Origin of the sequence: Rheinheimera pleomorphica (assembly GCF_011634895.1) — a bacterium.
Classification (GTDB): domain Bacteria; phylum Pseudomonadota; class Gammaproteobacteria; order Enterobacterales; family Alteromonadaceae; genus Alishewanella; species Alishewanella pleomorphica.
The window spans coordinates 633678-689430 of record NZ_SIRR01000003.1 but is presented as its reverse complement, the minus strand read 5'-3'; the positions used below and the strand labels follow the sequence as shown (position 1 = coordinate 689430).

Sequence of the window (55753 nt, the reverse complement as noted above, 5' to 3'; positions counted from 1 at the left end):
CGTTTACTCACGCTGGGGTTTAACGAATTTTTAAGTAAACCCCTGGATGAGAAAATGCTGCACTTTAGCTTGCAGGAATTCTGCCCCAGCAAAGGCAATAGCGTGTTACCGCCCAATTTACCCGACAGTAAACTGGTCGACTGGCCGCTGGCGCTGGAACGGGCCAGTGGCAAACACGATTTAATGAAAGACATGTTGAAAATGCTGCTGGCCAGTCTGCCGGCCAGCCGCGCGGCTATACAGCAAGCACAGGCCGATAACGATGCCACGGCGGTGCTGCAACAAATTCATAAGCTGCACGGCGCCTGCTGCTACACCGGGGTGCCGCGGTTAAAAGATATTGCCCAATTGCTGGAAACCCAGCTAAAACAGGGTAAAAGCCTGTCCGAGCTGGAGCCGGAACTGTTGGAGTTAGATGATATACAGCAAGCGTTGTGGCAGGAAAGTCAGCGCTGGCAACTCTGATAGCCGCTATTGCCGCTCCAGGATCACTGTCGCAGCGGCATAAGCCTGCTCGTCGGTAATAGACAGCCAGATGTGATTCACGCCCAGCTTAGCCGCCAATTCAGCCGCGTAATCAGACAGTGCCAGCTGCGGCGCGCCGTCGGCATTATTGCTCACGCTAAAATGTTGAAACGACACGCCGCGGCCAATACCTGTACCTAAGGCTTTAGCGGCCGCTTCTTTGGCAGCGAAACGCTTGGCAAAATAGCGCGCAGCATTAGCCGGATGGCTTAACGCCTGCTGCTGATAAATCGCCTGCTCAGCGCCGGTCAGCACCCGCTGTATAAGGGCCGGGCTGCGCGTAAGGCTACTCTCGATGCGGGCAATATCCACAATATCCGTACCCAGCCCGACAATGGCCATATTAGCGGCGCGCCTCCACCATTAAACGTTTCATTTCGCGCACGGCAGCATCAAGCCCGCTAAACACCGCACGGGCGACAATAGCATGACCAATATTCAGCTCGTGCATCTGTGGTATCGCTGCTATTGGCTGCACATTATGATAATGCAAACCATGGCCGGCATTGACGATAAGCCCCAGCGACGCGGCAAACTCAGCCGCCTCGCGGATCCGTGTTAACTCTGCCGCTTGCAAGCTGGCGTCTTGGGTTTCGGCATATTTACCGGTATGAATTTCAATATAGGGTGCGCCGGCTTTGGCTGCCGCTTCAATCTGGCGATGGTCGGCATCGATAAATAATGACACCAGAATATTCTGTTCACGCATCTGCGTAACCGCATCAGTGATACGGCTGAGCTGACCAGCCACTTCCAGGCCGCCTTCGGTGGTCAGCTCCTGGCGCTTTTCCGGCACAAAACAGGCAAAGTGCGGTTTAAGCTCTGTAGCGATGCCAAGCATTTCATCGGTGACCGCCATTTCGAAATTCAGCCGGGTCGCTATTGTCTGGCGCAGCACAAACACATCACGGTCGATAATATGCCGCCTGTCCTCGCGCAAATGCACGGTAATGCCATCAGCACCGGCTTGCTCAGCCAGCAAAGCAGCGTGCACCGGCTCAGGATAATAGGTACCACGCGCCTGACGCAAAGTCGCAACATGGTCGATATTGACACCAAGATAAATAGGGTTGTGCATCTGCAACTCCGCAAATAAAAAATACTAACTGCTGCTGAACAGTGCCCGGCTGGCCAGCGGCTTAGCGCCAAGCAGTGGCGCCAGAATTTGCCGGCTAAGTTGCTTAGCCACTTGCCGGGTGGCACTGTGTTGCCAGTGCTGCTGCCCGATATCTAATAACAGCTGGCCTGCTATACCGCTGTTAACCGGCACAAAGCCCTGTTCATGCTGCCATTGATACTGCCTGGCGGCAACGATGCCATCACCGTTGGCGTCGTATTGCCAGTCTATCGGTTGGCCCAGTTCGGCCAGCAGCGCAAACTCAAATTGCCGCAGACAGGGTTCCAGTTCAAGCTGACCGTGCTGCACTTGCAACAGCTGTTGCAGGCTGTGCTGATACAACATAAAAAGCTGTTCAGCCGCCAGGTTATCCGGCCATAGCCGGCATACCAACTCATTGATATACAAGCCACTGTACAATACCTTGCCGCTATACAGTGGCGCCGGGCCGGCTTCATCAATACTCTTAACGGTTTTTAACTCTGTACGGCCGCTAAGCTGCAACATCAGCAACTGAAACGGCTGCAGCGCCAGCCGGGTTTTGCCCTGACGTTTGCGCACCACGGCCGATAACCGCCCCAGTTGTGGCAACAACAGCTGTAATATCAGCTTATCTTCCGCCAGTGGCCTGCTATGTAAGATATATCCCGGCCAGAGCTGCGTTTGCATAACGCGTTAGTCTTCACCGTAACCTAAGCTGCGCAGCGCCCGTTCGTCGTCGGCCCAGCCCGATTTCACTTTAACCCACACCTGCAAAAATACCGGCTGCTCCAGCATGGCCGCCATATCCAGCCTCGCTTCGGTAGCAATGGTTTTAATCCGCTCACCTTTGTTACCGATCACCATTTTTTTCTGGCTATCGCGCTCTACCAGCACCAGGGCAGCAATGTGGTAATGCTTTTCTTCCCATTTAAAGCGCTCAATTTCTACCGTCACCGAATAGGGTAATTCATCGCCCAAAAAGCGCATCAGTTTTTCGCGTACGATCTCGGCGGCCATAAAACGCATCGAGCGGTCAGTCACATAGTCATCCGGAAAGAAAAACTCGCACGCTGGCAGGTGCTTTTGTACCACAGCACGCAGCGCATCGACGTTATCGCCGGTTTCTGCCGACAACGGCACCACGTCAATAAAATTGAGTTGGCTGCCAAGCCACTGCAAATGTGGCAATAAGCTGTCTTTATCGCGGTATAAATCCACTTTGTTCACCACCAGCACCACTGGCTTCTTCGCGGCGATAAGCCGGTTTAACACCATCTGATCATCATCGGTCCAGCGCGTGCCTTCTACCACAAACAGCACAAACTCCACGTCCAGTATCGAACTGGCCGCGGCTTTGTTCATCAAGCGGTTGATGGCGCGCTTTTCCTCGCTGTGCAGGCCCGGGGTATCGACATACACCGTTTGATAATTATCCCGGGTATCAATACCGACAATACGGTGGCGGGTGGTTTGTGGTTTTTTTGAGGTGATACTAACCTTTTGCCCCACCAGCTTGTTGAGCAAAGTCGACTTGCCGACATTAGGCCGGCCAACAATGGCCACCAGCGCGGCATAAGTCGGTAACGCTGTGTTATCTGTCATGCTTAATTTTTTCCAGCGCCATATGAGCGGCGTCCTGCTCTGCCTTGCGGCGTGAACTGCCGGTGGCGGTAAAAGGCGCCATGCCGGCGATAGTGCAGCGCACCGTAAAGGTTTGCTGATGCGCCTCCCCTGCAGTGGCAATCACATCGTACACCGGCAAGGCTAAGCGTAGTCCCTGCAGGTATTCCTGCAACAGGGTTTTCGAGTCTTTCTGCTCACCCGGCGTAATGCTGTCAAGTCGGGAGCCAAACCACAGTAAAATGCGCTCTTTGCAGGCGGCCATACCACTGTCGAGATAAATAGCCCCTAAAATGGCTTCTACCGTATCGGCCAAAATCGACTCACGGCGAAAACCACCACTTTTCAGCTCGCCCGGCCCCAACCGTAAATGTTCAGATAAGCGCAACTCCTGGGCAATTTCTGCCAGGGTAACGCCCTTGACCAGCGCCGCACGCATCCGCGTCAGGTCGCCTTCACGCGCTTTTGGAAAATTAGCGTATAAAGTTTCGGCAATCACTAAACTTAATACAGCGTCGCCCAGATACTCCAGCCGTTCGTTATGCTGGCCTTTACAACTGCGGTGGGTAAGTGCCTGCTCCAGCAGCGCCATGTCGGTAAACTGATAGCCCAGCCGGGCTATCAGAGGATGTAACGATTTTTGCATGTTTGTCTCTTCGTGCTGCAATGCCGCTTAATGGATCGGACCAAGCCGGTCAAAGCGCACGCCTGTTGGCACCCAGCCAGGCAGCCAGCTGTCCGGGTTATCATTAAATTCAAAGCTCATCCAGATAAATACCGCTTTACCCACCATATTATGCTCGGGTACAAAGCCCCAAAACCGGCCGTCGCGGCTATTGTCACGGTTATCGCCCAGCACAAAGTAATGGCCTTCCGGTACGATAAATTCATCAATGGCGGTACCGCGTTGTTTAAAGAAAAACTCGGTGTGTTCACGCCGGGCCGGCGTTTGCAGAATATCATGCGTTACTGCGCCTAATTGCTCGGTGTAACGCCGCTGCGGATACTGTTCCTGATAAAACTCGCCTTCGTTTTTCAGGCTAAGCTCAACCATTTCCAACTTACCGCAATCCGTGTTTTGGCTGTCGGTACAGGCTTTTTCAATAAACAGCTGCTTATTGCGATAAATTACCCTGTCGCCCGGCACACCAATAACGCGTTTAATGTAATCAACCGTTGGCTGCTCCGGGTATTTAAATACCGCCACATCACCGCGCTGCGGTTTATTGTTACTGTATAAGGTTTTGCGCCACACCGGATCTTTAACATCGTAGGAGAATTTTTCCACCAGAATAAAATCCCCCACCAGTAACGTAGGCATCATCGAGCCGGAAGGGATCTGAAAAGGCTCATAAATAAAGGAGCGAAAAAGGGTGATAAGCGCGATCACCGGAAAAATCGATTTCGCCGTTTCAACAATTTGCGGTTCTTTTACCAGTTGTTCACTGGCCTCAAGCCCCAGGTTACCTCCGGCGGAGGCTTGCGCCAGTGCCAGCTTTTGCTGGCGTTTGGGTGCCAGTACCAGCGCGTCCAACAACCAAACCAGGCCGCTGGCCAGCGTTAGCAACACCAAAAAAACTGCAAAATAACCCGCCATGTCAAACCCTTAAATTATTTACCCACTTTCAGAATTGCCAGGAAGGCTTCTTGTGGTACTTCCACATTACCCACCTGCTTCATCCGCTTTTTACCTTCTTTCTGCTTTTGTAGCAGTTTCTTTTTCCGGCTGACATCACCGCCATAACACTTGGCCAGTACGTTTTTGCGCATCTGTTTAATCGTCGTACGGGCAATAACGTGGTTACCAATGGCCGCCTGAATAGCAATATCAAACATTTGCCGCGGGATCAGCTCTTTTAACTTTTCTGCCAGTTCACGACCACGGCCCTGGGCAAAGTCGATGTGGCTGATAATAGCCAACGCATCCACCCGCTCACCGTTGATCAGGATATCCACCCGCTGCATATTTGAGGTCTGAAACCGTTTGAATGCGTAATCAAGCGACGCATAACCCCGGCTGGTTGATTTTAAGCGGTCAAAGAAGTCCATAACCACTTCTGCCATTGGCAGCTCATAGGTTACCGCGACCTGGCGGCCGTGATACAGCATATTGGTTTGCACACCGCGCTTTTCGATACACAGCGTAATCACATTACCCAGATATTCCTGCGGTACCAATATATGCGCTTCAACAATCGGCTCACGAATTTCATCAATATCATTCACTGCCGGCAGGCTGCTGGGGTTGTCTACCATCACCAGCTCACCGTTTTTCTTCACCACCTCATACACGACCGTTGGCGCTGTGGTGATAAGGTCCAGGTCATACTCGCGCTCTAAGCGTTCCTGAATAATTTCCATGTGCAGCATACCAAGGAAACCAATACGGAAACCAAAGCCCAGTGCACCGGAGTTTTCCGGCTCGTAAAACAGCGATGAATCATTCAAACTCAGCTTGGCCAGTGCGTCACGAAAATCTTCGTAGTCATCACTGGAGACCGGAAACACCCCGGCATATACCTGCGGCTTTATCCGTTTAAAGCCCGGCAAGGCTTTGTCAGCACTGTTTTTGGCCAGCGTTAAGGTATCGCCCACCGGAGCGCCTTTAATTTCTTTGATGCCGGCAATAACAAAACCTACTTCACCGGTTTTTAGCTCGCCAGTGTTAGTGGCTTTAGGGCTGAATACCCCAACTTTATCCACTTCATAGGTCTGGCCGGTCGACATCACTTTAATTTTATCTTTGGCTTTAATGCTGCCGTGCTTCACCCGCACCAAAGACACCACGCCCTGATAAGCATCAAACCAGGAGTCGATGATCAGCGCCTGCGTTGCCTGCTCCGGCTCACCTTCTGGCGGCGGAATTTTCTTAACGATGGTTTCCAGCACATCTTTAATGCCAAGGCCGGTTTTGGCTGAGCACTGCACCGCGCCCACCGCCTCAATACCAATAATATCTTCAATTTCCTGCGCCACCCGATCCGGATCGGCCTGCGGCAGGTCAATTTTATTCAGTACCGGAATAACCTCTAAATTCATGTCCAGTGCGGTGTAGCAGTTGGCAACGGTCTGCGCCTCGACGCCCTGGCCAGCATCTACCACTAATAAGGCACCTTCACAGGCGGCCAGCGAGCGGCTGACTTCATAGGTAAAATCAACATGGCCCGGGGTATCGATAAAGTTCAGCTGATAAGTTTCACCATCGTCGGCTTTGTAATACAGGGTAACGCTTTGCGCTTTAATGGTAATACCGCGCTCTCGTTCCAGATCCATTGAATCCAACACTTGCTGCTGCATTTCGCGATCAGACAAGCCGCCACAATACTGAATTAAGCGATCAGACAGTGTCGATTTACCATGGTCGATATGGGCGATGATAGAAAAGTTTCTGATGTGATGTAGTTTAGGCATGTTGTCCGCAAAACAGTAGGCGTTGCGCCGGGTGGCTGCTATTAGCTAACCAGAGTAATCCTCAGGCGCGACGCGGGTTATTCCGATAAATTAGCGCGAATTGTACTCTATCCGGCGCACTCTTGCTATGTGTTATTAACACATAGCACTATGGCCGTTTAAAGCTGCCTTACAGCGCCTGTTGCTGTATACCAACGGAGGGTAAAACATCGAGGATCACTATCTGCGGCTGTTGTTCCTGCTGCACACTGTAATAGCGTGCCAGCATAAAGCCAGCGCTTGCACCCAACAAGGCCAGCAACATCAGCCAGCCTTCGGCCAGGCCCAGTGCTGCGCCCGTTAACGCCAGCAGTAGCATTAAGACTAATGGCAACAAGTACACCATAGCGGCCGCTTGTAGCAAACGCTGCTCGGCCATACCAATTTTTACCTGTTCGCCGGGCAGCAGCGGCAAACTGCTGCTAACAAAAAAGCTGTGCTGGCGCGGTGTCAGGCTCTTTGCCACTATGCCGGTACCGCAATCTGTACTCACCTGACAGCTGTTGCAACTGCTCACCGGCGTCGTTGTAAGCCAAAAACCGTTGGCGTCAGCCCGCAGTACAGTGGCAATTTGCTCTACCATCAGCGCACCGCCGCGGCCAGTTGCCGTGCCGTTTCTATACTCACCGGGCCTATCACGGTGACTTCCAGCTGCGCATTGGTTTGCACATAGATGGTGGTGGCGCCGTCACGATACGCCTGGGTTGGCAGGCGCTGTGAGTTTTGTACAAACACCGACACCTGATGCAAACCATCGCTTAACAGCCAGTAGCTCAGCAGGCTGTTTTCCAGCTGCGGAATGCTGGCTGGCTCTGCCACCTGCTGATAGCCGTCAGGCAGCCAGGTTAACTGGTGGCTGCTGTCTGGCAGGGCTTGTACCGGGTTATCAACCGGTTGCGGTAATTCTGCGGCCATTAAAGCACGCAGATTTTCTGGCAATTCAGCGCTAATTTGCATATGTGTTACCAGCCAGCGCTCCAGCGCGTGCTGATTGTCTGATAAGGTGTCTATCCGCAGCGGAAAACCGGTTTGCGCATCCAGCCATAACCAGTAATGATAACGGCCACCCTGCTTAGCAGTGAGCCGCAGTAACTGGGCGTTGCGACCCGACATTACCGAGCTGCTCCCTGCCACCGCATGGTACAACCGGCTGATGATATCTTTGTCTTCAAACAACAGCGCTGGCAGCTCCGGTATGCTGGCGCTGCGGGTGACAAAGGCGGGTCGCTCGGTTAACAGATAATACACCAGTGCATCGCGGCGCAAAATATCCACGCCGCTGGTATCCAATGGTATAAGGTGTTCTATTTCCTGCTCCGCCGTTTTGCCGTGCAACCAGCGGTAAGTGTCCACTTTACCGCCTTTTAGCACCACAAAAGAGGTGTCAAAATTGTAGTGTTTTACGGCATGCTGTACTTTATCAAACAGCTGCCACCCTGCCTGCTCGGCGCTGACTGCGCCAGACAGCATTACTATGACTATGGCACTGCATACGCCAGAGAATCGCATCATTATGGCTCGTTCTGTTCAGGTCCGTCTGTGCTGTTGTGTTTCGCCTGTTGTGCCTGCTCCATTACCCTCACTTGCTGGCGATGCGCATTTAACAGTGCCTGCAGCCGTTTTTGCTGCTCCAGCATGGCTTGCTGCTCTTGCTCAGCAAAGCGGTCAGATACGGTGGTCTGACTCAGGCTCACCGGCGTGGCGAAACCTGCTATCGGTTGGGTTTGCAACAAAGGCTGTGGGTTTAACATATCAGGCGCTTGCTGCTGATATTGCTGCACGCCAAATACGGCCATTAATGCCACCCCGGCAGCCACGGCCCCTTGCGCTACAGGTTGCAGCCAGCGACCATTCGCGGCCTGCACCAGGCCGGCACGAATGCGCGTCAGTAAACCAGCACTGCTTTGCAACTGGTAAGCCGGTTCAGCGTCAAGCAGCGTCGCAAAATCGTTGGCAAAATGGTCTGGTAACGGGCTTTTTGCTTCACGGCGCAACACAGCACCAATGGTTTGATAGCGCTCCAGCTTATGTTGCAGCTCAGCCGAGCTTAGCAAGCTGTCAAGCTGTGCTTTGCCGAGGGGCTGATTATCACTGGCAGCAGAGAGCCAATCCTGATTTTCTGACGACATAATGGTTCCTGTCTTAATTACGGTTTTTGCCCTGACTGCTAGCTTATTAACGGCTTAAGCTGCACATCAATTGCTTCGCGCGCTCTGAAAATACGGCTTCTGACGGTGCCTATAGGGCACCCCATTACATCCGCAATTTCTTCGTAACTTAACCCTTCCAGCTCACGCAACGTAATAGCGGTGCGCAGCTCGTCCGGTAACTTTTCAATGGTGCTAAACACCACATGACGGATCTCATCGGACAATAATAACTGCTCCGGTGAATCCTGTTCTTTTAACGCGTCGCTGCCTTCAAAATACTCGGCATCTTCCGCATCCACATCAGTAGATGGTGGTTTACGGCCATTGGCAACCAGGTAATTCTTGGCGCTGTTTACCGCTATTCTATACAACCAGGTATAAAACGCACTTTCGCCACGAAAACCGGGCATAGCGCGATACGCTTTAATAAACGCTTCCTGCGCCACATCGGCAACGTCTCCGTGGTTAGAGACATAGCGCGAGATTAAGTTCGCGATGCGGTGCTGATATTTTCGCACCAATACATTAAACGCAGCCTTATCACCTTGTTGTACGCGCTGGACAATTTGCCAGTCCAATTCTTGCTCGCTCATATCCGAGCTTATCCCCTGTAATACTAGTCGTTATGCTAACTGGCGCTGGTCTAGCGTGCAGGTATGACCCGGTACACCAGAAATAGTTCTGCTAAGTTTGACAAAAAAGCTACAATAGCCCGACATTCACTGAACGCAAGTGTATCGCATGACGCAAGCAAAAGAATATCTGTGTGACGTTTTAATTATTGGCAGCGGTGCCGCAGGTTTATCACTCGCTCTGCAATTGGCTGACAATGCTAAAGTATTAGTACTGAGTAAAGGGCCGCTGCGCGAGGGGTCGACCTTGTATGCCCAGGGCGGTATAGCGGCAGTATTTGATGAAAACGACAGTATCGCCTCGCATGTTGACGACACCCTGATTGCCGGCGCTGGCTTATGTGACAAAGCAGCGGTGCAGTTTACCGCCGGCAATGCCAAAGCCGCCATGGAGTGGCTAATTGCCCAGGGCGTACCCTTTGACCAGTATCAGGACCAGGATGGCAGCTTAAAGTACCATTTAACCCGCGAAGGCGGCCACAGCCACCGCCGCATTTTGCACGCTGCCGACGCTACCGGACAGGCGGTGCAAATTACCCTGGTGGACAAAGTCAAAGCTCACCCAAATATCCAGCTGCTGGAAAACTACAACGCCATCGATTTAATTAATGGTCGAAAAATTGGCCAGGATCCTAAGCGCTGTTACGGCGCTTATGTCTGGAACAAAAGTGCCGCGCAGGTTGAGCTGGTGCGGGCCCGCTTTGTTGCATTAGCCACTGGCGGCGCCAGCAAAGTTTACCTGTACACCAGCAACCCCGATGTCGCCAGCGGCGATGGTATTGCCATGGCCTGGCGCGCGGGCTGCCGGGTGGCGAATATGGAGTTTAACCAGTTCCACCCCACCAGCTTATATCACCCGGATGCCCCGAACTTCCTGATCACCGAGGCGATGCGTGGCGAAGGGGCTTATTTAAAACGGCCGGATGGCAGCCGTTTTATGCCCGAATTTGACGAACGTGCTGAATTAGCGCCGCGCGATATTGTCGCCCGCGCCATTGACTACGAAATGAAGCGTCTGGGCGCCAACTGCGTTTATCTGGATATCAGCCATAAACCGAAAGATTTTATTATTGAACACTTTCCCACTATTTACGCCAAGTGCTTAAGTGTCGGTATTGATATTACCAAACAAGCCATACCTGTGGTGCCGGCGGCGCATTACACCTGCGGTGGTGTGGTCACCAACCTTAATGGCCAAACCGATATAGATAACCTGTATGCCATCGGTGAGGTCGCCTACACCGGCTTACACGGCGCTAACCGTATGGCCAGCAACTCGTTACTCGAATGCGTGGTATTTGCCCGCGCCGCTGCCCGCCATATTCTGGCGCAACTGCAGCCGGACAGCGCCCTGCCCGTATTACCGCCATGGGACGACAGCCGGGTGAGCGATTCAGACGAAGAAGTGGTGATTACGCATAACTGGCATGAGCTCAGGCTGTTTATGTGGGATTATGTTGGCATAGTGCGCACCAATAAGCGGTTGGAGCGGGCGCTGCACCGGGTAGAATTATTGCAGCGCGAAATCCAGGACTACTACAGCCACTTCAGAATAAGCCACAATCTGCTTGAGTTGCGTAACCTGGTGCAGGTTGCCGAGCTGATTATCCGCTGCGCCATGCAGCGCAAAGAAAGCCGCGGCTTGCATTATAATCTGGATTATCCACAACAGGTGCCGGGCAGTAGCGCCACTATTTTAAGCCCCCGGGCTTAGGGTTGTTGTCAGCGTGCTGTTGCCAGTTCTGCTGGTTAATGGCCCGCGCCAGCGCCCTGAACTCGGCACTGCTGCACTGATCGGCAAAAATCCAGCGCTGATAAGCCCGCTTACCTTTGCCAGTTTGCCAGTTTAACCGCAGTGCCCACTGGCTCACCAGGCCGCCGTGACACAGCTGTGCCGACGCCGCGGTGTTACCGCCTGCCGCAGCGGCATCAAACCAGTACACACTGCCATCAGGGTTTAGCGTCAACCTCACGCCTTGCTGCAACTGTTGAAAAGCGCGGTAGCCGAAGCTATAGCAGGCTAACAGCAAGGCCGTCGCCAACAGCAGCGCCCACCATGGCATTGGCGTTAGCGCCAATAATAGCGGTGGCCACAGCGCTGTTAGCAGCAAGACCCGGCTGGCCCAGCGCGATGGTGTCAGGCTGATATTAAACCCGGACACGGTCCAAAATCAGCTGGATCAGCGCCTGAATGGCTGCATCCGGCGATTTGGCGTGGCCCATAAACCAGGCAAACAAATCCGGATCGTCACAGGCCAGCAAGCGCTCAAAGTCGTGCTTTTGTTGCAAGGTCAGGGCGTCATAGCCTTCTTCAACAAAAGGGGCCAGCAACACATCCAGCTCCAGCATGCCGCGGCGGCAGGCCCAGCGTAACCGAGGTTTAATCATAAGTTCTGTCATAAAGTTCCCGTATTTCCCGCACTAAGGCAGCAACAGCTGCGACAACCGCGGCTGATTCTAACAAAAAATGTCTTGAGGGGTTGAGCTTTTGCCACTTTCCCCCAATGATAGCGGTATTGACTCACCATTAGTGTTTACCATCATCTTATTATGCATACATCCTGGTTAACCGCAGAACAATACGCTACGTTAAGCTCTCAGGTTCAGGGCGCCTTTATTGCGCCTTTGCCGGCTTTTGACAGCCTGCTGGTGCAGGGACCGGACAACCGCAAATACCTGCAGGGCCAAACCACCTGCGATTTAGATACACTAAACGGGCAGAACTTTTTGCATGGCGCCCACTGTGACGCTAAAGGCAAGATGTGGTCACAGTTTTATCTGGCCTCTGTCCCAACAGCAGAAGCTGAGCAGCTGATTGTGATAGCCTTTCGTGATGAACTGAGCGCCTCAACTACGCAGTGGAAAAAATTTGGCGTGTTTTCCAAAGTCAGCTTTGACGCTGGCCAGCAGCATTACGCCATTTTTGGCATCAGCGCTACGCCGGGCACTGACAGCAGTCAGCTAAGCGCCCTTATCACAAAATTAGGTTTTGACCGGCCACAGCCCGGCCAGCTTAACCGCCACAATGGTGCTATGTTGCTGGCACTGGCCGAGGATCATTTTATCTTGCTGCAACCGGTTGCGCAGGCCCAACAACTGCTGCAACAGGCGTTGCCGTTTGCCGCCCCTAACGCCTGGCTGGCACAACATATTCAGCGCGGTTTTAGTTATCTGGAACAAGCATTAATTGGCGAGTTTGTGCCACAAATGCTTAACTTACAGGCACTGAACGCCATTAGCTTTACCAAAGGCTGTTATATTGGCCAGGAAACCGTAGCCCGGCTGAAATACCGTGGTGGCAATAAACGCGCGGCATATATACTGCACGGCCAAAGCGCAGAGTTACCCGCAGCCGGCACTGATATCGAAATACAACTGGGTGAAAACTGGCGCCGGAGTGGCCAGGTTGTCAATGCAGCCAATATCAATAACCAACTCTGGTTACTGGCTGTGTTACCTAACGACATAACACCGGCAGACACATTACGGCTTGGCAGTGACAGCGCAGCGTTATTGCAGCTGATGCCGTTACCTTATTCGTTAACTTAAAGAGGTTTTCATGACCATTTCTCAGGACAAAGTTGTCGCCATGCACTACACCGTTACCGATCCTCAGGGTAACGAGCTGGACTCTTCCGCCGGCGGCGAGCCTTTAGTCTTCTTATTTGGCCACGGTTCATTGATCCCGGGTTTAGAGCAGGCTCTGGCTGGCAAAAGCGCCGGCGACAAATTTAAAGCCAATATCGCAGCGGCCGATGCCTACGGCGAGCGCCATGATGCGCTAACCCAGGCGGTGCCTAAATCAATGTTTGACGGTATGGACGTTGCTGTTGGCATGCGTTTTCGTGCCTCAGGCCCGGACGGTCGCGAGCAGTCTGTTATCGTACTGGAAGTCACCGAAGACGAAGTGGTTGTCGATGGCAATCATCCGCTGTCCGGCATCGATCTAACCTTCGACGTTGAAGTGGTACTGGTGCGTGACGCCACCAGCGAAGAGCTGGACCACGGCCACGTGCACGGCATCGATGGCCACGCGGGTCACTAAACTCCGGCCTCTGCGGCAGTGTCTGCTGACACTGCCGGTTATCCGCCAATGACACTGCCCGATAACCTGCTGATCAGTCACAGCGGCCAGCCACGCTTTGGCCATTTTGACACACCAATCACCGAGCTTGGTCTGGCGCAGTTTCGCTATCGCACAATAATGGATAAACCGGCCTCAATGCTGGCCAGGCACCTGCATTATAAACAGTTTCAGTTTGTCAGCATTTGCCACCCGGATTGGCAAATTGGTATTGCCATCGCTGATATCCGCTATCTGGCCAGCGCCTTTTGCTATCTGTTTGACCGGCGCACCGCGCACTTTGAAGAAATTGAACTGCTAAAACCGCTGAGCCTGGGCGTTAGCATGAGCCGTTCGCCAACCGCGGGCAGCGCCAGCATCGCTGGCAAACAACGTATTAGCCTGACACCTCAAGACTATAACTGGCATCTTAGCCTGAGCGGTAATCTGCTACAGGGTGAACTCTGCCTGCTTGGTGCGCCAGATGCATCGGCGCTGGCGCTGTGCACGCCAACCGGCTACAACGGCTGGACCTACACACAGAAACACAATGCATTGCCACTAACGGGTCAGCTACAGTACCGTGGCCGCGAACTGGATTTAACCCAGGCGCTGGGCGGTTATGATTTTTCGGCCGGCTATATGCGCCGCGAAACCAGCTGGCGCTGGGGCAGCATCAGTGCGCATCTGCCACAGGGTCGCTTTGGCTTAAACCTGGCCTGCGGCGTCAACGAAACCGGCACAACGGAAAACTGCCTGTGGTTAAATGGCCACAAACAGCGGCTACCGGCAGTTAATATCGCGCTGGATCGGCAACAAGATACCGCCCCCTGGCATTATCACAGCGAAGATGGCAGGGTGGCGCTGCAATTTACGCCGCAGCAAAAACGTCAGCAGCAACTTAATCTGGGATTATTGGCGAGTAATTTTCGCCAGTACTGCGGCGTATTTTCGGGTGCTATTACGCTACAAAGCGGTGAAAAACTGATTTTAGATCAAGTACCCGGCCTGGCAGAGGACCATTTTGCCCGCTGGTAACAGCCTGTTAGCACTGGCAGTAAATTCTTGACAGAGACAGCAAAGCCCCCTATTTTTAGCCCCCTGAGCAATCCACAACCATTGAGCGAACACTGGCCTGAATGAAAGATCGTATTATCATTTCTGTTTCGACAATCAATGGTAGCCGCCATTTTAATGTCAGTAAGCTGTTCAAACGCAACGCCATTATTGCTATGTGGCTGTTATTGTTTGGCCTGGTGATCACCGCCGCAGTTATCGAGTACCTGCTGCGCAGCGTTGAACAAAGCCAGGCGCAGCGTGCCCATTTGGCGGTGCAGGCCAGCACCTTACGCGACGAAATTGCCGCCTTGCAAAGCAATAAAACCCAGCTGGAGCAAGAGCTCAGCGTCAAGCAAGATGAAATGCTGCAGGTGATTAACCGTGTCGGTGAAATTGAACTGGCGCTGGGGCTGGAGCAGCAATATCCACAAAACCTGGAAAACCGGCTGGACACTGCCTCGGTGAACTCCGTCGCGCGGCAAACCATGTTACAACTGGTCCCCAACGGCTCGCCGCTGGAATTTAGCCGCCGCTCGTCACGTTTTGGTCTGCGCGAGCACCCTATTGTTGGTAAACAGCAACACCATAAAGGCGTTGATTTGTCGGCCAACCGTGGCACCGCCATTTATGCGCCAGCCGACGGTGTTGTTGAGGTGGTACGTAGCAGTAAACAGGGCTTTGGTAATTTATTAAAAATCCGCCATGCCTTTGGCTTTTCTACGCTGTATGCTCATCTGGACCAGTTTAAAGTTAAACCAGGCCACTTTGTGCACAAAGGCGAGCTGATCGCCACATCGGGTAATACCGGCTTATCGACCGCACCACATTTGCATTATGAAGTACATTTCCTTGATCGGGCGCTTAACCCCCAGAGCTTTATGGACTGGGATGCCACTAACTTCGATCTGGTGTTTGAAAAGGAAAGGAGCATTAAATGGGATTCTTTAGTAAGCATGCTGGAAACCAAGGCAAGCACGCAGTTACAACTGTCATCGCACAAGGATGTTCAGTTAACGGCAACCTCAGATTAAGCTGCGATATACAGGTTGACGGTTATGTCGAGGGCAAAATTGTCAGCGACAAAACCCTGATCATCAGTGCCTCTGGCCGGGTAAAGGGTGAAGTTACCGCCGACAAAATTATTATTAATGGTTTGTTTGACGGCGAATGCTACGCCAACAGCGTTGAAGTGCTGCCACAGGGCAAAGCCCATGGCGTGATCCACTGCGACGATTTAAGCATTGAACGTGGCGGCAGCTTTCTGGGTAAAACCCTGCCCACTTCGTCAGAGCACGTTATCAGCCTGCCTAAAGACGAGCCAGCGGCCAAAACGCTGCAACAAAAAGCCGACAGCGAAAAAGCCGGTTAACCCACCGGCCTTACCATCTGACGCAGCAACCAAACGCCAAGGCTGGTTTTTTTAGCCACATCAGGTTAGCTTTAAGGTTCTTTAGCAACCTGAGCGCAGCCTTACCATGAAAAAAACACTACTGGCTACCCTACTTAGCCTCAGCAGCTTTACCGCTTTGGCGTCGGCTGATTTAACCAGCTTAATTCAGCAAGATTACCAACAACATTTAGCACCATTATTTAAACACTTCCACCAGCACCCGGAACTGTCACACATGGAAACCCAAACCGCCAAGCGGCTGGCCAAAGAGCTGCGCGCCGCCGGCTTTGAGGTAACCGAAGGGGTTGGCAAAACCGGGGTGGTTGCCATGCTGAAAAACGGCCCCGGCCCTTTAGTGATGATGCGCGCCGACATGGATGGCCTGCCGGTGCAGGAAAAGTCAGGATTGCCTTATGCCTCTGTTGCTAAACAAACCGACTGGGATGGCAACGACGTATATGTCATGCATGCCTGTGGCCATGATGTGCATATTACCAGCCTGGTCGGTACCGCGCGGCGAATGGCAGCGATGAAAGATCAGTGGTCCGGCACGCTGATGCTGGTAGGTCAGCCGGCTGAAGAACGGGTTGGCGGCGCCAAAGGCATGATGGAAGACAATATCTGGGGCCGTTTCGGCCAGCCAGACTATGCCTTGGCATTTCATGTGTCCTCTGAAATTGAAGCCGGTAAAATTGTCGCCGTTGAAGGCTCACCCTATTCTGGCGTCGACACCGTTGATATCACAGTGCACGGTATTGGTGCCCATGGTGCCAGCCCGCACCGCGGTAAAGACCCTATCGTGCTCGGTGCACAAATTGTGCTGGCGCTACAAACCATTGTCAGCCGGGAAATAGCACCGAAAGAGCCGGCGCTGATCACCGTGGGCGCTTTCAACAGTGGTACTAAGCACAATATTATTTCGGATAAAGCCCATCTGCAGTTAACCGTGCGTAATGATAGCTGGGAAACCCGCGAGTACTTAATGGCCGCCATCAAACGCGTAGCCGAAAACCTTGGCCGCGCCGCCGGTTTGCCGGAAGATAAACTGCCCGAAGTGCGCATAACCGATGAGCCGACACCACCAACGGTAAATGATATTCCACTGACGCAACGGCTGAAAAAAGCCTGGGCCGCGAATATGGGCCAGCCGGTGTTTGACGAAAACTACAAACGTTTGGGCATGGGCGCAGAAGACTTTCCGTTTTTTACCACTGAGCCTTATATCCCCAGCACCTACTTTGCCGTAGGCGGCACCCCGGCCGAGGCCTTTGCCGCCGAAAAGGCCGGTGGCCCGGCGGTGCCCAGCCATCACAGTCCGCTGTTTAAAATCAGCCCGGAGCCTGCTGTGACCAAAGGCGTAGAAGCCACCGTGATTGCGCTGCTGGATTTAATGCCGAAGCAGAAGTGATACAGAGTTACATTTGAGCGTAATCGGTTTGTTCTAAGCTAACCGTTGAAGGCAAGGATGCCTGAGTCGAGCCTACAGGGATGTATTCACGGCGTGTTAGTGTGAACAAACCGATGAAAGCGATCCAACTAGTATAATGCTGTTTTTTTCAGCAGCGACAGGTGCATTTGCATTGCTTTCTGCTACAATGCCGCCCCTTTTGCAGGCTATGGCCCGCAGTATTATGTTTTGCGGAGCGCCAGCATGAGCAATACCCCTTTTTCCAGTCTGAATTTACCCGATGCTTTAGTCAGCAACCTGACCGATTTAGGCTACAGCAGCATGACCGAGATCCAGGCGCAGGCACTGCCGGCTATCCTGGCCGGTAAAGATGTTATCGGCCAGGCAAAAACCGGCTCGGGTAAAACCGCGGCCTTTGGTTTGGGCCTGCTGGCAAAGCTAGACGTCAAGTATTTCCGCGTCCAGGCATTAGTGCTCTGCCCCACCCGTGAGCTGGCCGATCAGGTGGCGGCAGAACTGCGCAAACTGGCGCGCAGTATTCACAATATTAAAATTCTTACCCTGTGTGGTGGTGTGCCTATTGGTCCGCAAATTGGCTCACTGGAGCACGGTGCCCATATTATTGTCGGCACACCGGGCCGGGTAATTGACCACTTAGATAAAGACCGTTTACGGCTGGACGATTTAACCACCTTAGTATTAGACGAAGCCGACCGCATGCTGGAAATGGGCTTTAGCGCCGATTTAGACGCCGTTATTGCCAAGGCGCCCACCGCACGGCAAACCTTGTTATTTAGTGCCACTTACCCCAGCGCCATTGCTAAGTTAAGTGAGCGGTTACTACGCACACCCGTGCGGATCACGGTACAGCAGCAGCACAACACCAGCAGTATCGAACAACGCTTTTATCAGCTAAGCCATAACAACGATCGGCTGCAGGCATTACGTACTTTGCTGCTTAATTATCAGGGCCAAAGCAGTATGGTGTTTTGCAATACCAAGCGCGAAACCCAGGACGTGGCTGATGCCCTGCACGACTATGGCTTTAGCGTGTTGGCGCTGCATGGCGATATGGAGCAAAAAGACCGCGATCAAACACTGGTGCAGTTTGCCAACGGCAGCGCCTGTATTTTAGTGGCCACCGATGTTGCCGCCCGCGGTTTGGACATCAGCAGTGTTGATGCGGTATTTAATTATCAACTGGCACATGATGCCGATACGCATACCCATCGCATTGGCCGCACCGGTCGCGCCGGCCAGAGTGGGATGGCGCTAAGTTTATTTACCGCCAGTGATGCGGCTAAACTTATTCCGCTAGAGGATGGCTTGGGCATTAAAATTGATGCCAGCGAACTGCCCGCGGTGGATATGGCAACACAGTCACCAGCCAAACCATTAATGGCAACGTTGCAGCTGGATGGCGGTAAAAAGCATAAAATTCGCGCCGGTGATATTGTCGGTGCCCTGACAGCCAGCAAGCAGCTGACTAATGACGATTTAGGCAAAATTCAGCTGCACGATATCTGGAGCTTTGTCGCCGTAAAACGCAGTAAATTAAAACTGGCGCTGCAGCTTATTCAGCAAGGCAAAATTAAGGGCAAAAGTATTCGCGCCCGGGCATTGTAAGAACGACGAAGATATTTACCTATGGGAGAGCCGGTTTGCCCTAAGCGAACCGTTGAAGGCATGGATGCCTGAGTCGAGCCTACAGGGAGGTATTCACGGCGTGTTTGCGTGGGCAAACCGGCTCGTGCATAAACCTCATTACCATTGTTTACACTAGACCTGTGGTTTGCCCTGACGCAAGGCCTTAGTAGCACCACGCTGCTTTTTATGCTCCAGCCGCCGCTGCTGGCTGCCGTAGGTGGCCTTGGTAGCAATACGCTTTTTCGCTACCCGCCCGGCCGATTGCACCAACGCAATAAACTGCGCCAAGGCCTGTTCACGGTTCATTTCCTGGCTGCGGCTTTGCTGACATTTAATAATAATTTTGCCGCTTTGCGTAATGCGATGGTCTGATTTTGCCAACAGCTTGTCTTTATAAAACTGCGGCAGGCTACTGGCATTGATATCAAAAATCAGCTGAGCCGCTGTCGACACTTTGTTGACATGCTGGCCACCGGCACCGCTGGAGCGGATAAACTGCCATTCCAGTTCGTTGTCGTTTAACAGCACGCTGTTTGAAATATGAATCGCCATTGCCGCCCGCTACTTTGCTACTGTGATAAGCGGATCAGACCATAAGCACCGCACAGATACAAGTTTAGCCAGCAATAAGCTCACACCTAAGCCTAAAGTCTATGCACCTTAAGTCTAAGTTCGTGATCAGCAATTTTTCGCTACAGTATAGGCATAGAGGTTTAGTCTGTTTGGTGCGGAGATCCCAATGACAACACAGTCCCAAAGTCGGTATCAGCAAAGTTACCAACAATCGATAGCAACACCGGAAAGCTTCTGGCAACAACAAGCGGCACAACTGAATTGGTATAAAGCGCCCCACACGATATTACAGCAACAGGATAGCCACCATTATCAGTGGTTCAGTGACGGCGTATTAAATACCGCCTATCTGGCACTGGACAGCCATATAGAGCAAGGCCGTGGCGAGCAAACGGCACTAATTTACGACTCACCGGTCACCAACACACAACAGCGCTTCAGTTACCGCCAGCTGCGCGACGAAGTGGCCCAATGTGCCGGTGTGTTAAAAGCACTCGGCGTCAGCAAAGGCGACCGGGTGGTGATCTATATGCCGATGATCCCCCAGGCCGCTATTGCTATGCTGGCCGTGGCTCGTTTAGGTGCGGTGCACTCGGTGGTATTTGGTGGCTTTTCTGCCCATGAACTGGCACTGCGCATTGATGATGCCAAACCCAAAGTGGTGGTGAGTGCCTCTTGTGGTATCGAGATCAGTAAAATTATTGCTTACAAACCCCTGCTGGATGATGCGATAAATAAAGCGCAGCATAAACCTGAGCACTGCGTTATTTATCAGCGGCCACAGCTGCTGGCCGATATGCAAAACGGCCGCGATCTGGACTGGCAAAAAGCGATGTTAAAAGCCGAGCCGGCCGGCTGTGTGCCGGTTAAAGCCACCGATCCGCTGTATGTGCTGTACACCTCAGGAACCACCGGCAAACCCAAAGGTGTAGTACGCGACAACGGCGGCCACGCAGTAGCGTTACATTACAGCATGCAGGCGGTGTATAACGCTAAACCGGGTGATGTATTCTGGGCCGCCTCCGACGTCGGCTGGGTGGTGGGGCATTCGTACATCGTCTATGCGCCGTTAATTGCTGGCTGCACCAGCATTTTATATGAAGGCAAGCCGGTGTTTACCCCCGACGCCGGTGCCTTCTGGCGGGTGTGTGCACAGTACAAGGTAAATATTTTATTTGCCGCGCCAACAGCGTTTCGGGCGATCCGCAAAGAAGACCCCGAAGCCGCGCTGCAACAGTACGATTTATCGGCGCTGCGCACCATCTTTATGGCAGGCGAACGCCTAGACCCCGCCACTTATCAGTGGGTGGTGGATAAACTGCACAAGCCGGTAATAGACCACTGGTGGCAAACCGAAACCGGCTGGCCAATAGCCGCCAACCCGGCCGGGCTTGAACTTATGCCGGCTAAACCGGGCTCGTCCACGTTACCGGTGCCTGGCTTTAATGTGCATATTCTCGACGAGGCCGGCCAGCCGGTCAAAGCCAATGAGCAAGGCTATATTGCGCTTAAACTGCCATTGCCACCAGGCTGCCTAACCACTATCTGGGGCAATGACGAGCGCTTTGTTGATGGCTACCTGGCCAGCTTCCCCGGTTATTATGCCAGTGGTGATGGCGGCTACATTGACGATGACGGTTATTTATTCGTGATGGGCCGCACTGATGATGTGATCAACGTGGCTGGTCATCGCTTGTCTACCGGCGAAATGGAGCAAATTGTTGCCAGCCACCCGGCTATTGCCGAATGCTGTGTGATTGGCATTCCCGAGCCGATTAAAGGCCAGCAGCCGCTGGCGCTGGTTCTGATTAAAAATGGCATTGACGTAGATGAAACCATTTTAGAAGCCGAGCTGGTGGCAATGGTGCGTGAGGAAATCGGTGCCCTGGCCTGCTTTAAAAAAGCGGTCATCGTGAAACGTTTACCCAAAACCCGCTCCGGCAAAATACTGCGTAAATTGCTTAGGCAAATTGCCGATGGCAGCCAGTACTCAGTGCCGTCAACCATCGACGACCCGGCCAGCCTGCCGGAAATCGCTGAACTGATGCAGGCTCGGGGGCTGGTTAACGGCGGCTAAGGTAACGTATTCATGGCGCCTGATGCCGGTAAGCCGGCATTCAGCGTGCTGTGCTACAGTGTAACCACTGTATCACTTCTAATAAGCCCCCGTGATAGCCGCCAAAAGCCTGCTCACTCGTTGCACTCAAGCCATGCAACGCCGTCCCGGCCTAATGGCTGTGCTGGCGTTCTTCTCAGGCGTTGCCAGTTTCTTTCTGGTGGAACGCAAAGAAGCCCTGGCCCAGCTTATCGCCGTGTTACTGTTACTAAGCTGGCTTTGGTTCTGGCTGGATAACTGGCTGCACGAACGGATACAGCAGCGTTTCGGCGTTACTATTCCCGCTACCGCCGAGCGTTTTGCCCTGCAGCTGGTGCATCAGGAAAGCCTGTTTTTTGCATTGCCGTTTTTCCTTGCAGCTACCAGTTGGGATCACGCGCAGGCCGGCTTTACCCTGCTGATTATCGCCTGCGCGCTAATCTCGGTGATTGACCCTGTGTACTACAAAAAGCTCGCGCCCAGGCGCACCTTATTTGCGGTATTCCATGCCTTTGCCCTCTTTGTGGTGCTGCTGGTTATTTTGCCGGTGTTGCTGCAGCTTAGCACCAGCCAAAGCCTGGCCACTGCCCTTATTTGTGCTGCAGCCTTTAGCTTACCTGCGCTGGGTCGCTTACTGCCAAATGGCCGTTGGTGGCGCCTGCCCTGCTTACTGCTGCTTTTAGGTGCACTGGGGCTGCTGCTATGGCAACTGCGCAGTGCTATTCCAGCCGCCGCTTTACGTTTAACCAGCATTAGCCTGACGCAGCAGCTAGACACCGAGCAACGTAAACCGGGGCGCAGCATCACAAGCGTCGACGAAACCAGCCTGCATCAGCAGGGGCTTTATAGTTTTACCGCTATTAAAGCACCGCGCGGCCTACGCGAAGCCATCTATCATTTATGGATACATAACGGTAAAGAGGTCGACCGGATAAAACTGGACATTAGCGGCGGGCGCGCTGGCGGTTATCGTGCCTGGAGCCGAAAACAAAACTTCCCGGCCCGTGCGGTCGGTAAATGGCAAATCAAAGTAGTCACAGCATCTGGTCAGTTAATCGGTATCAACCGTTTTGTGGTAACGCCAGCGCCAGCACGCACTACAGCACCGGCGGATGCTTAACCGGCTTTTTACAGTGCCGTTTCAGCAACTGCTCCAGCTCTCGCAGTTGCTGCTGCAACCGGGCACCATGCTCTGCATTGTAAGGCTGGCGCAGCTGTTTGCGCAGCTCCAGCCGCTGAGCATTCAGTGTTTGACATTCAGCCTGGCTAAATTGCGGCGCTGCCAGCGAAATACACGGTAAACAAGCCAACAACAGCACTAGCACTAATCGCATCGTCAGTTCTCAATATCAATCATCTCCACGTAGCATGTTACACCATCACTTGCCAGACTGCAGTTGACGGCTGACATAGCAGAACAGTATCTTAGCAACACCCTGCGGGTGTAGTTCAATGGTAGAACGAAAGCTTCCCAAGCTTTAGACACGGGTTCGATTCCCGCCACCCGCTCCAGCGGCTGCCGGTTGACAGCCGCTGATACGCCGTTAGCTTAACCGACGCAGCCGCCATATATCGCGCACCACTTCCCACAGCGGAACTAGCGCCGTAATCACCAGGCTATAAACTGCAGCGCGCTCCAGCTGATGTAAGTCAAATACGCCTTGCCATATTTTAAGCTCTGGGTTTATCAGTGGACTACTGGCAGTCAGGAGCAATATCACCAAGACAAAAGATGCATTTATCAGGATATTCGCCATAAGCAGGTTGCGGCTCCAAAACCGCTTACGCAGTTGCCACAGGCTGTTAGCAATACCCAGCAATGCCAGTGGGCTGGCCCATTTGAGGAGTTGATGCGCATTGTCAGTAAACAAAAACCGGCTGTTGGCCAATTGCTCTGCCGACAGCCACAGCGGGTACCAGATTACGATCAGCAAAAACAGATAGGTTGCCAGGTCGCTGAAAATATCCTGCAACGCAATATGCTGCCAGTGCGGTCCTACTTTTGGCAGTTGTGCTGGTTGCCAGCTTTGTTCACACTGACTGTGTTGCCGGGGCTGATACCGCGACATCAACCAAAACGCCAGCGTAATACTGGTAAAGCCAAACACCACGTCCTGTATAAAACCGCTGGCTAAACTTTTTATAAAAAGTAAAAAGCTCATCTGACTGCTGCCTAACCAGGCCGACGTGCTATCTACCACCTGCAGTAAAAACAAAACGCCCAACACCATAAACAAGGTGTTTTTATACAACGACATATAACCCGCGCTTATCAACGGCTGCGGCGGTGCAAACTGCTGAGCTACCGTGCGCGGGTGGCCCATCTGCTGCAGTAAATTAGCAATATCTGCCTCGCTGAGTTCGCCCTGTTGCTCTGCCAGCGCATCCAACTGATCCATAATATTCGCCGTTAACTCACGGCCAATTTCATCGCGCTTGGCGTCGGGCAACTCGCGCTGTACCGCAGCAATATAACGTTTTACCAGTTCCATTATTTTATCTCCTGTAATGCGCTGCCAAGTAAGCTGCCCAGCGCGCTGTTTAGCTGCTGCCATTCTTCAGTTAACTGATCAAGTAACTGCGCGCCAAGCTCAGACAGCTGATAATAACGGCGCTCGCGGCCTTCGCCCTGGCGCCATTCGCTGTTCAATAACGCTTGCTCAGCTAAACGCCGCACCAGTGGGTACAAGGTACCTTCGTCAATATCTATACCGCCGTCCTGCAACTGTTTGCGCAGCGAATAGCCGTAGTGCGGCTGTTTCAGTGAGGCCAGTACGGCCAACACCAGCACGCCCCGGCGCAGCTCCAGCCGCATTTTGTCTAATTGTGCTGAGGTCATAGCTTTGTCCTTTATACTGTGCCACACATACTGTGTATCACACAGCAATATACTAGGCATCACACAGTATAAAAGCAAGCAAATCGCTGAAATAAACCACGAAATGTTGAGCGTCAGATAATTCTGGAATCCAGTTTTAACGGTGAGGAGTTTTTGCTGTTCTGTCAGGCTGGATTTCGCACTCTGACCATTTACAAATTTAAGAATGCTCAGGATGAGGGTAATTCGATAGGAGAGGTGGGTTTAAATTTCGAGAAAGTAAAATTCGAAATGTCTGCTTTGAGCGAATAACGGAAGTTCAATGGAATTTTGTCCCACCCTAATAATCCCGATTGAGGATGCACTTCATAACACCTGAGTACTTTTTCAGTTTTAACACCAGCTCGCTTTAATCTGGATCAGAAGTTAATTGTTGACAGGTCTTATTTGTTTTGTGAATGTGCATGCATATTTAGGGATATTAAGGTTGAAAATTCTACATCGCTAATGGATATCTAAAATGAAAGATTCATTTTTCTATACTCTGATTTTGGTACTAGTTTTTTTTGCAGGGGCTGTGACAGCTTTCTCATGGGATATATCTCTTAGCAATTTAGCAAACTACGCGTCAATTTTGTCTGCCTTAATATCACTCGGAGCTGTCATATTTGCAGTTCATACAGTCAGTGTGTGGAAGAAGCCTCTGAAACTAGAAATTACACTAGAGAGTACTTTGGTCGGCAGAAAGTTGTATAGCCACCTGACTTCGCTGTCTGTCCAAATTTTTGAGTCACTTGATGAAAATATAGACATTCAAGAAAAGGTTTTTTCAAGCATTACCAAAGAAATCGATGCCAACTCAGGTTTACTCGATCAGGTATTATTCAACAGATACACCCTAACACATAAAAAAACCGCAAATTTTCTCCTTATGGAACGAGCTGCCATGTCTTTAAGTTTCGCTATGCACGACCTTGAAATAATAACCAAAAGACATTATCCAGCTACTGATGAAGTCTTAAATAATCGATTAAATCAAATTCGAGATTCAATCGACTCTTTCATAATTTTGCTTAACAACCATCGAAAAGACTTACAAGCTCAAGTTGAAAGTTTAAGCGTACAATAACCGTACTACCTGCACTGTTTCATGTAAAACGATAAACTGCCAAGGCCGCTTTTGGCACTTAGCTGCCTGGCAACCGAGGTCTACTGTCGGGAATGAGCGATTATCGGAAGTTCAGCTTTTGTCTAATAATGTTAAAATGATGCTAGTTGTTTAAGAGAATCTACTTATGAAAACCATTGGAAAGCTGGCTAAAGAACTAGACATTAACGTAGAAACAGTCCGATTCTATGAACGTAAAGGGATTATCGTGCAGCCACCAAGACCTGATAATGGTTATCGTATATATGACAAAACTCACATCAATCAACTTAAATTCATATTAAAAGCTAAAGCTTTGGGCTTTACACTTGATGAAATCGCTTCACTCATGTCTATGAGTGGAAACTGCGCTGATGTCGAATCGATGGGGTTACACAAGCTTGAGCTGATCCGAGAAAAAATTGCCGATTTGCAACGGCTAGAACAAGTGATTCAAGATATGACAAATTCTTGCAAAGCCAATCAAGACCCCAATTCCTGTCCAATAATAAATTCGCTCAATTAGCTGTTGACTCCGTACCCATATACGGAGTTTAAACTACCTCAAAAGTAGAGGTAATTATGATTAATAAAATTCTAGATAAAGTAGGCTCCGGTGGAGTATGGTTAGCGGCACTTAGTTGTACAGGTTGCTTTCCCGCTTTAGGCTCTCTAGCATCAGCTCTAGGGCTAGGTTTCCTGTCACATTTTGAAGGAATAGCGGTTAACACTTTATTACCGTTATTTGCTGCGCTCGCTTTATTGGTCAACTCGTACAATTGGTATCAACATAAGCATGTGGCAAGAGGCATATTAAGTGTTATTGGCCCAATTGCTGTATTACTGACCCTTTATCCGTTGTGGCAATACGATTGGAGCACTTACTTATTTTACTTTGGGATCACATGGATGGTATTTATGTCAGTGTTGGATATCGTCAAGCCTGTTAAGGAACCCGTATGCAAGGTATAGAATTAGAGTCTAAGATTACTTGTCCCGAATGCGGGTTTAGTAAGGTCGAGACCATGCCAACAAACGCTTGCCAGTGGTATTACGAATGTGAAGGATGCAAAGCGCTGCTCAAGCCGTTAAAAGGTGACTGTTGCGTATATTGTTCTTACGGGACCGTTAAATGCCCTCCTATTCAAGAAGGAAGCAGTTGCTGCAACAAATCTTAATGTCTGCTTTTGGCACTTAGCTGCCAGACAGTCTATATCTGTCGGCTGGAATGAGCGAATTGCAGTCATTCATAGCAGGGAATCTCGAAAAAAAGAATATCGGATTTCCCTTATCTGTGGACATTACTTTTTTGCAGGAACATGGCAGGTAACAATACCTAAAATAAGGTGTGGCCAAATTCAGTGTGCCATTACATTGACTACAATTGGCAGCTCGTTTCGATTGCCTCTCACAAAAAAGCACTAAATTTAGCCATTGTGACATAAATCATTATTTCTAACTTTCAGACCCTCTACAACCCCTGATATATATGGTAGTGTCAACTCATTAGCTCAAACACGCCAAACCCATGAAATGGGAATATATATAGCGCAGTGTGACATCATGGATATGATCATAGAAATTTTGAGTAAGAACGGGCCAAGTTTAAGCTCGGACATTGTGCAAGAGCTTGTTGAAAAACATCGTTTATCCTCGGTTGCCGCAAGGAAACAAGTTTCCAGAGCACGTGGAGACGTCCACAAACTTGAAGGGCTACCTCTTCCCAGGAATGTTAAGTTCGTGTACTTAAAAAAGGACTATCGGTCACCTTTTTATTGGAAGGCCCTGTACAAGGCGTTTAAAGAGACTAACTCAGCCTACTGGCACGCAATTGCCGCAGTAAAAGAACGAAATGGCATCATGCCATTTAAGCATTTCTTAATTGCATGCGGCTCACCACTTCGACAGCAAAAACACATACCACCTGAAAAAATTCTACAACGCTTAGAAATTCACGATATTTTAAAAACTGTAGAAATTGGTGGGATAGGTAAATGCATAGCCCTTGCAGAGAAAATTCAAGATGTTCCAATACTTGAGCCTGAGTTAAGAGCAAGGCTGGTTGCAGAGAAAATACTAATCAGTGCTGTTACGCAATGGGCAAAGAACTTAGGTTTGGTTAGCTTTAATTTGATTAAAAACCGAGATGAGGAAGAGCTTCCTACTGTTAGCACCACGGCATGGGACGTTTCTGGCCCATCATACATATCAGCATTGATTAATGTATCTAAAACTGACAAATCAAAGATTAAACAGGGTTTTCTTGCTTGTGACATTTTGCTTAATAAATCAGTAAGTGAAGACGGTATCAAACCATTTATCAGAAAATGCAACACACTTAGGGGGCTTTCAAACGTCGGTCGATGTATTCAAATGTTCATCGCTAATGATTACCACCAAGTTGCATTCCAGCAGGCAAAAAATGAAGGAATCTTACCTGCTACTGTAGAAACACTGTTTGGAAAGGACGTAGCACAAGGTTTAGTGTCTTTGTTAAGAACATTAGAAGGTGTTGCGCAATCGGTTTCGATAGATCCAGAGAGATTTAACACTCTATTCGACCAATTGGGAAAAATTGAAGGGGCTGTAGGTAATCTGCGTGGTGTACTATTCGAATACTTTTCAGCAAATGTCGTCGAGAAGGCTTTCAGAACTGACTCAATCAAGCTCAATCAGATCTGTAAAACTTCAGACGGGAAATCTGCTGAATCAGATATTATCGCTGTACTGAACGACGGAAAAGTTTTTTTTGTTGAGTGCAAAGGACATCAGCCTAATGGAACGGTATCAGACGAAGAAATTCAAAAATGGCTAAATACTAGAATTCCTACCCTTAGAGCATATGCCTTGAGGCACCCCGATTGGAAAGACAAGCGTCTTAGTTTTGCCATATGGACGACCGGAAAGTTTTCTGATCATTCTTTGGCGCTATTAGCTTTAGCTGAATCTAAAACCATTAAATACGAGATAAGCCATTTAGACGCCGAGGGCTTGCTGCCAGTTATTAAAAGCTGCAATGATATGGGACTTCTTAAAACTTATTTTAAGTGTTTTCTGGACTATCCACTCAAGAAGCTTGAACGCCAGTGGATCGAGTCTTGAACTTAATTACTATAGAAAAATTTAATTTGAATTCCCACATACCCACCAGAAACTTTCCGACTGTTATTGGCACTTAGCCGCCAGGCGGCTTTGGTCAACTGGCAGCAATGAGCGATTAGCAGAAATAACGCTTGAATTCATCGACCCGCGCTGCTTTTCACGCAGGTCCACTGGAATGATGGGTTAGGCTGAATTTACTCATTCACCTTCAATATCAGTAATGTTTTGTGGGGCTGCCGGAAATGCGTCGGACGGTTTGGTGCTCAAATCTAGGAGCCGATTGAAGAGTTTTTCTTCTGCCTTCAACGGTGCTTGCATATCCTGCACCCCAAAGTACGCCGCAAGATAACCACAACCAGCGTGAAGCACACCGATCAAGATTTCCTCAAGTTGACATACCGTCGCGGCCCTAAATCCGTCGGTAATTTGCTCGCCTGACTGATGAGCTGAAAAGAAGTAACTTGCTCCAAAGGGCGATCCATGAATAATTTCTGACGAAAGACTGTAGATAAGGAAATCGGCCGAGAGCAGACGTGATGCTGCTCGATGACCCGCTAACTCTCCCACCATTCTGATACGGCTGGGAACGTCAAGATTCGTCCACTTGCCTTCGCCTTTTCCGCTGAACTCAGGAAACCTTTCCGTAAGTGTCGCCTGCGGATTGGCATCTGAACGAATCTCCAGAGAAAACTCTCCACTTCCTCTCTTTCTGTTGAAATGTTTCCAAGCGGCATAGTCGATATAACGGAGAGCCCTTGATGCGACTTCATCGGACTCAGCCAGCAGGTAACTAGCGTTTAGGAAAGACTCGAATGCTGAACGAGCAACCGGATACGCATCTCGAACGGCTATTCCACTAAGCTTCGCCATGCGAAGCAGAGTTTCGAGAGATTGGCCTGCACCCATTGCTAGAAGCGTGCTAATGCGCCTTTGGCTGTCTCCGAGACTGCACACCAGCCTTTCATCTTCAAAAGTGACAGGCCCCTGAGATGCTACATATAGCGCAAGTTGAAGGAACTCCTGCTGGAGCATTGCCAACCCGCGAAGCGCGTCAATGAGCGGTAGTTCCTCGATATCCATGAGCGATGCTGCCCTTAACGTGGAGCTAAGCGGCTGCGCGCTTTTGCGCAGACCTGCATGAGCGTAGGGTTATAAGGCTACCCGCCAAGAAGCTCGGCCTCAAGGCTTGCAAGATTGAATACTCTCACCTCATATGGAAACTTTACGCCGGTAAAGATACGTTGTATTTCCTCTGTGAATTCTTGTAATGCATTGCCAGCTAAATCAGTAGCGATTGCCATGATTACAGTCATTGGCTCGACGGTGTCAGGTGGTAGCTCTTGGAGCGTCCTTTGAATTTTCACCATCGAAGAGCGTACATTTCTCAATGTTTGCGCATCTTTCAGATATTTGACTTCTACGGCAAATACCTTTTTTCCCTTCTTGGCTATCGCATCAAACAAGAACTGCGATTTGCCAGAGCGGAGCATAACTTCTTTATCGATTTCATCGAACTCTTGTGAAAGTTTGGTAATGACCAACTCTTCAGCCAGATAATGTGTTGAAGCAGAGTTTCGTCTAATTAAATCTCGATACTTGAGATCTATCTTTGCTTCTTCTGGTTCTGTGGTTTGCTGGTGCATCTCGTCAAAATTAATTTCTGCATTCAATTTCAGAAGGCGCTCTTCAGCAGTGGGCTTGCCAAACAATTTAAGAAAGTTTTCTTCGTCTTTGAAGTCTGATGGGGCATACAAGACTTTGTAGTTGAAATTAAGCGTGATAAAGAAGAGCAGAATAAGCAGCGTCGGAAAGGCCATTAAAAACCATATATATAACGCCTGGCTGTCGTCTTTTAGGAACGGGAGAACCACTGTTCCACTAACCTCCGCGAGGCCCGCAAAAATAGCGATGATAGTGAGTGGGTTACTTACTTTCTTTATTGATTCGAGCATTGTGGTTCCATGCTTAATCTAGCCTTATAACAATCTGTATTCGAAGGCTGCCAGCCCGTAATTTGAACATTTTTAAGCCTTCTTTTTTGAAGTTAACTTATACCAAACTAACGCAGATGTACCTCTATTTCTATAGGTTTTTCCTAAAACCAGTAAACATGCGGTTCGCTAGTTGTTCTTGAATTTACTAAAGCTGGACACTTGGGAATTTATCCGACGGTTTGTTCCAGTAAAACAAGTAATGTACAGGCATTTACTACAACGCCCAATGCCAGCTATTGGCACTTAACGGCTATACCTCACACATTGGCTATCGCTCACTGGCGATGTATTCTTTATTCTGAAATCAACTTTCACTCGCTAGGAATACTAGTTTAGATGAACCCCAAAATTCAGCAGCTGGGTATACGTTTAGTACCTCGCCCCAAAATCAAAGCGACCAAGTCATTGGACTTGGCTGGGCCGGAAGGCAAGCAAATTGTGCTTGTCGAGACAATGCGCGTGTTACAGATGCACGCTAAAACGTTCAAGAAGCTGGCCGATATGTAGCTAAGCTTTTTTACTTTATGCCTGTAACCGGCCTCTACAAAACTGCCAAATTTCATTCATCATTAAACTTGCCTTTGTTCATTTTTTAGTCATTATTTCGTAACGTGCTTATTGCACGCTACTGTCAGACTAATAACAAAGGCATCAACATGAAAACGATAACTGGCATTACCCTGCTTTTTACCACGCTGATTTTTAGCGCCACAACCTTAGCCGCTAACTGTGTATACAGCTGTCCAACCGGCAAATCTGGTCAAACAATTGAGCGTCCTATTTATACCCTGCATAACAACAGCAGCACCAAGTTTGCAAACTGGGTAGCGTATAAAGTAACCAAGAATACCATTGACGGCCCAAGCCGCACCCGCACTTGGCGAGCTGACCCAAATATCAACTCAGCGTATACGCTGGAGCCAGCTGATTACACTGACGCGGCCGCAGTACTTGGCACAGACCGTGGACATCAAGTGCCATTAGCCGCATTTAGCAATACCGCTTATTGGGCAATGACGAACTACTTATCAAACATCACTCCACAGTCAGCTAATTTGAATCAGGGGGCCTGGGTGAAGCTGGAGACGGCAGTTCGTAATCTGGCGCGTACTGGGCAAGATGTTTATGTTGTCACTGGCCCACTTTACGAATGGTACTTCGGCACACTTCCAAGAGCAGATGAAGGGCACACCATTCCATCCGGGTACTTCAAAGTGGTTATTACTGATAATGCAGGCTGGGTTGAAGCATCGGCATATATCATGGAGCAAAATCTCAGTCGCTCTGCAAGTTTCTGTCCACGGGAAGTGACGATTAATGAGGTGGAATCAAGAAGCGGTCTGAATATCATGCCATCTCTACCGTCTTACAAAGAGCCAGCAGTTGAAGGCCAGGTAGGTGGTTTAAAATCCGAACTAGGCTGCTAAAACTGATAAGCCCGGCTTGACGCCGGGCTTATCTTTACCTGTACCAAGAAAAGCTAAAATATCCCTGGTAAATCCCGGTCAAACTCGATACCGAAGAAGCCATGTTTATCAAACAGTGCTTTAAATGTACTCGTTGCAAACAGTCCATGCGGACCGTACATTTTGGATTTAAAAACGGCCTTACTGTCGATTGAGGCCTGCTCAAAAACGAGTGTCTCAACGCCACACTCAAAGCCATCTTCGTATCGCTTCAGTGTTTTGCTTTTGTCTTCTTCAGCAAATTGCAGGGGTACAAAAATGTACATTTGCATAAACCCTACCTGCAGCGGGAGGAACTCGCCGTCTTTGGACAACATCGACTCAAAGACGTTGAATGCCTCTTCCGATAAAATCAGGTACTTTCCCCAAAGCGACACATCCGGCACCGGTAAGCCATCTTTATACTCATCAGCCAGTTCGCAGCGGGAAGGTGTCCAACGCTCAAGCAAACTTTCGTTGGTTCTCGCCTGTCGCCTCACCAAGGACAGCCCTTCATCACCCAATATTTCTGCGAACCGAAATAAATCTAGGGAAGGAACTTCATAGGAGTTTTCAACCGGCTTAATCCGGTAAGCGACGATTACCTGCTCCATCACATCATTTTCCATTAGCCAGCCTTCCTCTGCAGAATATTTTCCGGATGAGTACCATCACGAAGTTTTCGCTTCACTGTCTGCAAGCGTGACAGAAAAACGGTCTCAGGCAAGTTATCGTTTGAAAACTGCGATGAAATCCAGGTCTCGTAGTTGAATGTGTGGATAGGCCTATGCGCAGGAGACTCTGGTGTTGCCCAATCATCAGCCGTATTTTTGGCAAAGTTTCGTAGCCAAATACCGTTAAGCGGATCGTTTATCCCAATACCAAAAGCATGCAGATTCAGGCGACTCAGTATCATTAACTGTTTGCGATGCTTCCCCGCGCCAGGGATGATGTGATGCGGTTCATGCATCGGCGTGGGTTTGGGCTCACCCACGGCCTGCAGGTTACGGGCAAGCATTTTGGTCGGGTGATGGCTCTCAGACGCCAACTCACTGAGCGACTTTTGCTTGTTTCCCTCACGGTACGCAGTGAGGTTTTCCTGCATTTTTAAGTGTGCAGCGATTTTTCTTCGCTCCAGACGCAAATGCTGCCAATCTCTGTCCCGTTTAGCAATCCGGTCAGCTTTTTGCTTCGCGGTTTCATTTGCAGGAGCCATCTTGTTTCGCCCATTATGGAACTCACTCGCTTTGAGTTCATACTGGTAAATAACCATTTCCAGCGGCGATGGATTTTCAGGCCTTACTGGCCTTGGGAAATTGACATAGTCATTTGACTGGCGCTGCTTCATGCTGTGTGTCGCTCCTGCGGGTAGCCATTGAAGAGCGTTAATTTTAGTTCGCCCCTCGCTTGATATCAACCTAAATAGCACCTAATGTTTACACATATTTAACTAAGTGGGTGCAAAAATGGAATATTCATCAGTGTCAAAGCAGGAAGCCCTTGCCATGCTGCGTGTATGGCATCGAGCCGGTCACGAATTACCCTCTCTAGCCAAAGTCTCACCGGCAAATGAAGGTAAAACTATCATCGTTCTCATCCCCGGATATCGATGCAATAACTGGTATCAGGTAGGTAAACCACACACCCGATACCGTGAGGCTATGGCCTCAATCGGGGCATTACTTGACGAGGCAAATCTCCAACAATAGCTGCTAAGGCGCAACCTGGATTGCGTACAGTCTTGAGGGGTGCTATTTTAAAATTACGGTGCCATAACCCGATTGTTCACCAACCCTTGTTGAGCAATAAAATCAATGGGTTATAGGATTATTCAGGAGAGTCCTATGAATAGCACCGTTAGTTACAAAGACTTACTTCAAATGAGTAAGGAAGAAATTAATACCTTTATCACCCAGCTTGGCCTTCCATTTTCCGACCTACCTTCATTGTTGACGAACATCAAATCATGCTATGGCGATAAGCCTTATTGCGTGGTCGGCGATTGGGAGTGGCGAGAGCAAGTTATTCCGCTGCGTAATGACAATTCCCTTAAGATTTTTTACGTCTATGCGGACTATGTCATCTCTGATGAGCAGCAGCGGTATGCCCCCGGTAGTTGGGCTCGCTCGTCACCTCTGACGGCATTGCATGATAAGTGCGTATTTGAAACCGAGAACACTCTCTATATATTGGTGAATCGCGATGTCGATGAACAATCTACTCGTGAGACGTAACTTAGCAGATTGAGTTTGCAGTGCTGGTTGAGCAGTTTGTTCTAACGCTGCGTAACCTGGTCGATTTCGACCAGGTTAGACCAAGCTGAAGCTAGTCTTTGAGTTGATAGTAACGCTTCACCCCAATAGTTACGCTTAAGCGTTACTATCATGGCCAAGCGTTACAAAAGTAGCTTAACGCAATGAAATAGCTGCATTTGCAATAATCACTAACACCAAAACCTCAGTGTCGATGAGTGATTTCAACCACCTGATTTTCAACTGATGTAATGAAGCTTTCTCAAACCTCTTGATACCCGCTACTCAGTGGTCAGCTCTTCATGGACATCGTATGAAAATACTCGGGTCAGATTTCCTGCGGCAGCGATCTCATCATCCGACAATGCCTGGTTACTATGCTTCACCATGGAAATTGATGAATGGTCGGACATTTTCTCGCATATCAATATATCGCCTACTGCTATACCGAGCTCTTTACAGATACTGTCAGGAAGTGGAACTTCGCCATTTTTGCCAAGCTTGACTGTATAACTCATATGCGCTCACCAAGATTCGCTATACCTTAAATGATAGCGCAGACTGGCGAAGCTGCGACTTTTCTCGCAGGTAACGCAATTGCCCCCAGCAGACCTCTCAATCTAAAGGGCGCTGCCCCTGGAATAACTTCGGTGTGCACGCAATCATAGACGCTATCTGTAGACTTAACGCCACACATTACGACGATCCATCTTTCCAATTTTACGCTTGTGACTTGGCATCAGCTAAAATCAATATATACTGTACATATATACAGTTTAAGGTATTGTTGTATGTCTGCTGTTTTTTTAGGGGACGCACTCCCAGGCGTCAAACTCACTATCCCTTTGTTTGCCAGTAAGATAAAGGCTGGTTTTCCCTCGCCTGCGCAGGATTATGTCGAGCGCACACTGGATTTGAATGAGCTTTGCATCCGCCACCCCAACGCTACGTTTTTCGTGCGGGTTGAGGGCGACTCGATGATAGAGGCCGGTATATATGACGGTGATGTGCTGGTAGTAGACCGCTCTATCGATGCAGAGCATGGCGATATCGTTGTAGCTGCTGTGGGCGGTGAGTTTACCGTAAAGGAGCTGTGTACCCGGCCATCCTTAATGCTGCTACCGCGAAACCCAACATATATGCCGATACGGCCACGTAATGGTGAAGAGCTGGATATCTTTGGCGTAGTGACTAACGTGATCAGGCAAATGAAGCGAAAATGAGTACCCCTGTTTTTGCGCTGGTCGACTGTAATAACTTTTATGCTAGCTGCGAAAAGCTATTCAGGCCAGATTTAGCCGATAAACCGGTAGTCGTGTTGTCCAATAACGACGGCTGCATTATCGCCCGCTCTAAAGAAGCCAAAAAGCTGGGCATTAAAATGGGTCTGCCGGTGTTTCAGGTGCGTGATTTATTGCAAAAACATCAGATAGTTGCCTTCTCGTCCAACTACGCACTATATGCCGATATGTCGCAGCGGGTTATGAACACGCTGGAAAGTCTTGCTCCTCGCGTTGAAGTGTACTCAATTGACGAAGCGTTTTTAGACTTAACCGGCATTGCTTACAGTCGAGGGCTAACCGAATTTGGCCTTGAAGTTAGGCGCATAGTGCAAAAACATATCGGCATTACTGTTTGTGTCGGTATAGCTCCCACTAAAACTCTGGCGAAACTTGCTAACCATGCAGCCAAAACCTGGCCAAAAACCGGTGGTGTGGTCGATTTAACCAGTACTGAGCGTCAACGCAAACTGCTTGGCCTGTTACCTGTAAGCGAAGTATGGGGTATTGGCGGAAAGCTAACCAAGCGCCTAGAGCAATTGGGCATTACCACTGCTCAGCAACTGGCCGATACCGACCCTAAGTTTATCCGCCAGCACTTTTCAGTGGTGGTAGAGCGCACTGTGCGTGAGCTTAATGGCGAGAGCTGCATCGCGCTGGAAGATGTAGCGCCTACCAAAAAGCAAATTGTCAGTAGCCGCGCCTTTGGCGAGCGCATTACCGATAAACAGCAAATGCGCGAGGCAATAAGTGAATACATCAGTCGGGCTTGTAAAAAGCTACGCCAGGAGCAGCAGCAAGCCAAACACCTAACGGTATTTTTACGCACCAGCCCATTTAGCGACAAAGACGCGCCTTACTCGGCCAGTAAAAGCCTTGAGCTCGATAATCCCAGCAGCGACACCCGCGTGTTTCTTGCAAGCGCCATGCGACTGCTGGATAGTCTATGGGTGAACGGTTACCGCTATGCAAAGGCCGGTGTGATGCTGGCAGATTTTTACGACCCAGGCGTGTATCAACCTAGCCTGTTTGATGAGCCGTTAGTTGTAAGAGAATCAGACCAAAAACTAATGCAGCTGATGGATACCCTCAACAGCAAACATGGCAAAACGCTGTGGTTCGCAAGCCAGGGCACTAAGCAAGAATGGGGGATGAAGCGCGAGTTACTCTCCCCCGCTTATACAACCAACTGGTGTGAATTACCGGTAGTCAGATAATGGTCAGCTTTGAGCGCCTGGGTTGTTATCATGGGTTGAAGCAGCTATCGCCGTTAACCGTAATGCTCTCGCAGCTTACTGGCTAATCCTTCAGTACCCCAGATTGATATCATCCTTTTCAGGTTATAGCTCAGCCTCGTACATGTAGACTGATTTCGGTGCTGACGTTTTTTAAATCGCCCCATCAGGAAGTGAGTCGCACCCATCCAGATTTTAATTGTTCCGAACGGATGCTCCACCGTTTGCTTTCGGATAACTGCCGTTTGTGGAAGTGCATCAAGCCTGGCTAGGATATCTCTCATTTCAGCTTCATGAACCCATTGGTTAATTCCATATTGAATGGCAACCAGTTTCCTAGACACCTCTGAGTTAGAGAATCTAACTCAGAGGTGTCTAGTAATTTAGGGGAAGTCCAATATTCCGATTTTCAGTGTACAAACCTAAGACCGACTACACCTTCCCACTATTTACGAACAAATCGCAATCAAACTGTAGCGCATTGATATTGCGAAGAATGTTACAAATTGCACTACTTTATCTATATAGTTGGACATTTTGTACCACAACTAGGGCGGCTTAGCGTTGAGTAGAAACATCCTAACTAAGGAGTTCAACCAGAGTATAAAGCTCCCGATACTGCTTAAATACGGGCGTCAATGGCTTGCTAGCACCGTACTTTTCTATAAATAATCGATCCATTGCGTCAGGCATCACAGCCTTAGACATGTCCTCTCCCGAAAAAAAACATTCCATTTGAATTTGATTGAAAACCTCATATTTAAAGACCTTCGCAGCTGACAAAACCTCCCTTCGGAACTGCTCGTTGTTAACCAAATCTTTATTTGAATTATATAAATCGAGAAATTGACCAGCTCTGTTATCTGTCTTGGCCAAAGCATGGCTGAGTTCAGGGAGGCTCGTCTTAAGTGTTGAAATAACTGCAACTAGCAGTGAAATTCTCGCAGAATCAAATTCAGCTATGGATTTCTCAGCCTGAGATTTTACTTCTCTTAGTTTGATCACGTTCCCGGCGATAGTAATTTCCGACACCAACGGTGCAAATATGAATATCAAACTGACGCAGGTTCCAGCGATTATCAGCGTTACAAATGCAGAGCTGTCGATAAGGGCCTCTTTAAGTAAATAAAGTGCTCCCGAATATGCAAAGGCCAAAAACATAAGGGCTATACCCCAGCGTCGCCCAATATCAGAGAGCTTCTTGCAATTTTGGGTAAGGGGATTAAATGGTTGATCTTACCTTTGCATGAGAGTGAGACAGACCGGCATCTCATCGGATTATCTGGTTGATGCTTCACCTACTGCTGGTGCATGTTTCCTTCGCTAATTCCAGCAAGAACCCCACACGCCTTAACTTCCCGGTCATCGTTGCAACGCGCTCTTAGTGAAACGAGTTGTTTCTCAAGCGCCTGTAGAGCGGTTATCTGCGAGCGCACATGAGAGATGTGATCATCGAGCAAGGCATTGACAGCGGTACAGGACTGATGAGGGTCGTCCTGATAGCGCTTTAGTTCGTGAATTTCTGCCAGTGACAGATCCAGGATGCGGCAGCGACGAATAAAGGCCAGCCGCTCAACGTGTTTCTCGGTATAGACACGGTAACCGTTCTCCTGCCGACCAGGCGGCGGCAACAAGCCCTGCCGTTCGTAGAAGCGGATCGTCTGTGTATCTACCCCTACTGACTGTGCCAACTGACCAATACGCATCGGGTTCCTCCGCAACGGATTCTCTACGCTATTGACCTTATAGCGACTATATAGTTTTAAATGAAAACCCGATCACATTCAAGTGGAGTCATATCATGAGTAAAAACTGCGGAGGCCCCTGTGGCGACCATGCAAGGCCTGCGGCGGATACCGATATGCAGGCCTCCTCCGATGCGTCGGGGGAATGGGTCAGTGTTTATGCCGTGCCGAAGATGGACTGTCCATCAGAAGAGCGCATGATTCGCCTGGCCCTGAACGGCGTTGAGGGGATTCGGGCACTGTCCTTCGACTTGTCGAACCGCCGGTTGAAGGTCGTGCATGACGGTGAGGTCGAGCCCGTCACCTCGAAACTGAAGACCTTGGGGCTAGGCGCCTCGCTTCAGGAAACCGTCGCTGCAAATCCGGAGACCATCAAGGCCGCCGAGTTTTCGGCAGCTTCTGCTAAGCAAGAATCCGGGACCCTGCGCTGGTTGCTCGGCATCAATGCACTTCTGTTCGTGGTGGAAATGACTGCCGGTCTGATCGCCCGGTCCACCGGCCTGATTGGAGAATCCCTGGACAATTTTGCCGATGCGGCGGTGTACGGGCTTGCCCTTTATGCGGTTGGACATAGCGTGAAAATGCAGGTACGTGCCGCGCATCTTGCTGGTGTACTGCAACTGATCTTGGCTGTGGGCGTACTCATAGAGGTGGTGAGACGCTTTGTATTCGGTAGTGAGCCTGAATCGCTGGTGATGATGGCTATCGCATTCGTCGCATTGATTGCCAATACCAGTTGTCTGCTGCTCATATCCAAACATCGGGAGGGCGGGGCGCACATGAAGGCAAGCTGGATATTCTCGGCCAACGACGTGGTGATCAACCTGGGGGTCATCACCGCCGGCGCTCTGGTCGCGTGGACCGGGTCCAATTATCCGGATCTGATTATCGGCACCATCGCGGGGGTAATTGTACTTAACGGTGCTAGACGCATTCTGGCGCTCAAGGATTAAGCAATGTCCATTTTTGGCAAACATCTGTCACCGTACGCTCTGTTGTCCATATCGGGCCTGCTGGCAGCGTCTGATCAGGCCATAAAATGGCTGGTGCAACAATCAATGGCATATGGCGAGTCTATTTCAGTGACCTCATTCTTTAACTGGGTACACGTATGGAATACCGGTGCCGCATTCAGTCTTTTTGCGAATGGTGGAGGCTGGCAGCGCTACTTTTTTATCGGAATCGCGGTAGTGGTCTCGATTTTTCTGATCAAGCTGATCCTTGAAAATCGTCATAAAGGAGAAGCCATCGCTTACAGTCTTATCCTCGGTGGCGCCATGGGCAACCTGATTGACCGGGTCTTTCGCGGCTATGTTGTGGATTCCTTTGATTTCTATTGGCGAGACTGGCATTGGCCGGCCTTCAACCTGGCTGATATTGCAATTGTCCTCGGTGCCTTACTTTTAGTTTCCAGCAGCTTGTTGGGTAAAAAAGCAAACACCAATGCCGAGTCGGATGGATCTGACTGACACCTACGCCTATACAACACCATGACCGAACTTCCCGACAACATCCTTCACCTGCCGCAATACCAAGTACTGGGCTGCAAATCAACCGACGACGAAATGCACTTCCAGGTGGACGTGCCCGATCCCATCGCCTGCGAGGAATGCGGCGTGCAGGGTGAGTTCGTACGGTTCGGCAAGCGTGACGTTCCCTATCGTGATCTGCCCATCCACGGCAAGCGGGTCACTCTCTGGGTGGTCCGCCGCCGATACACCTGCCGGGCCTGCAAGACAACATTCAGGCCCCAGCTACCGGAGATGGTGGACGGATTCCGTATGACACTGCGGCTGCATGAGTACGTGGAGAAAGAATCCTTCAACCACCCCTACACCTTTGTGGCGGCACAGACCGGCCTGGACGAGAAGACGGTGCGCGACATCTTCAACGCCCGCGCCGAGTTGCTGGGGCGCTGGCACCGCTTCGAGACGCCCCGCATCCTGGGCATTGACGAGCTATACCTGAACAAGCGCTACCGCTGCATTCTGACCAACATTGAGGAGCGAACCCTGCTCGACCTGCTGGCCACCCGCCGCCAGGACGTGGTGACCAACTACCTGATGAAGCTGAAAGACCGGCAGAAGGTCGAGATCGTCAGCATGGACATGTGGAACCCCTACCGGGCAGCGGTCAAGGCTGTGCTGCCCCAGGCCCGTATCGTGGTCGATAAGTTCCATGTGGTGCGCATGGCCAACGATGCCCTAGTGAGAGTGCGCAAGGGCCTCAGAAAGGAGCTGAAACCGTCCCAGAGCCGGACTCTCAAGGGAGACCGGAAAATCCTGCTGAAACGCGCTCACGAAGTCTCAGACCGGGAGCGCCTCATCATGGAGACCTGGACAGGCGCGTTCCCGCAACTGCTGGCCGCCTACGAGCACAAGGAGCGCTTCTACGGCATCTGGGACGCCACCACACGGCTCCAGGCAGAAGCCGCCCTGGACGAGTGGATAGCCACCATCCCGAAGGGCCAAAAGGAAGTCTGGAGCGATCTGGTCAGGGCAGTGGGAAACTGGCGCGAAGAGACCATGACCTACTTCGAGACGGACATGCCCGTCACCAACGCTTACACGGAGTCCATCAACCGACTGGCCAAGGACAAGAACCGTGAAGGGCGCGGTTACTCCTTCGAGGTGATGCGGGCACGAATGCTCTACACCACGAAGCACAAGAAGAAGGCACCGACTGCGAAGGTCTCTCCTTTGTACAAGAAAACCATCGGTTACGGACTGCCGGACTTCGCAGAGGAACTCAACTACGGAGTCGATCTATCAACCATCTGAGGGTGGTATCAGATTGATGGGGTGAAGGTGCCCCATCAACCATTAAATCCGTATACCCGTAATTTTGTTTATTCATTTATACTCCCTTGGTTGGCTGTGCCACTTAATGTTGGGCTATGGCTAAATTGACGAGGAACTTGGCCGGTCAGACAAAAGTGCTCATAGCGATGCTCTACTGTTTCCAGGTACAAAGGGTATCGTGCAAAAAGCTTACAGATGGTATGGGGATCGATGCCTTTGTTGAGCAGCTCTGATTGGACGAGCTCCATAATTCCGACAAGGAAAAACTCCAACAAACTTTCATCATTTTGTCCAGCAGACTGAGGTGCCAGAGGTTTTATCAACCATTGCAGGTCTGAAGCAGTCATCAGATTTGGTTTTAGGCTCTTTCCATCCGCAAAACCATTCTTTATCCTTTCTATCCGTTTTTTGATTTTACTGACGTCAGGATCAATGAGCTCCGTCGGCATTTTACGTTTTTCATCTAAATACCATTCACACGGTAGATGCTCAGCCCTTGCCAAATCTTGATAAAACGCGTGCCAAGTAACTTTGTCTCCATAACGAAATGAGCTCTTCTCCCAAGCTGTTTTGGCCATATCGACAAATTTATGATTAGCATTGAGAAATGTGAGCAGTCCCCGACTTGTTATCACTTCTGGCAGAATACGAGGAATTATTGATTTGTAGCTTAACTGGCCGGTTTCATCAGGAAATCTGTTCTTCACATAGACGTTAAACAGCGCGGCCATGTGCAGGACGATGGCGACCATCAGCTGGGCATCTTGTGAACGATCCCAGTTCTTAAAATCACACTCAATCAGTAGCCACTCCTGAAATGCTGAGTTTAAGAGCTCGTGATTTACCTCAGGCGCATACCGTCTGCACTCAGTTATAAAGTCTCGATCAACATCACAAAGCCCAGATAAAAAATGGAGTACCTGAAGAGTCGTCTTTTTCTGCTTTTGCTGCAGTTCAGAACAATTGACGAACTCTATCTCTTTTTGGAGTAACTGCTGAATGATTGGCCAGGCACCTATATCTAAAAACGGTTGTGACTCCGAATTAGTATCCAGGTTATAACGATGAAAAAATGTAACGGCGTCGTCTTCAGTAAAGCTACCTTCCCGCACTTTCCTGAACATAGCATGATCTGCTGTAACATGTTTATTTTCAGGTTTTAGCCGAACTACTGCCAACAAAAACTCTGATAAGGTTTGCGTGTGTAAACACCCCCTGGCTAATAAGTCAGGCCACATCAGAAAATTCAGGCCTGTTTGCAGTTCCTTAGCAAGCATTTCAGTCATTTGTCCCTTTTTTGCTCTCCATCCTTTGCGACTATAGCGATGCCAATTGGCAACATCAATAAGGACACTTATGAATTCACCCATTAAGCCGCAAGACAATAGCGCTAACCTGGTCAACAAAAACAAGGGAAGCAACGGTACTAACCGCCAATACGATCAAGCACAAGGCAATCGTGGTAAACAACTTAATCCAAAGCTAAAGGAGCAAAAAGGATGAGCAGAACATCAAATGATGATCGCAGCGACAGCATGAACCCAAACAACGACGCATATTGGGACAGTCTCGATAATCATGCTAATCAACTAAACCCGAACAATGATGAGTATCGTGGTTCTGACGAAGATGACGATTAGTCAGTAAAGGTAATCAGTGCAACTTTCTGCCTGAAAATTGCACTGATTACTCATCGACTTGGCTGCCATCAGTCTCAAATTTTTTAGATACATTAAGCACTTGGATAAGCCAAGCGAAATAAAAGGTCAAAAAACAAGCAAACAGAACGCTGTTCACAAACAAATTTTCGCTCCGTTTCCCTACTTTAGGGGCGCAAAAAACACACAACCACTGTTTATTAATTAAGCAATCAGTTTCATCCAAAAATGCCCTATAACAGAAAAATACCCATAATAACGGTACACTCAAAAGGTTGTTTTTTGAGCTAATTTTATCCCTATTGGACGAACTTGGTATTCAAAAATTAATCAATCATTGAGCAAAAAACAAACTAAAAAAATAAGTGTTTGAAAGTAATAGTATTAATTAATGTAACATTAATTCATTTTTCAGAGTTGCTTTGGCGAAAGCTGACAAGCCCATATTGGACAAATAACGTACAGCTTAGAAAATTGTTGTTGCAAAACACCGCCAAATGTATTTAGCATGACGGGTTTATTTCCTGCACTTTTTGCCGAACTTAGCCGCAAATTCTAGATTTTCTAAGCAGTTTTCAACTTTTAAAAAGTATGGAATCATGATCGCATGACATCGCGCTGAACCCGCATATCAACTCCCACAAGAGGTTCTGCAGATTAGTCGCATGACGCAGCAAGGCTAAGCGATGTCATCTGGTTTTTATGGAAATTTTCCTACCAGGGTTAATCTGGAAACCCAAAAAGAGAAGCAAATAACCTTACAGGTTCTCATAAATAAACTAGTATGTAAATACTGGCTAGGGAGATTTTTTCGTGAAAAAACGTTCAGAAGAGGAAATTAAAAAGCCGACAAGGATAAAAGGCGTATCCATAACTCATTTTTTCAGCCTGAAAAATAAAGCGCCGATAAGGCTCAGAAGTTATCTGGAGCTAGGAATGGCGCTGGTTCTGGAGTTCGACAGTCGTATTAGCACATACGGTTCAGAGGTATTCAAGCTTTTGGTGGATAATCAAAAGTTCACTCCTGACTTTGGCGCAATTACTTTCGACAACAAACAATTGCACATTGAGGTACACCATAGCGAACTTACCAATCAAAAGTACTTAGACAAGATCGTTAAGTTCAGTAACTTTTTAGAGGAACGTGGCCAAACTTTGGTATTTCTGTCTGAAAAGACACTTACTAAGACCCGGATCCTAAATCTTAAAATGCTCTACCGCTATCTGGAGGTAGATCCATCGCCTTATCTCCATATCCTCACTCAACTTCCCTTTAGCTCAACCTTGGCAGAGCTTACCGAAGAACTCAAACAATTAATGCCTGAGCCTCAGGGTCCCGTCTGCCACAGAATCGCCGCATTAGCGCTAATTGCACACAGTTACTATTGGTTTGACGACAGTAAGCCTCTAGAGCAATCGACTCCTATCAAAAAGGTTTTAATTGCATGAAGACTCAACCAAACAGCCAAGCGCGATATATTTTTTTGAATGACCCAAATCGGTACGAGGTTACTGGTTCCAGTTCAACGCAAATCTTGCTGAAAAGCGATGGGCTTACCAATTGGGAATTTAAGCTAGTTGACAAAACAATGTTTTTTGAGGGAATACGTAACCATCAAATTGAAGAGCGCTTTTTGCCAATCGCAATTGAAGCCAAGCCAAAGCCGTATCAAGAAAAAGCTGTTGATATATACGAAGACTTTATGGAGGTAATGTATGAGCTTGTACTTCAAGGCCTGCCATATTCGACCGACAAGGCATATGAACAAATTTGTGCAATTGTCGCTGAGCGATTCCCTAACCAACACAAGCCATACCCGAAAAGAACTTCACTCACAACGCATTTTAAAAATTACCTTAAAAGCGGTTGCCACTCCGGATCATTGCTAAGAAAAAAAAGGCAATCTCGAAAGAATAGTGCAATCAATGAAGACGAATTTTTGCAATCCTTTCTACTGAGACATTGGCCTAGAGCCTGTCAATCCAAGACTGTCAAGGTGTATTCCTTTTATCTGGAAGAAGCAAAAAAGCTTGGTTTTAAAGGGCGTTCCTTAAGCACCTTTGGGCGAAGAGTTAATGAAATCAAAGAACAAGAACATATATTTATGAAATCAAACACCGAGACGCAGATAAAAATGAGCCGCACTAACTTATCCCAAATGAGGGTAAGCGCTCCTTTTGAACGGGTTGAAGGCGACCGTATTCATGTTCATTTGCAATTACGAAATACAGACGGAACCGTTATCGACGGCACCGTAGCACTCTACTTTCTTATCGACTGTTACACACGTTGCATACTGGCTTGGACTTATGAGATTGGCACTCCGGAAACCTTAGAGGGTGTAATTACGATGCTGACGATTGCTCACATGACGTCTGAACATAATCCCTATGCTGGAAGGATCCAGGAGCTTATCGTCGATAATGGACCAGGCTTCAAACCTAACGAGCTGACAATAATTTGTAACAGCTTGGGAACCTCCGTGACTCGCGTAGCAGCTTATAGTCCATTCAAGAAGCCATTTGTTGAAGCATTTAACAGGTATTTCCGTGACAACTTTTTGAAGGGTCACATTATAAAAATAGAGACATCAGGTGAGATTTTTTTTGGTGTTCCAGGTTATGCGGGGCGCAATAAATCAGGACAACCTGATGAAGGAAGTAAACCAACTTGCGAAACAGCCACATTGACGCCAGAGCAGTTTAAACAAGCATTGTGTGATTTCATGGACACTTACCACCATCAGAGCCGTCAGGTCATCGGAGGTAAAACGCCTCATCAAATGATGACTGAACCAACCCAAACGTTTCCCGCTTTGCCATTGGATTACGCCAAAATTAGGCACTGTTTTCACTACAAAAAGAGAGAAGCAACGTTGTATGAGACAGGCTTTGTCAGATTGCACAATCAGGATTTCTCATCAAGTGAGCTCAAACTGCTATACCAAAACAATAAAAGGCGCGGTGATAAAAAAGTAAATGTTACAGTGAGCTATAACCCAGGTGACGCGACACATGTAACCGTGTCCTTCATAGAGGATGGTAAAGTTCAATATTCCTGCATCGTCCCGAACCGTGATATCGAACTTTTTAATGACAAGTCACCGAGTTTTGCAGATCTGGACGCTTTACGTACTCCTAAGCAAAGAGCTTACCATTCTTCGTCCACCTTTAGTGGTTTCCCAACGCCTCTTAAAGTTAATAAGTCGTCTAAGGACGAAGAGGATAGTGAAGAGACATCTAAACCTGACACGGTAGAACCACCGGATTGTCTCGACAAGCACATTGATGCTTCAAACAGTGCTGTTGCCGAAAAACTAGCCGCCAAACAAAATGCATCTCTAAAAAAGCAGCAGAACGAGCAAAAAAAAGAGAAAAAACAATCAGCCAGTGACACAAGCGGTTTGTATTCCGACAAGGATTATATTTAATGAATACTGTCATGAGTGCCCATAGCGATATTTTCCTTGGAGGTCACGTCTCTAAGGCCTTAAACATTATGATGAACACTATCAATCACACCAAGGAAAAAGCCTATGGCCAATTAGTTATAGGCGAGTCAGGCGTCGGTAAAACGACCTTATGTAAGTATTTAGCCGAGACACTAAATCTTGATGCTCCAGTAATTGATGAGGTTAAGATCAAACCTGCGTTGTATGTCAAGATCACTACCTTGCAAACGCCTACTCAGCTTGCATTAGAACTGCTAGCCGCACTAGATGTGACCATTTATGCAATAAGATTGTCTCATCAACGTGCGATGCAGCGTTTAAAACAGCTACTGTCAAAACATCAAGTGAAAGTCATCATCGTCGATGAGATGCAAAACGCCCTGCCTTACACAGCAGGTCAGCGACTTTTGGAAATCAGTAAATGCGTGGCAGAAATACTTGACGATACCAATATTCCAATGATTCTCGTGGGTACACCCGCTTTAAGACGTTTGTTGGAGCTCGATAAGCGGGCTAAAGATTTCCAGACTGAAGAACAAATTGCCAGGCGCTTCAGAGCCGAACTCGAGATCCCAGCAATACCAATGGGAACCTGGGCTTGGTTAGAGGCAATTAACTATTTCATGACTAAACACGGATTAGCTCACATAACCGAAGTTGATAAAGTGCTGATGTACCGATTGCACATCGCAACTAAAGGGAAACCTGCGTTACTGGCAAAACTGTTTAGTTTGGCTGAGCTAGATAAAGGTCTAAAAACCAAAGAGTTTTTACATAGACTCAAGCAGTCATATGAAGAGGGTTTTGGCAAAACGGGCAACCCTTTTGACGAAAAGCTCCTAACTGACAGGGAACTTGAAAAACACCTACAAAAGGCGAGTTAGCATTGAGTTATTTATCAATTATCCTTCGCCCAAAAGAAGACGAGTGTATTGCTGGCTATATCTTACGGCTGGCAAAAATAAATGGCATCGTCTGTTTAACTGAGTTGATGAGTCGTCATCAACTCACACATATCTGTCGAGGTAACGGCATATTGTTTGAAAAGACGTTGAACGAATATGGCCTGGCGGACATTATCAAACCGCTGAGAAAGTCACGAGGTGATACAAGCCTGTCTACATGCAAAATTTGCCCGGCGTGTGTTTTATCATCCATGCCAGTTTTGGAAAGCTGGCAAAAGCCCACCAGTTATCATTGTGAAACTCATAAGGTGCTCTTAGTCGAAAACTGTCCACGGTGTTCATCTGCACTAAAATGGGAGATACCTATACTCAGCGCGAATTGCACAAACGAATATTGTGAAGCGCAGCTGCCTATCCGCCCATCCCCACTGGCGGCATTATCTCGCCAAGCTCTTGAAGAGTGTTACGCAGCAGCTCAGTTTGCCAATCACGTTAAAAACGCCTATTCCTCATTATCATCAGTAGCACGGATTGAACTGGGCTACGAGGTGTTAACTCAAAGCAAAACCTATCTGCCACTGCTATCAGAGTATTTAAAGCAAAAAGCAGATTACGTCATGTATCCCATTACATTCCGATTATGGGAGCTGCTCCACTGCATCAATTCACTAACAAACGAATGGCCATTTACTAGAATGGTGAATGAAGCAATTTCAGTAGTTCGACATGATGACAAAGATGGAGCCCAAAACATTCCAGAGTTATTCGTGCCGCATGCTGTTTTGATAGACTATCTCTCTAAATTGACGAAATCCCCAGATTATCCCGCGTTTATAAAACAATACACCCATAAAAAAGCGGTCTCGACAGAAGGTGTTCGCTCTGAGCATTTCTCAATTTCTCCACTTTTACAGATCTTAAAGTCTTCATCGACTCCTCATACAGAGCAGGCGTTTAGTTTGGGAAACTGGCTGTCAATTATTGCGCCATACCACATTGAGGCGATAGATGTCGTGAACGCATGTTGTCGAGGGGAGCTGCGATATCGGTTCCAATCGTCGTTGAAGCTTGTGGACTCTCTTCTGATTTTAGAAATCGATATGCGAAACTTTGTATTTAACTATTTTGAAAAAAATGACCAGAATTACATCTCATCTGAAATTGCCACAAAACTATGTAGCCAGCCTATTGAGCTGCTGCAAAAAGCTAAAAGAACGGGATTGCTCAGAACGTATCGAGTTAATAATTTTTCTCCCAGACAATTCCTAAAACGCGAAGTAATGGTACTGGCGAGAGTTCTCAACAAACAACTTTCTTTACCTATTTCAGAACATGCATCGTTCGAGCCTGAACAGGTCTAATGGAGTCAAGGAATCAAAGATAATGGACAAATTCAGGAGATTTAAGCCAAGACAGAATAAACATCAACTTTTAGTGCCGGATGCTGGAAGCAAATTAACCAGCATCCACCAGATATTAGAGCCGATATTTATACGAAAACACCTCGAATCGCAGTCTATAATCTCAGAGGTATCTCTAGACAACCTCATCTCTGTCTCCGAAGGGATTAGAAACCAGTACCCGCTGCGGCCTTTGTGCCTTATCAGCAGTTGGTGTATTTGGGAGCTAATGGATAACAGCTATCCGTCCCCAAAAGTAATGTCGCATTACCTAACATCAAATTTTGTCATCAAGGATGACCTAGAAGAAGTCCAATTCGGTGGCTCCATCATGAGCGATGAAATTGTTAATGTTGAAAATGATTATATCGCCCACACAGCCAGCAGAATATTTATTCTCGTCGGCAAGGGCTTTCGAAATAAAGGGCTATATTAAGTCCCTGAAGATTCGTTTTACGTTAACGTACTGAAGTCCTCACTCGCGTCCCCTTGTCAAAAATCTATCTATTTGCATCTTGAATTAATCTGAACTATTACTTATGGTAGCGCCGCCTTATTTGGTGGGCTTGTACTGGTATACGCTCATCTGGAGGATCGAAAATCCATTTCCAGAAATAAATGACGGACATGTAAAAATTCCAGAATTGCTGACGCAAGTTGCCACCGCTAAAAAATTTCAAACCTCTATTCTAAAAGACTTCTCCAAGACTGGAATTCCAGAGTTATCTGACGCTCGACAAAAAATATTAAAACCATTAAATTCAAAAGGTTACATTGGAAGGTGCTAACAATAAGGAGCAAGAAGCCCTAACCGCAGACGGGCCAGGGCGACAGGTTTACAACAGCGTTACCACCAGGTGGTTAACCAGCGCCAGCCTATCAGGCTGCGCACGGCTTTGATACTGCTGTGATGACGCAGTTGAAACAACACGCCGGCGCTAAAACTCAGCGCCAACCCCGGGGCCGAGCCAATAACACTCAGCGCACGCTGGCGCAGTAAAAAGCTGTGTGCGGCAAGTAGCTTGTGCTGCTGGCGGCTTTGCACTGCCAGTCGCTGCACTTTTTGCTGCTGTTTGTTAAGCAGTTTGGCGATCAGCATTAGGCGCCTCCGTGTTGTCAGGCTGTTGTTTGGCCTTGCGCCCAGCGCCACTATTAAACAACTGGCGAAGCGCTCGCCAGCTTTGGCGAAAACCAACCTGCGATAATACATAGTTCAGGCTGCGCCAACACCACAGCAAGACGCCACCTTGCAACAGCAATAAAGCGCCGGCAGTAACAACAACCGACTGGCTTAGCTGCCATAGCATAACGCCCAGCAGCACTAAGGTTGTGGCCCACAGTAAAATAATGCCGGCACCAAAGCACACCAGCAGTGCAGCGGCAATAACCAGGCTGCGCCCGCTTAGCTGCCACTCTGCTTTGGCTGTATTGGCTGCCAGTTTCAGCTGCGCTATATAAAGCTCAGATACCGACCAGCCCAGCGCCGCCAGCCCGGTTAACTGCTCCGTTAGCGGCTGTGGCGCTGCACTTTGTGCAGCCGTACCGACCTTAGTACTGGCCGTGGTATCCGGCGCTTGTGTCGGTGCTGTTGCCGTTTCACGACTTTGCATAGTGGCCCCTAGCGACGGCGCAGTAAGGCGGTGAGTAATGCACCGGCGGCAAAGGCAATACCGGCGGTAGCCAGCGGGTTTTGCGCTGCTAACTCGCGGGTTTTGCTGTACGAGCTTTGCAGCTGCTGCTTAATTTCTTCCTGCTTATGTGCCAGAGTTTCCTGCGAGCTAGCCGCCGTTTTGCGCAGGCTGTCCTCGGCGTTAGCCGCTTTGGCTGCCACCGCATCGACCGCATGGTGCGCTGCCTCACTGGCTTTTGTTGTCACCGGTGAATTTAAGCCGCCATTGGTTTTACTGTTAGCCTGATGGGTTGCACTTTGTGAGCTGGCCATGATCTGCCTCCTTGGTTAACATTGTGAAGCGCCGCCACTGGCTGCGCCAGACATTGAGATAACAGCAAGGCTTATGCCAGATACAATAAATATATATAAAACAAAATGTTAACTAAAAATTTCGGCAAGGTTTCAGCCTGATTTACCGCTGCCAACTGTAGAAGTTACCTGCTATCAGTAATCTTTACAGGGTAAGCAGCAGTATCCGTTTCGCTGTGCTTGCGCCGTCGACTGGCGCGCCTGGGGCAATTGTCGCAGCAGTCGCCGTCGGCTCGCAGATAATGCATACAGCAGGTACGCCGTATAAACGCCGGTTGGCGCGTGTGCGTGTCAATATAAAACGGCGCGGCGTTATCGATGCCTAAAGCGTCCAGCCATAGCTGGCGCCAATGTAATAGCTGCGGCGCTGTCATCAAGCTGGCCTGCCGGTAACACAGCAATAGCGCCGATAGCAGACTATCCGCCAGCAAACGGCCTGCCAGGGCCGGCCGCAGCGGAATAACTTGCACCAACTCCGCCAGCATATCCTGGTAAAATGCGGCCAGTTCGGCGGCACTACACGGGATCGCATCAGCGATCGGTTGGCTAACACCCACCTGCGACTGCAGCGTAAAGCCCGCCACTACACCCTGCTGGCAGTGCTGGCTAAACCCGGCAAGCCTGATGGCGATACCGCCGCTATGCACGCCGATAACCGACAGGTAAACAGGCTGCCACATCAGCATGTTCCAACTGCGCACCCACCAATAGGCGTGAGTCGCTTCCGGGTGCTGCTGACGCCAGTATTGATAGAGCGCCAGTAATGACTGACGATTGTCTCTGCCGTGAATAATGGCGGTTTGTTCTGAGCGCTCTGCGTATTCTGAGTGCGCTGTTTGTTCTGGCTGCGCGAGCTGGCCCTGCAAAGCCGGTAGCAGGCGTGCTGCCAGTTGCAACAGTTCAGCCAGCGTCGCGCTGTTATCAATACCGCTATCAAGACAACGAGCAAGGCCACTCTCACAGCAACTAACCATCCACTAAAAACTCGCGTACAGGTTTAACTCGACGCTGCGCTCGGCGCCCATCCAGCAATTGTTCTGATCATAACAGGCGCCAACATAGCGTTTGTTACCCAGATTGCTGGCGGTCAGGCCCAGTTTATAGTTGTCGCTAAGCTGATAGGCCAGCGCCAGATCCCACAGGGTGTAACCGGGTAGCTGATCGCTGTTCAGCTCGTCCAGCTGGCTTTGGCCGACATAACGCACGCCGGCACTGAGTTCCAGCTTGTCGCTGACATAGTAGTGCGCCCAGGCAGCGGCTTGTTGCTCTGCTACCCATACCGGCGTTTTACCTACCAGTGCCGCGTTCAGCGGGTTACGGCTTACGGCAACATCCAGCTGCGTCAGGCTCAGGTTAAGCGAAAAGTCCGCCCCTACTTGCTGCTGCAGCGTCATTTCTATCCCTTTGGATTGCACTTCACCGGTTTGCGTTTTCTGCATAAAGTCGGGCGTATTAACCACCACTTGCTGTTTGCGCAAATCAAAAACGGCCAGCGTTAACTGTGTGGTGTCGCCTTTATATTTAACACCCAGTTCAATTTGATCGGCGGTGGTCGGTTTAAACGCTTCGCCAGTGACCGAGTCAGTGCCGGAAACCGGCTCAAACGACTCAGAGTAGCTAATATAAGGTGCCCAGCCAGCGTCGAAGGTGTACATCGCGGCCAGGCGGATACTGGTATGACGCTGGTCTATGTCAGTCGTGCTGAGAACGCCGCCCAAATTAGCGTCATCGCGGCTGTCGTAGCGATCATGACGCAGGCCGGCCAGCAGCAGCAGGCCTGATGATTGCCACTCATTTTGCAGGTAGACGCCCAGTTGCCGCTGTTCGATCTGGTTTTGCTGGCTGTAGGTATCCAGCGGCAATTGCGCGGGGTTGATTAAGTTATAATCCGGTTGTGCCAGGTTAAGTGCTGGCGTAGCCACACCAAAGGTGTCGCCATAACGGACCTGCGAGTCCAGGCTATTGTATTCCACGCCAAGCAACAGCTGGTTGCGCCAATCACTGCTGTTGGTTGTCCACGCCAGCTGGTTGTCTACCACATAGCCGTCAATTTTTTCATCGGTAAAATAAGCCGTACGGGCCAACATTGCGTCACCGTCGCTTAGCCCCAGGTTGTAGCTGTTTTGCTGCTGACCGTCGGCCTGGGTATAACGCAGGTTTTGCAGCAAGCTCAGGCCAGGGCTAAATTGATGATGCAACTTATACCCCAGCATAGTCACTTCGCGCTTAAAGCTGGCCCAGTTGTTATCGCCGGCATAAGCATCGGCCGGCAGGTAGCCATAGCTTGCCGGGTACAATGTACCGGTGGCAGGTAGCGGCGTAGAGGGCACCATTTCAGGGTCGTTTTGATAATACAGATTCAGGTTGATACTGGTTGCATCATTAAATGCCCAACTTAGCGACGGCGCTATAACATAGCGCTGTTCTTGGGTAGTTTGCTGCTGGCCGTCTTTTTGTCGCGCCAGGCCAATCAGGCGGTAATTTGCCTGCTCGTTCGCCGCACCGGTGCTATCAAAAGCTAACTCGGCTAACTGGCCTGACCCCAGACGCACCCGTGCCTGCTGCTGTGTTTGCGCCTGCGGTTGCTTGGCAGTTTGATTCACCATACCGCCGGGCGGTGCCGAGCCATACAGTACAGACGTTGGCCCCTTAAGCACTTCAACGCTTTCGGTAGCGTAGGCGTCTACTTGCGGCGCCAAATTCCATAAACCATTGTATTGTAGAGGTAAACCATCATAGTAGTTACGGTAGCTGTCAAAACCGCGAATAGTATACTGGTCAAAAATGGTCACCGTGCTGCGGTTTTCGGTGGTGATGCCAGGCGCATAGCGTAAGGCTTCATTAACACTGTCTACCTGACGCAACTGCAGCAGCGCCGCGTCATAAATCTGGTAACTCATCGGCGCTTGCAGCGGCGTTAAGCGCGATTTAGTGCCCGTGCTGCGATAGCTGTCTGCATACACCTTGATCACTTCAATCGCGCTGTCGTCGCTGGCACTGTCTTGTGCCGTTTGGGGGCTTGATGTCGCCTCAGCGCCGCCGGCCCAAATAGTTGCCGACATCACCATTCCAAATATAAGCATTTGATACTGCTGCATTTATTTCCTCTTATTTTTTTCCAAAGCTATTGACACCGATCAATTTAACGCAAACAATAACCATTCTCATTAATGTTTGCAACCATTTTTAAACATGACGATGAACAATCCCCCTGGCCTGCGCTGTGCGGTTAGGGCTGATACCACAACAACCTGCGACCATAACGCCAAGGAGCACTGTCATGCCTAAGCCTATTTATGATTTTATCGCCGTCGGTATTGGGCCTTTTAACCTGGGGCTTGCCGCGCTTAGCCAAGCGATCCCCAAACTGAATGGTTTATTTGTCGATGCCAACGCCAGGTTTGACTGGCATCCGGGTATGATGCTGCCCGACGCTCAGCTGCAAACGCCTTTTATGGCCGATCTGGTCACGCTGGCGGATCCTACAAGCCGCTACAGCTTTCTCAATTACCTGAAGCAACAGGGGCGCATTTACCGTTTTTATATCCGTGAGAACTTTTTCCTGCTACGCAAGGAATACAATCAATATTGCCAATGGGTAAGCCAGCAGCTGGATAACCTGCAGTTTAATACTCATGTCGACGCCATTCGCTATGATGCACAGCTGTGCTGTTATGAAGTGCAGGCCACAGTGCTGGAGGATGGCGCCACCAGGCCCAGACTGTACTATGCGAAAAAACTGGTGCTGGGCACAGGCCCCAAACCCTACCTGCCCCCCTGTTGCCACAACGTAACCGGCCAGGTGTTGCATTCAAGCGATTATTTGCCACAAAAACGTCAGCTGCAGCACTGTGATGCGATAACCCTGGTCGGCAGTGGTCAAAGTGCCGCCGAAATCTTTTATGACTTGCTGCAAGACAGCGACAACTTTGGTTACCAGCTGAATTGGTTAACCCGCTCGCCACGGTTTTTCCCGCTTGAGTACAACAAACTGACACTGGAGATGACGTCGCCCGACTATGTTGATTATTTCTATCAGCTGGAGACCAGCAGCAAACAGCGTTTGCTCAGCCAGCAACAGGGGCTGTATAAGGGCATTAATACTGAGCTTATCAATGCCATTTTTGATTTGCTCTATCGCAAAAACCTGGATGGCAAAGCGGCGGTAACCCTGCTGACCAATGCCGAACTCGTTGCGGCTAACACCAGCCAGCCAAACCTGATCCAACTGACATTTAACCAGCTACAGCAGCAGCAAAGTTTTAGCCTGAGCACCCAGGCGCTGGTGTTGGCAACCGGCTTTCACTATCCAATACCTGGCTATCTTCAACCGATCCGGCAGCGGCTTAATTTCGACGCCCAGGGCCGTTTTGATGTCAGCCGCCACTATGGCATAGGCAAACATCAGGATGTGTTTGTGCAAAATGCCGAGCTGCACAGCCACGGCTTTGTCGCTGCCGATCTGGGTATGGCCTGCTACCGCAACGCCATTATTATTAATCAGCTGGCGGGCGCTGAGATTTACCCGCTGGAAACCCGTGTTGCTTTTCAGCAGTTTGCAGCACCGGCTTGCAGCGCGCCAGCTAAGCCGGCGTTTAAACCGCAACGGGTGCTGGCATGAACCTGAACGTTAAATACCTGCTGATCAGCATCACCGTCATTGCGGTGGTATGCGACACCATGCTGCTACCCTTTTACCCCGGCTTTTTCGCCAGTGCCTTTGGCATTACTGATCCCGCTTACGTTGGCGGTTATATTGCCGCATTTTGCCTGGTGGTGCTGCTGGCATTTCCGTGCTGGGCCAGGCTGGCAGAACAACAGTCGGTG

61 protein-coding genes, 1 tRNA gene and 1 pseudogene (2 of these 63 only partly in view) are annotated in these 55753 nt (G+C 49.4%); 32 read left to right on the top strand and 31 right to left on the bottom strand.

All coding sequences use genetic code 11. From position 1 onward, the window contains the following. Positions 1-465, top strand: the end of a protein-coding gene (locus EYB30_RS04375) for a response regulator (RefSeq protein ID WP_166837460.1). 2238 nt of this gene lie to the left of the window's left edge; the window shows 465 of its 2703 coding nt (coding positions 2239-2703); its start codon lies off the left edge, out of view; its stop codon occupies positions 463-465. Between the two features lie 6 nt (positions 466-471). Here the strand turns inward: EYB30_RS04375 and acpS are convergent, their stop codons facing one another. From acpS to rpoE, 11 genes are all read right to left on the bottom strand, one after another. Continuing rightward, complete coding sequence (gene acpS / locus EYB30_RS04370) at positions 472-867, bottom strand: holo-ACP synthase (protein WP_166837457.1); 396 nt, start codon at positions 865-867, stop codon at positions 472-474. A gap of 1 nt (position 868) precedes the next feature. Further along, entirely contained in the window at positions 869-1603 is a 735-nt protein-coding gene (gene pdxJ / locus EYB30_RS04365; RefSeq protein ID WP_166837454.1) for a pyridoxine 5'-phosphate synthase, read from the bottom strand. Positions 1604-1627: 24 nt separating this feature from the next. After that, entirely contained in the window at positions 1628-2311 is a 684-nt protein-coding gene (gene recO / locus EYB30_RS04360; protein ID WP_166837452.1) for a DNA repair protein RecO, read from the bottom strand. A 6-nt stretch (positions 2312-2317) separates the two neighbouring features. Further along, the gene (gene era / locus EYB30_RS04355; protein ID WP_166837450.1) at positions 2318-3226 is read right to left on the bottom strand and encodes a GTPase Era; all 909 of its coding nucleotides are present in this window, start codon (positions 3224-3226) and stop codon (positions 2318-2320) included. Then, positions 3216-3890: a ribonuclease III gene (rnc, locus tag EYB30_RS04350; protein ID WP_166837448.1), complete on the bottom strand. Its 675-nt coding sequence runs from the start codon at positions 3888-3890 to the stop codon at positions 3216-3218. Before rnc ends, era begins: the two co-directional genes overlap by 11 nt. Before the next feature lie 27 nt (positions 3891-3917). Continuing rightward, positions 3918-4841, bottom strand: coding sequence for a signal peptidase I (lepB, locus tag EYB30_RS04345; protein ID WP_166837446.1), 924 nt, complete (start codon positions 4839-4841; stop codon positions 3918-3920). Between the two features lie 14 nt (positions 4842-4855). After that, positions 4856-6655, bottom strand: coding sequence for a translation elongation factor 4 (gene lepA / locus EYB30_RS04340; RefSeq protein ID WP_166837444.1), 1800 nt, complete (start codon positions 6653-6655; stop codon positions 4856-4858). Between the two features lie 169 nt (positions 6656-6824). Then, positions 6825-7277: a SoxR reducing system RseC family protein gene (locus EYB30_RS04335; protein WP_174978719.1), complete on the bottom strand. Its 453-nt coding sequence runs from the start codon at positions 7275-7277 to the stop codon at positions 6825-6827. Further along, positions 7277-8206 (bottom strand): MucB/RseB C-terminal domain-containing protein, encoded by a 930-nt coding sequence (locus EYB30_RS04330; RefSeq protein WP_241697960.1) that lies wholly within the window; start codon positions 8204-8206, stop codon positions 7277-7279. The genes EYB30_RS04335 and EYB30_RS04330 overlap by 1 nt, the downstream gene beginning before the upstream one ends. Then, a complete protein-coding gene (locus tag EYB30_RS04325) occupies positions 8206-8823 on the bottom strand; it encodes a sigma-E factor negative regulatory protein (protein ID WP_166837442.1) in 618 nt (205 codons plus the stop codon). The genes EYB30_RS04330 and EYB30_RS04325 overlap by 1 nt, the downstream gene beginning before the upstream one ends. 38 nt (positions 8824-8861) lie before the next feature. Continuing rightward, the gene (rpoE, locus tag EYB30_RS04320; protein ID WP_166837439.1) at positions 8862-9437 is read right to left on the bottom strand and encodes an RNA polymerase sigma factor RpoE; all 576 of its coding nucleotides are present in this window, start codon (positions 9435-9437) and stop codon (positions 8862-8864) included. 148 nt (positions 9438-9585) lie between these two features. Here rpoE and nadB point away from each other — a divergent pair, with 148 nt between their 5' ends. Beyond that, positions 9586-11190: an L-aspartate oxidase gene (gene nadB, locus EYB30_RS04315; RefSeq protein ID WP_166837437.1), complete on the top strand. Its 1605-nt coding sequence runs from the start codon at positions 9586-9588 to the stop codon at positions 11188-11190. On the opposite strand, the gene EYB30_RS04310 is transcribed toward nadB, so the two are convergent. Together EYB30_RS04310 and EYB30_RS04305 are read right to left on the bottom strand one after the other, a co-directional pair. After that, positions 11168-11638 (bottom strand): protein YgfX, encoded by a 471-nt coding sequence (locus EYB30_RS04310; protein ID WP_166837435.1) that lies wholly within the window; start codon positions 11636-11638, stop codon positions 11168-11170. The two genes, nadB and EYB30_RS04310, sit on opposite strands and share 23 nt — an antisense overlap. Next, a complete protein-coding gene (locus EYB30_RS04305; protein ID WP_166837433.1) occupies positions 11625-11876 on the bottom strand; it encodes an FAD assembly factor SdhE in 252 nt (83 codons plus the stop codon). The genes EYB30_RS04310 and EYB30_RS04305 overlap by 14 nt, the downstream gene beginning before the upstream one ends. A gap of 150 nt (positions 11877-12026) precedes the next feature. Here EYB30_RS04305 and ygfZ point away from each other — a divergent pair, with 150 nt between their 5' ends. The 7 genes from ygfZ to dbpA all read left to right on the top strand — a co-directional run bounded on the left by ygfZ (position 12027) and on the right by dbpA (position 19022). Beyond that, a complete protein-coding gene (ygfZ, locus tag EYB30_RS04300; protein WP_166837431.1) occupies positions 12027-13025 on the top strand; it encodes a tRNA-modifying protein YgfZ in 999 nt (332 codons plus the stop codon). 10 nt (positions 13026-13035) lie between these two features. Then, entirely contained in the window at positions 13036-13521 is a 486-nt protein-coding gene (locus EYB30_RS04295; protein ID WP_166837429.1) for an FKBP-type peptidyl-prolyl cis-trans isomerase, read from the top strand. Positions 13522-13539: 18 nt separating this feature from the next. Then, complete coding sequence (locus EYB30_RS04290; protein WP_206674559.1) at positions 13540-14577, top strand: DUF2804 domain-containing protein; 1038 nt, start codon at positions 13540-13542, stop codon at positions 14575-14577. 101 nt (positions 14578-14678) lie between these two features. Then, positions 14679-15629, top strand: a complete 951-nt coding sequence (locus EYB30_RS04285; protein WP_166837427.1) for a M23 family metallopeptidase — start codon at positions 14679-14681, stop codon at positions 15627-15629. Continuing rightward, positions 15533-15967 (top strand): bactofilin family protein, encoded by a 435-nt coding sequence (locus EYB30_RS04280; RefSeq protein WP_166837425.1) that lies wholly within the window; start codon positions 15533-15535, stop codon positions 15965-15967. The genes EYB30_RS04285 and EYB30_RS04280 overlap by 97 nt, the downstream gene beginning before the upstream one ends. A gap of 106 nt (positions 15968-16073) precedes the next feature. Next, positions 16074-17396 (top strand): amidohydrolase, encoded by a 1323-nt coding sequence (locus EYB30_RS04275; RefSeq protein WP_166837422.1) that lies wholly within the window; start codon positions 16074-16076, stop codon positions 17394-17396. A 243-nt stretch (positions 17397-17639) separates the two neighbouring features. Beyond that, positions 17640-19022 carry an ATP-dependent RNA helicase DbpA gene (gene dbpA / locus EYB30_RS04270; protein WP_166837420.1) on the top strand — a complete coding sequence of 461 codons (1383 nt, stop codon included), beginning with the start codon at positions 17640-17642 and terminating at the stop codon, positions 19020-19022. 153 nt (positions 19023-19175) lie between these two features. Here the strand turns inward: dbpA and arfB are convergent, their stop codons facing one another. Further along, positions 19176-19595 carry an alternative ribosome rescue aminoacyl-tRNA hydrolase ArfB gene (gene arfB, locus EYB30_RS04265; protein ID WP_166837418.1) on the bottom strand — a complete coding sequence of 140 codons (420 nt, stop codon included), beginning with the start codon at positions 19593-19595 and terminating at the stop codon, positions 19176-19178. 187 nt (positions 19596-19782) lie between these two features. Here arfB and EYB30_RS04260 point away from each other — a divergent pair, with 187 nt between their 5' ends. Continuing rightward, positions 19783-21693: a propionyl-CoA synthetase gene (locus EYB30_RS04260; protein WP_166837417.1), complete on the top strand. Its 1911-nt coding sequence runs from the start codon at positions 19783-19785 to the stop codon at positions 21691-21693. A gap of 91 nt (positions 21694-21784) precedes the next feature. Further along, entirely contained in the window at positions 21785-22831 is a 1047-nt protein-coding gene (locus EYB30_RS04255; RefSeq protein WP_174978718.1) for a DUF5924 family protein, read from the top strand. Here the strand turns inward: EYB30_RS04255 and EYB30_RS04250 are convergent. Continuing rightward, positions 22809-23045, bottom strand: coding sequence for a hypothetical protein (locus tag EYB30_RS04250; RefSeq protein ID WP_166837416.1), 237 nt, complete (start codon positions 23043-23045; stop codon positions 22809-22811). The genes EYB30_RS04255 and EYB30_RS04250 overlap by 23 nt on opposite strands. Before the next feature lie 104 nt (positions 23046-23149). On the opposite strand from EYB30_RS04250, the gene EYB30_RS04245 reads away from it, so the two are divergent. Then, positions 23150-23223 (top strand) — tRNA-Gly (locus EYB30_RS04245). A gap of 32 nt (positions 23224-23255) precedes the next feature. Here EYB30_RS04245 and EYB30_RS04240 read toward each other — a convergent pair. After that, positions 23256-24203 carry an HAAS signaling domain-containing protein gene (locus EYB30_RS04240; protein ID WP_166837415.1) on the bottom strand — a complete coding sequence of 316 codons (948 nt, stop codon included), beginning with the start codon at positions 24201-24203 and terminating at the stop codon, positions 23256-23258. Then, positions 24203-24550, bottom strand: coding sequence for a PadR family transcriptional regulator (locus tag EYB30_RS04235; protein WP_166837414.1), 348 nt, complete (start codon positions 24548-24550; stop codon positions 24203-24205). The genes EYB30_RS04240 and EYB30_RS04235 overlap by 1 nt, the downstream gene beginning before the upstream one ends. A 499-nt stretch (positions 24551-25049) precedes the next feature. Here EYB30_RS04235 and EYB30_RS04230 point away from each other — a divergent pair, with 499 nt between their 5' ends. The 5 genes from EYB30_RS04230 to EYB30_RS04210 all read left to right on the top strand — a co-directional run bounded on the left by EYB30_RS04230 (position 25050) and on the right by EYB30_RS04210 (position 28778). Beyond that, on the top strand, positions 25050-25658 hold the full coding sequence (locus EYB30_RS04230; RefSeq protein ID WP_166837413.1) for a hypothetical protein: 609 nt from the start codon (positions 25050-25052) through the stop codon (positions 25656-25658). Between the two features lie 166 nt (positions 25659-25824). Further along, complete coding sequence (locus EYB30_RS04225) at positions 25825-26202, top strand: MerR family transcriptional regulator (protein ID WP_055648499.1); 378 nt, start codon at positions 25825-25827, stop codon at positions 26200-26202. 56 nt (positions 26203-26258) lie between these two features. After that, positions 26259-26648: an organomercurial transporter MerC gene (gene merC, locus EYB30_RS04220; protein WP_055648498.1), complete on the top strand. Its 390-nt coding sequence runs from the start codon at positions 26259-26261 to the stop codon at positions 26646-26648. Beyond that, positions 26636-26854, top strand: coding sequence for a GDCCVxC domain-containing (seleno)protein (locus EYB30_RS18620; RefSeq protein WP_082389681.1), 219 nt, complete (start codon positions 26636-26638; stop codon positions 26852-26854). The genes merC and EYB30_RS18620 overlap by 13 nt, the downstream gene beginning before the upstream one ends. A 385-nt stretch (positions 26855-27239) precedes the next feature. Continuing rightward, a complete protein-coding gene (locus EYB30_RS04210) occupies positions 27240-28778 on the top strand; it encodes a hypothetical protein (RefSeq protein ID WP_206674557.1) in 1539 nt (512 codons plus the stop codon). A gap of 198 nt (positions 28779-28976) precedes the next feature. Here the strand turns inward: EYB30_RS04210 and EYB30_RS04205 are convergent, their stop codons facing one another. Next, positions 28977-29858, bottom strand: a complete 882-nt coding sequence (locus EYB30_RS04205) for a DUF5677 domain-containing protein (RefSeq protein ID WP_166837411.1) — start codon at positions 29856-29858, stop codon at positions 28977-28979. Positions 29859-29935: 77 nt separating this feature from the next. Further along, positions 29936-30730 carry a hypothetical protein gene (locus EYB30_RS18495; protein ID WP_174978717.1) on the bottom strand — a complete coding sequence of 265 codons (795 nt, stop codon included), beginning with the start codon at positions 30728-30730 and terminating at the stop codon, positions 29936-29938. A gap of 698 nt (positions 30731-31428) precedes the next feature. On the opposite strand from EYB30_RS18495, the gene EYB30_RS04190 reads away from it, so the two are divergent. Continuing rightward, on the top strand, positions 31429-32199 hold the full coding sequence (locus EYB30_RS04190) for a DNA/RNA non-specific endonuclease (RefSeq protein ID WP_166837406.1): 771 nt from the start codon (positions 31429-31431) through the stop codon (positions 32197-32199). A gap of 53 nt (positions 32200-32252) precedes the next feature. Here the strand turns inward: EYB30_RS04190 and EYB30_RS04185 are convergent, their stop codons facing one another. Further along, positions 32253-32846 carry a hypothetical protein gene (locus EYB30_RS04185; RefSeq protein WP_166837404.1) on the bottom strand — a complete coding sequence of 198 codons (594 nt, stop codon included), beginning with the start codon at positions 32844-32846 and terminating at the stop codon, positions 32253-32255. Beyond that, a complete protein-coding gene (locus EYB30_RS04180) occupies positions 32846-33565 on the bottom strand; it encodes an AHH domain-containing protein (protein ID WP_166837402.1) in 720 nt (239 codons plus the stop codon). Before EYB30_RS04180 ends, EYB30_RS04185 begins: the two co-directional genes overlap by 1 nt. 496 nt (positions 33566-34061) lie before the next feature. On the opposite strand from EYB30_RS04180, the gene EYB30_RS04175 reads away from it, so the two are divergent. Then, positions 34062-34451 (top strand): DUF6957 family protein, encoded by a 390-nt coding sequence (locus EYB30_RS04175; protein WP_166837400.1) that lies wholly within the window; start codon positions 34062-34064, stop codon positions 34449-34451. Between the two features lie 299 nt (positions 34452-34750). Here EYB30_RS04175 and EYB30_RS04170 read toward each other — a convergent pair whose 3' ends face one another. Further along, positions 34751-34987 (bottom strand): AbrB/MazE/SpoVT family DNA-binding domain-containing protein, encoded by a 237-nt coding sequence (locus EYB30_RS04170; protein WP_166837398.1) that lies wholly within the window; start codon positions 34985-34987, stop codon positions 34751-34753. A gap of 273 nt (positions 34988-35260) precedes the next feature. Here EYB30_RS04170 and umuD point away from each other — a divergent pair, with 273 nt between their 5' ends. Then, positions 35261-35692, top strand: a complete 432-nt coding sequence (gene umuD, locus EYB30_RS04165) for a translesion error-prone DNA polymerase V autoproteolytic subunit (RefSeq protein WP_166837396.1) — start codon at positions 35261-35263, stop codon at positions 35690-35692. After that, positions 35689-36966 carry a translesion error-prone DNA polymerase V subunit UmuC gene (gene umuC / locus EYB30_RS04160; protein ID WP_166837394.1) on the top strand — a complete coding sequence of 426 codons (1278 nt, stop codon included), beginning with the start codon at positions 35689-35691 and terminating at the stop codon, positions 36964-36966. Before umuD ends, umuC begins: the two co-directional genes overlap by 4 nt. A 53-nt stretch (positions 36967-37019) precedes the next feature. Here umuC and EYB30_RS18575 read toward each other — a convergent pair. From EYB30_RS18575 to cadR, 3 genes and pseudogenes are all read right to left on the bottom strand, one after another. Beyond that, positions 37020-37295: pseudogene (locus tag EYB30_RS18575) on the bottom strand (IS5/IS1182 family transposase); the annotation flags it as partial. Between the two features lie 268 nt (positions 37296-37563). Then, positions 37564-38145, bottom strand: coding sequence for a hypothetical protein (locus EYB30_RS04155; protein ID WP_166837392.1), 582 nt, complete (start codon positions 38143-38145; stop codon positions 37564-37566). Between the two features lie 137 nt (positions 38146-38282). Beyond that, positions 38283-38690, bottom strand: coding sequence for a Cd(II)/Pb(II)-responsive transcriptional regulator (gene cadR / locus EYB30_RS04150; protein WP_001219640.1), 408 nt, complete (start codon positions 38688-38690; stop codon positions 38283-38285). Between the two features lie 95 nt (positions 38691-38785). On the opposite strand from cadR, the gene EYB30_RS04145 reads away from it, so the two are divergent. Genes EYB30_RS04145 through EYB30_RS04135 form a run of 3 tightly spaced genes read left to right on the top strand, consistent with a single transcriptional unit; the run spans position 38786 to position 41509 of the window. Next, the gene (locus EYB30_RS04145) at positions 38786-39682 is read left to right on the top strand and encodes a cation efflux transmembrane domain-containing protein (RefSeq protein ID WP_004781121.1); all 897 of its coding nucleotides are present in this window, start codon (positions 38786-38788) and stop codon (positions 39680-39682) included. A gap of 3 nt (positions 39683-39685) precedes the next feature. After that, on the top strand, positions 39686-40198 hold the full coding sequence (gene lspA, locus EYB30_RS04140) for a signal peptidase II (RefSeq protein WP_004726826.1): 513 nt from the start codon (positions 39686-39688) through the stop codon (positions 40196-40198). A gap of 21 nt (positions 40199-40219) precedes the next feature. Continuing rightward, positions 40220-41509, top strand: coding sequence for an ISL3-like element ISPpu12 family transposase (locus tag EYB30_RS04135; RefSeq protein WP_166837390.1), 1290 nt, complete (start codon positions 40220-40222; stop codon positions 41507-41509). Positions 41510-41577: 68 nt separating this feature from the next. On the opposite strand, the gene EYB30_RS04130 is transcribed toward EYB30_RS04135, so the two are convergent. Further along, on the bottom strand, positions 41578-42900 hold the full coding sequence (locus tag EYB30_RS04130; RefSeq protein WP_166836173.1) for a hypothetical protein: 1323 nt from the start codon (positions 42898-42900) through the stop codon (positions 41578-41580). Positions 42901-43029: 129 nt separating this feature from the next. On the opposite strand from EYB30_RS04130, the gene EYB30_RS04125 reads away from it, so the two are divergent. The 6 genes from EYB30_RS04125 to EYB30_RS18780 all read left to right on the top strand — a co-directional run bounded on the left by EYB30_RS04125 (position 43030) and on the right by EYB30_RS18780 (position 49381). Beyond that, entirely contained in the window at positions 43030-43170 is a 141-nt protein-coding gene (locus tag EYB30_RS04125; protein ID WP_166837388.1) for a hypothetical protein, read from the top strand. A gap of 831 nt (positions 43171-44001) precedes the next feature. Next, positions 44002-44637: a hypothetical protein gene (locus tag EYB30_RS04120; protein ID WP_166837386.1), complete on the top strand. Its 636-nt coding sequence runs from the start codon at positions 44002-44004 to the stop codon at positions 44635-44637. After that, entirely contained in the window at positions 44634-46619 is a 1986-nt protein-coding gene (locus EYB30_RS04115) for a DDE-type integrase/transposase/recombinase (RefSeq protein WP_166837384.1), read from the top strand. Before EYB30_RS04120 ends, EYB30_RS04115 begins: the two co-directional genes overlap by 4 nt. Beyond that, the gene (locus EYB30_RS04110) at positions 46619-47524 is read left to right on the top strand and encodes an ATP-binding protein (protein WP_166837382.1); all 906 of its coding nucleotides are present in this window, start codon (positions 46619-46621) and stop codon (positions 47522-47524) included. The genes EYB30_RS04115 and EYB30_RS04110 overlap by 1 nt, the downstream gene beginning before the upstream one ends. A 2-nt stretch (positions 47525-47526) precedes the next feature. After that, on the top strand, positions 47527-48906 hold the full coding sequence (locus EYB30_RS04105) for a hypothetical protein (RefSeq protein ID WP_166837380.1): 1380 nt from the start codon (positions 47527-47529) through the stop codon (positions 48904-48906). Then, positions 48878-49381 (top strand): DUF6957 family protein, encoded by a 504-nt coding sequence (locus tag EYB30_RS18780; RefSeq protein ID WP_410200348.1) that lies wholly within the window; start codon positions 48878-48880, stop codon positions 49379-49381. The genes EYB30_RS04105 and EYB30_RS18780 overlap by 29 nt, the downstream gene beginning before the upstream one ends. A 411-nt stretch (positions 49382-49792) precedes the next feature. On the opposite strand, the gene EYB30_RS04095 is transcribed toward EYB30_RS18780, so the two are convergent. From EYB30_RS04095 to EYB30_RS04075, 5 genes are all read right to left on the bottom strand, one after another. Further along, on the bottom strand, positions 49793-50044 hold the full coding sequence (locus EYB30_RS04095; RefSeq protein ID WP_166837376.1) for a hypothetical protein: 252 nt from the start codon (positions 50042-50044) through the stop codon (positions 49793-49795). Then, entirely contained in the window at positions 50022-50555 is a 534-nt protein-coding gene (locus EYB30_RS04090; RefSeq protein WP_166837374.1) for a hypothetical protein, read from the bottom strand. Before EYB30_RS04090 ends, EYB30_RS04095 begins: the two co-directional genes overlap by 23 nt. Before the next feature lie 8 nt (positions 50556-50563). Next, positions 50564-50887 carry a DUF883 domain-containing protein gene (locus tag EYB30_RS04085; RefSeq protein ID WP_166837372.1) on the bottom strand — a complete coding sequence of 108 codons (324 nt, stop codon included), beginning with the start codon at positions 50885-50887 and terminating at the stop codon, positions 50564-50566. Between the two features lie 164 nt (positions 50888-51051). Further along, positions 51052-51900 carry a siderophore ferric iron reductase gene (locus EYB30_RS04080; protein ID WP_166837370.1) on the bottom strand — a complete coding sequence of 283 codons (849 nt, stop codon included), beginning with the start codon at positions 51898-51900 and terminating at the stop codon, positions 51052-51054. Between the two features lie 3 nt (positions 51901-51903). Then, positions 51904-54009: a TonB-dependent siderophore receptor gene (locus EYB30_RS04075; RefSeq protein ID WP_241697959.1), complete on the bottom strand. Its 2106-nt coding sequence runs from the start codon at positions 54007-54009 to the stop codon at positions 51904-51906. Positions 54010-54206: 197 nt separating this feature from the next. Between EYB30_RS04075 and EYB30_RS04070 the strand changes: the two genes are divergently transcribed. Next, positions 54207-55547 (top strand): lysine N(6)-hydroxylase/L-ornithine N(5)-oxygenase family protein, encoded by a 1341-nt coding sequence (locus tag EYB30_RS04070; protein ID WP_166837366.1) that lies wholly within the window; start codon positions 54207-54209, stop codon positions 55545-55547. Then, on the top strand, positions 55544-55753 hold the start of the coding sequence (locus tag EYB30_RS04065) for an MFS transporter (RefSeq protein ID WP_166837364.1). 996 nt of this gene lie beyond the right edge of the window; only the first 210 of its 1206 coding nucleotides appear in the window; its start codon is at positions 55544-55546; the stop codon falls past the right edge of the window. The genes EYB30_RS04070 and EYB30_RS04065 overlap by 4 nt, the downstream gene beginning before the upstream one ends.

Bases quoted from the DNA above. Each gene is read 5' to 3' on its own strand.
- acpS (WP_166837457.1), bottom strand. From the start codon at position 867: ATGGCCATTGTCGGGCTGGGTACGGATATTGTGGATATTGCCCGCATC.
- pdxJ (WP_166837454.1), bottom strand. From the start codon at position 1,603: ATGCACAACCCTATTTATCTTGGTGTCAATATCGACCATGTTGCGACT.
- recO (WP_166837452.1), bottom strand. From the start codon at position 2,311: ATGCAAACGCAGCTCTGGCCGGGATATATCTTACATAGCAGGCCACTG.
- era (WP_166837450.1), bottom strand. From the start codon at position 3,226: ATGACAGATAACACAGCGTTACCGACTTATGCCGCGCTGGTGGCCATT.
- rnc (WP_166837448.1), bottom strand. From the start codon at position 3,890: ATGCAAAAATCGTTACATCCTCTGATAGCCCGGCTGGGCTATCAGTTT.
- lepB (WP_166837446.1), bottom strand. From the start codon at position 4,841: ATGGCGGGTTATTTTGCAGTTTTTTTGGTGTTGCTAACGCTGGCCAGC.
- lepA (WP_166837444.1), bottom strand. From the start codon at position 6,655: ATGCCTAAACTACATCACATCAGAAACTTTTCTATCATCGCCCATATC.
- EYB30_RS04335 (WP_174978719.1), bottom strand. From the start codon at position 7,277: ATGGTAGAGCAAATTGCCACTGTACTGCGGGCTGACGCCAACGGTTTT.
- EYB30_RS04330 (WP_241697960.1), bottom strand. From the start codon at position 8,206: ATGATGCGATTCTCTGGCGTATGCAGTGCCATAGTCATAGTAATGCTG.
- EYB30_RS04325 (WP_166837442.1), bottom strand. From the start codon at position 8,823: ATGTCGTCAGAAAATCAGGATTGGCTCTCTGCTGCCAGTGATAATCAG.
- rpoE (WP_166837439.1), bottom strand. From the start codon at position 9,437: ATGAGCGAGCAAGAATTGGACTGGCAAATTGTCCAGCGCGTACAACAA.
- nadB (WP_166837437.1), top strand. From the start codon at position 9,586: ATGACGCAAGCAAAAGAATATCTGTGTGACGTTTTAATTATTGGCAGC.
- EYB30_RS04305 (WP_166837433.1), bottom strand. From the start codon at position 11,876: ATGACAGAACTTATGATTAAACCTCGGTTACGCTGGGCCTGCCGCCGC.
- ygfZ (WP_166837431.1), top strand. From the start codon at position 12,027: ATGCATACATCCTGGTTAACCGCAGAACAATACGCTACGTTAAGCTCT.
- EYB30_RS04295 (WP_166837429.1), top strand. From the start codon at position 13,036: ATGACCATTTCTCAGGACAAAGTTGTCGCCATGCACTACACCGTTACC.
- EYB30_RS04285 (WP_166837427.1), top strand. From the start codon at position 14,679: ATGAAAGATCGTATTATCATTTCTGTTTCGACAATCAATGGTAGCCGC.
- EYB30_RS04280 (WP_166837425.1), top strand. From the start codon at position 15,533: ATGGGATTCTTTAGTAAGCATGCTGGAAACCAAGGCAAGCACGCAGTT.
- EYB30_RS04275 (WP_166837422.1), top strand. From the start codon at position 16,074: ATGAAAAAAACACTACTGGCTACCCTACTTAGCCTCAGCAGCTTTACC.
- dbpA (WP_166837420.1), top strand. From the start codon at position 17,640: ATGAGCAATACCCCTTTTTCCAGTCTGAATTTACCCGATGCTTTAGTC.
- arfB (WP_166837418.1), bottom strand. From the start codon at position 19,595: ATGGCGATTCATATTTCAAACAGCGTGCTGTTAAACGACAACGAACTG.
- EYB30_RS04260 (WP_166837417.1), top strand. From the start codon at position 19,783: ATGACAACACAGTCCCAAAGTCGGTATCAGCAAAGTTACCAACAATCG.
- EYB30_RS04250 (WP_166837416.1), bottom strand. From the start codon at position 23,045: ATGCGATTAGTGCTAGTGCTGTTGTTGGCTTGTTTACCGTGTATTTCG.
- EYB30_RS04240 (WP_166837415.1), bottom strand. From the start codon at position 24,203: ATGGAACTGGTAAAACGTTATATTGCTGCGGTACAGCGCGAGTTGCCC.
- EYB30_RS04235 (WP_166837414.1), bottom strand. From the start codon at position 24,550: ATGACCTCAGCACAATTAGACAAAATGCGGCTGGAGCTGCGCCGGGGC.
- EYB30_RS04230 (WP_166837413.1), top strand. From the start codon at position 25,050: ATGAAAGATTCATTTTTCTATACTCTGATTTTGGTACTAGTTTTTTTT.
- EYB30_RS04225 (WP_055648499.1), top strand. From the start codon at position 25,825: ATGAAAACCATTGGAAAGCTGGCTAAAGAACTAGACATTAACGTAGAA.
- merC (WP_055648498.1), top strand. From the start codon at position 26,259: ATGATTAATAAAATTCTAGATAAAGTAGGCTCCGGTGGAGTATGGTTA.
- EYB30_RS18620 (WP_082389681.1), top strand. From the start codon at position 26,636: ATGCAAGGTATAGAATTAGAGTCTAAGATTACTTGTCCCGAATGCGGG.
- EYB30_RS04210 (WP_206674557.1), top strand. From the start codon at position 27,240: ATGGATATGATCATAGAAATTTTGAGTAAGAACGGGCCAAGTTTAAGC.
- EYB30_RS04205 (WP_166837411.1), bottom strand. From the start codon at position 29,858: ATGGATATCGAGGAACTACCGCTCATTGACGCGCTTCGCGGGTTGGCA.
- EYB30_RS18495 (WP_174978717.1), bottom strand. From the start codon at position 30,730: ATGCTCGAATCAATAAAGAAAGTAAGTAACCCACTCACTATCATCGCT.
- EYB30_RS04190 (WP_166837406.1), top strand. From the start codon at position 31,429: ATGAAAACGATAACTGGCATTACCCTGCTTTTTACCACGCTGATTTTT.
- EYB30_RS04185 (WP_166837404.1), bottom strand. From the start codon at position 32,846: ATGGAAAATGATGTGATGGAGCAGGTAATCGTCGCTTACCGGATTAAG.
- EYB30_RS04180 (WP_166837402.1), bottom strand. From the start codon at position 33,565: ATGAAGCAGCGCCAGTCAAATGACTATGTCAATTTCCCAAGGCCAGTA.
- EYB30_RS04175 (WP_166837400.1), top strand. From the start codon at position 34,062: ATGAATAGCACCGTTAGTTACAAAGACTTACTTCAAATGAGTAAGGAA.
- EYB30_RS04170 (WP_166837398.1), bottom strand. From the start codon at position 34,987: ATGAGTTATACAGTCAAGCTTGGCAAAAATGGCGAAGTTCCACTTCCT.
- umuD (WP_166837396.1), top strand. From the start codon at position 35,261: ATGTCTGCTGTTTTTTTAGGGGACGCACTCCCAGGCGTCAAACTCACT.
- umuC (WP_166837394.1), top strand. From the start codon at position 35,689: ATGAGTACCCCTGTTTTTGCGCTGGTCGACTGTAATAACTTTTATGCT.
- EYB30_RS04155 (WP_166837392.1), bottom strand. From the start codon at position 38,145: ATGTTTTTGGCCTTTGCATATTCGGGAGCACTTTATTTACTTAAAGAG.
- cadR (WP_001219640.1), bottom strand. From the start codon at position 38,690: ATGCGTATTGGTCAGTTGGCACAGTCAGTAGGGGTAGATACACAGACG.
- EYB30_RS04145 (WP_004781121.1), top strand. From the start codon at position 38,786: ATGAGTAAAAACTGCGGAGGCCCCTGTGGCGACCATGCAAGGCCTGCG.
- lspA (WP_004726826.1), top strand. From the start codon at position 39,686: ATGTCCATTTTTGGCAAACATCTGTCACCGTACGCTCTGTTGTCCATA.
- EYB30_RS04135 (WP_166837390.1), top strand. From the start codon at position 40,220: ATGACCGAACTTCCCGACAACATCCTTCACCTGCCGCAATACCAAGTA.
- EYB30_RS04130 (WP_166836173.1), bottom strand. From the start codon at position 42,900: ATGGGTGAATTCATAAGTGTCCTTATTGATGTTGCCAATTGGCATCGC.
- EYB30_RS04125 (WP_166837388.1), top strand. From the start codon at position 43,030: ATGAGCAGAACATCAAATGATGATCGCAGCGACAGCATGAACCCAAAC.
- EYB30_RS04115 (WP_166837384.1), top strand. From the start codon at position 44,634: ATGAAGACTCAACCAAACAGCCAAGCGCGATATATTTTTTTGAATGAC.
- EYB30_RS04110 (WP_166837382.1), top strand. From the start codon at position 46,619: ATGAATACTGTCATGAGTGCCCATAGCGATATTTTCCTTGGAGGTCAC.
- EYB30_RS18780 (WP_410200348.1), top strand. From the start codon at position 48,878: ATGCATCGTTCGAGCCTGAACAGGTCTAATGGAGTCAAGGAATCAAAG.
- EYB30_RS04095 (WP_166837376.1), bottom strand. From the start codon at position 50,044: ATGCTGATCGCCAAACTGCTTAACAAACAGCAGCAAAAAGTGCAGCGA.
- EYB30_RS04090 (WP_166837374.1), bottom strand. From the start codon at position 50,555: ATGCAAAGTCGTGAAACGGCAACAGCACCGACACAAGCGCCGGATACC.
- EYB30_RS04085 (WP_166837372.1), bottom strand. From the start codon at position 50,887: ATGGCCAGCTCACAAAGTGCAACCCATCAGGCTAACAGTAAAACCAAT.
- EYB30_RS04080 (WP_166837370.1), bottom strand. From the start codon at position 51,900: ATGGTTAGTTGCTGTGAGAGTGGCCTTGCTCGTTGTCTTGATAGCGGT.
- EYB30_RS04075 (WP_241697959.1), bottom strand. From the start codon at position 54,009: ATGCTTATATTTGGAATGGTGATGTCGGCAACTATTTGGGCCGGCGGC.
- EYB30_RS04070 (WP_166837366.1), top strand. From the start codon at position 54,207: ATGCCTAAGCCTATTTATGATTTTATCGCCGTCGGTATTGGGCCTTTT.